Below are 55,193 nucleotides of genomic sequence, written 5' to 3' on the forward strand. Positions count from 1 at the left end.
CCTTGAAAGCCCAAGGAAAGGAGATCACGAAAGAGGAAGAAACCAAGCTATTGGATGAGATCAAGCAACAATACGAAGAGCAAATGTCTCCGTACTATGCCGCTTCCCGCTTATGGGTGGATGGCATTATCGATCCAATGGAAACAAGAAAAGTGATTGCCACCGGAATTGAAACGGCCGATCACGCCCCTATCACCGAGCAGTTTAACGTAGGTGTTATTCAAACCTAATGCATGGCAGAAGAGCAGTTTACCAATAAAGAATTGAAGGCCTTGGTTTCATTGCTTGACGATGAAGACAATGAAGTGGTGCAACACGTTGAAGATCGCATCATGTCGCTTGGTACCTACATTATCCCCTATTTAGAGTTTGAGTGGGAGAATAGTTTCAATCCATTGGTGCAAAAGCGGATAGAAGAATTGGTGCACTCTTTGCAATTCGAGTTGCTCAAGGAAAAACTTTATGCCTGGCACAAGAGTGAAGAGCAAGATCTACTAGAGGGCATGTGGCTCATTAGCACCTATTCATACCCTGATCTTGAGCTAGAGGAATTGAAAAAGAGTTTGGAGCAGATCTATTATGAAACCTGGACGGAGTTCAAAGCGGATATCCACCCGGTTGATCAGATCAAGATCCTTAATTCGGTGCTCTTTAATAAGCTCCACTTTGGCGCCAACACCAAGAATTTTCATTCGCCAGGCAATAGCATGTTGAACGTGGTGCTGCAAACCAAGAAAGGAAATCCCATTTCCCTTTGCGTGATTTACATGCTGGTGGCCAAGAAGTTGAAGCTACCCATCTATGGTGTCAATTTGCCCAATCTGTTTGTGATGGTCTACAAACACGAAGGGGGGCAATTTTACATTAATGCCTTCAACAGGGGCTTGGTGTTCTCTAAGAAAGAAATCGACGATTACCTCACCAACTTGAAATTGCCGCAAGACGAAAAATACTATGAGCCTTGCAGCAATCTTGAGATCATTCAGCGGGTTTTGAGAAATTTATCCAATGCCCATGAAAAACTCGGTCACATGGACAAGGTGGAGGAGATCAAGCAGCTCTCGGCTATTCTTGCTTAGGCTCAGTAGGCCACACTAATGTAAAGTGATTCGTATTTATCAAAGACGAGCGCATGTGTAGATGCCTTGTTTTCCTCAATGATGACGCCAGTTTTTTCCGGAAAGGGCTGAATGAGCAATTGTTCAGCAAAGATCAATTGGGTGCGACCATGTAGTTTGTAAAGCGCTTCTTTTGCTCCCCAAATCTTGGTCAAGGAGGTGATGCTGTGGTCGGCCCATTCTTTTTCTTCCGAGTGAAGGAATCTCTTTGCGATGCGGCTGATCTGAGGCCTTTCCAATTCAATGTCGATCCCTATGGGTCTGCTCTTCTGAATGGCCGCAGCACCAAAGCCCTTGGCATGCGACATGGACACTTGCCAATCGCTAGTGGTCAGGTGAGGTTTGCCGAATTGATCCTTCATCAAATAGAATTGGCCAAAAGGATTCAGCAATTCTTTCAAGGCGTTTCTTGCTGCCAACCATTCCAATCTTTTTTCCGGAACTTTGGCACGGTTGAAATCTGCCAGTTCAATGGCATCCAATTGCAGCAAGGAGAGCAATTGCTCTTCAGATTCGTCAATTTTCCAAATACAGTAAGACAAGTCGGGACTCAAAGAAACTTGATGCGTAATTGGCATGTAAAAATGTGTATTTGGTAATGCTTTGATTAGCTTTGTTCGAGCTCAATTTAGGGTTTTTATTACGATGTCTAAAGTTAAGGTAGAGAAAGTAGCGACTCTTGCAGGTCATCAAGACTGTGTCTACGCCTTATGCCCCTCGCCGGAAAGCAATAAGTTTTTTTCTTCCGGAGGAGACGGGGTTGTGGCGGAATGGAACCTGGATGATCCTGAGAAGGGGAAAATGTTAGCGAAGCTGTCGAATTCAGTCTATGCCTTGCACTATTTTGCCGAGAAGAACTTGCTCATTGTTGGAGAAAATTTCGACGGCATCCACCTCATCGACTTGAAAGAGAAGAAGGAGATCGGATCGAAGAAACTAGGAGCTGCCGCCATCTTTGACATCACTGTTGTTGATGGAAAAATCATTGCTGCTTTAGGGAATGGTGAGGTACATGTTCTTGACCTAAATAGCCTACAAACACTTCGTGTGATCCGGGCGTCGGAAAAGAGCGCGCGAACACTTGCGATCAGCCGTATTCACGGACACATGGCCGTGGGGTTCAGCGACCATCAGATCAGGATTTACAGCCTCAGTGATTTTGGCTTGATTCAGGAGATCCATGCGCATGAAATCTCTGTTTTTACCATACAATATTCTCCAAATGACCGTTACTTGATCAGCGGCAGCCGCGATGCACATCTTAAAATCTGGGATGTGGAGAATGACTACCACTTGCATCAATCGATTGTCGCTCATATGTTTGCAATTAACCATCTGGACTTTAGTGCTGATGGTAAACATTTTGTAACTTGTAGTATGGATAAGTCCATAAAAGTCTGGGATGCAGAGACCTTTCAACTGCTAAAGGTCATTGACAAAGCCAGACACGCTGGCCATGGCACTTCTGTGAACAAGCTGCTTTGGACCAACCACAACAACCTACTTGTTTCGGCCAGTGACGACCGAAGTATTTCCATCTGGGACTTAACTTTTAATCTTGTTTAAGCATGAACATTACGCCATTAGAGATCAGGCAAAAAGAATTTGAAAAAGGATTTAGAGGCTATGACAAAGAAGATGTCAAGGCCTTTATGAATACCCTTTCCATGGAATGGGAACGCCTGAATGAACAGTGTAAGGAATTAAAATACAAACTTGAGTCTTCGGAGAAGGAAGTTCAAAAGTTGAGAGAGGTGGAAAACTCACTCTTCAAAACCCTTAAAACCGCTGAAGATACTGGGGCGAATATGATAGAACAGGCAACCAAAACCGCCGAACTGCATATGCGCGAAACGGAAATGAAGGCAGATGCCTTGATGTCGGAGGCCAAGAATAGAGCCAAGAACATCATTGAAGATGCAGAGTCGAAGGCCCGTCAGATCATTGACGACATGGAAGATGAGATTCGTCAATTGGAACAAGTGTTTAGGTCTTTGGATGCGAACAAAACAGCCTTAATGTCGGATTTGAAAATGCTGGCAGAAGACATCATAACTAAAATTGGACGCCATGAAGAATTTCCGGCAGAGATCAAATCTCATGTGAAGAAGGGTAAGGAATTGAGCCGTTCCTTCAATGACATGTCCGCTGAATCGCTTGACGTGGAGCAGATCATTGCTGAAAATGAGGAAAAGCAGACAGAGGATAGTATTTCAGAAATGGTAGACCAGCAAGAGGGTGCAGAAGAAATGCCTTCATTAGAAGACATGGATGACGAGAAGCCCACCGCAACTGCTGGTGAAGATTCACCAAAGGACAGTACTGAAAAACCAAGTGCAGATGAGGAAGAGGAGAAAGAAAAAGGCTCCTTCTTCGATCAATTCGATTAAACATGAACAAAGACATTGTATCACTTGAAGGCATGGAATTCCATGCCTTTCATGGTTTTTATGATTTCGAACGAGAGGAGGGCAACGATTTTGTTGTCGATGTTCATGTCACTACTGATTTTGACCGCGCGGCCCAATCCGACGATCTGGAGGGAACTGTGAATTATGAAACCATTTATGCCATTGTGAAAGAAGAGATGCAGGAGCCTACCAAATTGCTGGAACGATTGGCGCAACGAATGATCGACCGCATGTTTGCCTCCTTTGCCTTGGCGCGCACCATTGAAATTTCAATTGCCAAGAAAAATCCACCAATTGAAGGCAATATCAAACAATCTCGAATCACCATGGTTCGAAGTGCTGAATGACCCAGGCACAACAAACACTTCAGCACCTCGCCGGCCTTTTACAGATTGAAAAGAAAGAGGATTACGCACAATATGAGCAAAAGATGCTCAACATGGACTTGGATGCTCGACGCAAAAAAGGCGTTACCTGGTATCCTACCGTTCTACAGAACCAATTCATTAGCACCGGAGAACGCTTTACCATAGAACTGGAGCGAACGACTCATCTTGAAGAAAACCACTCCTTTCAGGTCGGGGCAGTAGTCAGTATTTTCCTGGGTGCAGACGACAGTTTAACCACTTCTGGGGTCATTGGTTATTTGCGCAAAAATACGATGCGCATCGTATTGAATTCAGCAGATCTACCCGATTGGATTCGAGATGGAAAGCTAGGCGTCAACCTGCTGTTCGATGAAGGCAGCTATCGCGAAATGAGCAAAGCACTCAAGACTGTGATCACTGCCGAGAAAGGCCGATTGGCTGAATTGAGAGAAAAATTTTATGGAGCGAATGCCCTCAGCTTTAACAATGGACATGAGTACGCATCATTTCACCTAAATACAGTTCAAAATAAAGCCTTGAGCAAGGTTTTCAATGCAAAAGACCTTGCCGTTATCCATGGACCTCCTGGCACCGGAAAGACAACAACCCTGGTGCATGCGATAAAGGAAGTGGTGAAGACGGAGCGTCAGGTGCTGGTTTGTGCCCAAAGTAATGCGGCTGTTGATCTGATCGTAGAAAAACTCGATGCCTTGGGTGTTGAGGTCTTACGAGTGGGCCATCCTGCCCGTTTAACGCCTGAGGTGATCGAGAATAGTTTGGATGTCAAGATTTCGAGGCATGCCTTTTTCAAAGAGCTGAAAGGTATTCGAAAAAAGGAGGAGGAGTACAAACGCATGGCTAGCCAATACAAGAGGAGTTTTGGCAAAGAGGAGCGTTTTCAGCGGGAGTTGCTTCGAAAGGAGGCACGCCTCTACCGAGAAGATGCTCGTCGGATTGAAAAGGAGATCACCGAAGACCTGATGGATAAAGCCCAAGTGATCGCCTGCACTCTGGTGGGTTCGACTCACTCCTTGATCCAAGACCGTTTGTTCAAAACAGTATTCATCGATGAGGCCTCTCAAGCACTCGAGCCTGCTTGCTGGATAGCGATCCAAAAGGCCTATCGCGTAATCATGGCTGGTGATCATCAGCAATTACCTCCAACAGTGAAGTCTATCAAAGCAGGAAAAGAAGGCCTTGAATACACCCTTTTTGAGCGGGCAACAAAGGTGTCAAATGCGTCGGTGATGCTAGAGACGCAATACAGAATGCATCCGGAGATCATGAAATTCTCAAGTGACTATTTCTACGAATCCAAACTCAATACGGCGGAAGAAGTCATTTTGCGTGAGCGCACGGCGGATTGGCCCCATTTTGTCTTCATCGATACGGCAGGATGTGGATTTGAGGAGAAAGTAAAGAAGCAAACCTTAAGCACCTACAACCCCGAGGAAGCCGCGTTGCTTTTAAATTATTTGGGACAAAACCTGTCACTCGATCAAAGCATTGGGATCATCGCTCCTTACAAAGCACAGACCGAGGTGTTGAGAGAATTATTGAAAGAGCATCGGGCCTTTGATCATGTACGCGAACAGGTGGTCATCAATTCTGTCGATGCCTTTCAAGGGCAAGAACGTGACGTCATCTGCATCAGCTTGACACGATCGAATGACAAGGGAGAGATCGGATTTCTAAAAGAATATCGACGGATGAATGTGGCCATGACAAGAGCCAAGACCCGGCTTATCATCGTTGGTGATTCTGCCACCTTGGGAAAAGATCCTTTTTTCAATGCAGTCATCGACCACGTTCAAGAGATCGGAGGCTACAAAAGTGCCTTCGAATTTCTTTAGGCCCTGCTCACAATGGCTTCAGCGAGGAGATCAGCCGCTTCAGGCTTTAACCTAAACCACAATTCAGGTTCTATCATTTCGAGCTCGATCACGGCCAAGTCACCGCTATTGTCTCTGATCACATCGACTCGGGCATAAAAAGGGGAAGGTTCACAGGCGGCAATGGCTTTTTCAGCAAAGGCGATCTCTTCCGGTGTCGGCTGATAATCATGCACTGTCCCGCCAAAGTCATCTTGTACTCTGAAATCACCCGGTTTGGCTTTCTTTAGAACCGCATGAGTGAACTGCCCGCCCATCACCATGTAAGAGACTTCACCTTCGGTGACAACTTGTTCTTGAAAAGGCTGAAGCATGAAGGCTTCATTTGCGATGTGTTTGTTATAGAGTTCTTCGTGCGCATCGATGGTTGATTCATCGATCTTGAAGGTAAGTCTGGCAGCACCCGAGATACAGGGTTTCAGGATGCACTTTTTCCAGCCCTTACTGGCAAAAGCTTCCCGCAACGAGGTAGAAGTTCCTTTTTCAAGATAGAGCGTTTCGGGAATATTGATCCCTCTTGCCTGAAGGTCTCCTAAGTAATGCTTGTCCATGTTCCATTCAATCAACGCAAATGGATTGATCAGTTGGGTTTGCTTATTTAATGCCTCAAGCCATGTTTTCCATTCTTCGTAGCGATCGAAGTAATCCCAGGTCGTTCTAAAGAGCACGGCATGGGTTGTGGACCAATCGAATGTAGGGTCTGACCAGCTTTTTCTGGCAACGCGTAACCCCTGTTTTTCTAACGCCGCTCGAACAAGTCCGTCTTCCGTCAAGATGTTATCAATGTACCAATTGGTTTGTTCTGGGGCGACGTAGCGATCGTCAGTTAAGATGACCACGTCATATGTTACAGTACTCATTCGCTTGTTACGGAATTTGGATTGGTGAAGGTAAAACCGCGTGCATCACTTCCTTCGTAGAAATCAACTTCAAGCCCTACCAAATAGAGAGTTTGTCCTTTTTCAATATGGATATCGACTCCTTTTGATTGGTAGGTGATGTCGCTGTCTTTGGCTTTGTCGAAGCCCAACATGTATCCCATACCCATGCAGCCCTTTCCTCCCTTCACGCCAATGCGTAAACCATATCCTTCAGGGATTCCTTTGGTGTCCATGATCTTTTTGATTTCTTCGACAGCCTTGGCCGTTAATGAAACTGGTTTTAAATCCATTTGCGCTAAATTACCTTTTCCAAAGTAAACTTAATACCTCTGCGATATTCTGACTATTTTCAAGCCAACAAAAGAACACGTATTCGTCGTTAAAGTTCAAATGGATTATTTAGGAGACCTCATCAAAATTGTACTTCCGGCAGCACTCGTTTTGTATGCGATGTACTTAGTGATTCGGAGTTTTTTGCAAAAAGACTTTGATCGTCAACTCATTTCCCTCAAGGCCAAGAATACAGAAACTATTCTACCCTTGCGCTTGCAAGCATATGAGCGAATGGCGCTTTTTTTGGAAAGAATTTCGCCCAATAATATGTTGATCCGCTTAACCGATCCGCAACTTTCAGCGGCAGAGTTTCAACAAATGCTGCTACGTGAGATTCGCGATGAATACCACTATAATCATTCGCAACAGATCTATATGAGCGATGAGGCATGGAAACGTATTCAGCAAGCCATGAATACCTTGATCGGTTTGATTCAGGTGGCTAGCGAAAAAATGGGGGAACAGGACAATGCGGTTGATCTTTCAAGTGCTATATTTAATGAAATGATGCAACAGCAAGAGGATTTCCTTGGAAATACCCTTTCTTTTATCAAAAATGAGATCAGGCAATCATTTTAATTATGGCTAAGACAAAAGGACCTAACGCTAAGGAAAAACGCTATTTCAATCAATTTAAGAATAGAGCGGCGCGGATCGTGCAGGATAGCGATGCCTTAAAGGAGGTACTTGAAAATGCCAGTCAAAAATTGAAGGCGTCAGAAAATGATGAAGGCCTCAGAAAAAAATTAGTCGATTATGTCCGTCTGATCATTCGGATGATCACCAATTCGGTCAATGGCAACTACAAAAGCCTCCCTTGGCAGACCTTGGTGATGTTAGTGGCTGGTCTGATCTATTTTTTAACCCCAATCGATGCCCTGCCTGACTTTATTCCTATTGCCGGGTTTTTAGATGATGCGACCATCCTTCTTTGGTTAGGCAAAAGCTTTCAAGATGACTTAGGCAAGTATAAGTCGTGGGAAGACCTGAACTTTTCTGATTGATGGAGAGTTACTTTCTCTGATTATCGAAAAGAAATGAAGGGAGAGATCACCAACGAATTAATCAAGCAAGCGCTTTCGTACAAGGAATACCAACTGCTGACCAGAACATTACTTGAGCAGGATAAAACCACGGGTCCGAATCAATCGGAAGCCTATATCAATTACACCCGATTGGCTGAAAAGCGCATGGCGAAATGGAACAAGATCGGTAAGCTTTTGCCCGACCTGATCGAAAAGCTCCAGAAGATCGAGGAGCCCATGACTTGGTTGGTTTTGACGGAGGCCTAGTGTGGTGATGCCGGACAAAGTCTTCCTTTCATGCAAAAAATGGTCGAGCACAACGCGAATCTTAAATTGAAGCTGCTCATCCGCGATGAACATCCCGAATTGATGGAGCGCTTTTTAACCAACGGAGCGAAGTCTATTCCCAAACTGATCGCGCTGAATAAAGAGCTACAGGTGCTGGGTACTTGGGGGCCTCGTCCTGAGCCCATTCAACAAGAGTTTTTGGAGAATAAGCAAAGCCAAAAAATGTCAGGGCAAGCCTTTTCGGAGTACATGCACCTGTGGTACGCCAAGGACAAAGGCCTGACCATGCAGTTGGAATTTTTGGCTATTTTAGAGGAATGGACTCAAAAACTGCAGTCATCGCCGGGGCGAGTGGCCTCATCGGTCAATCGTTGATCCAACGACTTTTAGCCAATTCGGACTATGCCACCGTCATCGCTTTGGTCAGAAGGCCTTTAGGCACTCAACATGAAAAACTGACTGAACTTACGGTTTCTTTTGACGCCTTGGCCTCGATGGAGGACTTTCCATCAGCCGATGATATCTTTTGCTGCTTGGGTACGACTCAGAAAAAGACACCCAATCCGGAAGATTATAGCAAAGTGGATTACGACTACTGCATGGAATTGGCCAAGAGGGGATTAAAAGAAGGAGCTGATCGGTTCTTTTTGATCTCAAGCTTAGGGGCTAAAAAGGGCGCTGGAAACTTCTACTTGAACCTTAAAGGAGAACTCGAGCATGAGGTCTCATTTCTCAATTACCGCACCATTTACATTTTCAGGCCTTCCTTGCTGCGAGGTGATCGAAAAGAGAATAGACCAGGAGAAAAATTTGCCCAGTTCATCACCCGATTGATCCCGTTTTTAGGGCCATGGAAGAAATACAAACCGATCCATGCCGATAAGGTAGCAGACGCTATGATGAAAGTAGCACAGCAAGACGACAAGGGTTGTTACTTCTACGAATCAGATATCATGCAGCGCATGTAGGTGCTAATTGCCAAAGGCCGCTTCTAGTGCTGTTTTGCCTCCGACAACAGGTAAGGTGAGTGATGTTTTCGACAAGTCGATAGTCAACTCGGTACCCGGCGCCGGATGCAAGGTGAATGCCTTATCACTCGAAAAGATCATCAGGCCGATTTGTTGTCCGGCCGAGATGATCTGGTCATCGGGCTGTAGATCAAAGGTCATCTCATAGAACTTACCAGGAACCAAGGGTTCGCTTTCGGTTAGGGAGCGATGGTTTTGTGGATCGGCCCAACCGCGAGTAATGATGTTGTCATAGATCTTTGCACCTTCGGCATCATTCCAAGGAAGTGAAACCAGCCAAACCGATAGATTGGCTGCGGGCTTGCTGCTGGCCAAACGAATGGTCAGGCTACTAAGACCGGAAAGGTGCAGGTCTTCCTTCAAAGTAGGGGTTAGGTACAGCAGGCGATGTGGCGAACTGATGGCAGTGGCAAGTGCTTTTCCATCAAAGGAAACGTCATCGATCAAAGTCTCCTCTGCCTTATTTCCTTTTTTCAGTTGTATACTTCCCGCAGTGTTTCCGCCTTCTCCTAAAAAGAGTCTTACGTTTTTGGCGTCAGGGTTAGGGTAATCGGCGTAAGCAGTGGGTTCAGCTTGGGCATCTCCTTCTCTTACGATCCAAGCCTTAGGGTCATTTTCTACTCCGTTATCGACCTCATGCAAGTACTTGGTAAACCATTTGTTCATCATGGCAATGGGTGGAGGTCCACCATGTCCTGCTTGATGGTAGTAAATTTGAACAGGCAGGCCCATTTTTTTCGCTTGCATGGCAATCCGATAACTGTGTTCTGGCATCACGTTCCAATCGTTGAATCCATGCGACATGAGGAGCGCGGCCTTCATCGGTTTCATGTCATTGAGGTAATCTCTACCCGCCCAAAACTCATTGTAATCTCCGGTGATGCGATCCAAATTATTCGCCATTTCGGTATCGCGGACGGTTTTGTTGTTATAAGGCCTGTTCTCTTCCTTTCCACTATGAATGAAGTCATACAGCACATCAATGTCTTCCCCTAAATAGCCTCCCGGACTTCTGACCAATCCATTGGAGCGGTAATAGTGGTAATACGAGGTGTTGGGAGCAACGGGAATGATTGCTTTTAGGGCATCTACGCCGGTGGTCGCGGCAGCCAAAGGAAGTGTTCCGTTGTAAGAAGTGCCTGTCATGCCCACTCTTCCCGTAGACCAATAAGCCTCAACTTTCTCGTTTCCTTCTCTCGTTTTGTATCCGTTGTCTTTTCCGGCCAACCATTCGATCACCGCTTTTGGTGCCAACGATTCATTGTCTCCGCCTACGGTAGGGGCCCCGTCAGAAAGCCCGGTGCCCGGTGAGGAAGAATGCACAACAATGTAGCCACGAGGCACCCAAGTACGGATCTGCGAATTGGATATGATCGGACGTTCTCCTCTTCGGGTAACTTCTACATGAGTCCTAGAGGGAGGGGTTTCACCTAGTTCATGATTGACTTTCCAAAAAAGTCCCTCCGCCATTCCAGCAGTTCCAGCATAATAAGGACTGGTCTCATAGACCACTGGAAGCTTCAAGCCTTCTGTTTCTGTTTGCTGAGGCCGCGTCACGGCCACATGAACACGGTCAAGCCGTCCATCGCCATCGGTATCAAAACTTGTTTCCACCCAAAGGTCTTCACGTATCCATTGCGTAGGATCGTTAAAGTCTTCTACAATTTGTGCCTGTCCGTCTTTAAAGACAGGTGTCGTTTTTTGTGCGACCAAGGAATGTCCGGCGAATAGGCTGATGGCCAGAGCGATGCGTAGAATGGATTGCTTCATATAATTGTGTTGAACGAGTTGAAAATACTAAAGAAAAGACGAAAAGTGGAGTCCACAACCAGAAGTAGTGTACTGGAACCGCCTAGCGCCATACTTTCCTGTTATTTAAGAAGAGGATGGTGAAGGCGGCCAAGGTATAAGCAAGTACGATGCACACGGTTTGTTTGCTCGCAAATTCAGGATACCATTCTTGCCACAATTCCCACTGAAAGGCTGGATCTGGAATGGCCTGATGCAGCATCATAAAGGGGAGAGAGAGCAGAGCAAGCAAAATTAAGTGTTTTAAGTCTGCCCGTTGGGCTTCTACCAATAGCCAAGTCATGACGAATGGGAAACCTAAATAAGCAATGCGCGTCATGTCTCCACCAGCCAATAAGGCATAGGCTAGACTCAGTCCGCTAAAAAGGAACAGCATGTTACGCCTTACGTCCCAACTACGGGTTTTTGCATAGCTTAAGCCTGTTATCCAGAGGAGAGGGCCAAATGCCATGCTCAAGGCAGCTAACCACCTGAGCACTTCAAAGGGCTGGGTGATCAATTGCTTGGCTTGGTAGGCGATCATCAGCAGAGGTCCTCTGCCCGCTTCAGATGGAGGGAATAAGAAACCAAGAGCCACCTTTGTCAGAATAGCGAAGAGTGTAGCGAGTACGATCGGTTTCAAGTCAAAGTAGCCGTCATCCGATTTTTTATTGTGCCACCAGGCATAGCCCAATAACACCACCATATAACCAATGAATGATTCTTTTTGTGCCGTTGCCAGTGGGGCTAGCAGGAGCAGAAGCGTGAACTTTCTGTTAATTAGACACAGCAGAAAAAGTCCTTGAAAGAGATAAAGCGGCAGATCTACCGTGATGGGATCAAAGGCATTAAGCCGGATCATCCCGGTCCAGTGGAAGAGTAGCCATATGAAGCCGAACATGATCCATTTGAATTCAAGTCCGAGTTGACGCCACAACAGAAAGATAACCCAAACGGAAAGGATACTAAAGATGAGATTGACCACTTGAAAGTCGACTAGGATGCCTTGCCCGAACCAGCTGGCCAGTAAGGGGACCAAAATTCTTTGGTGAAAAGGGGGAGGTACCTCATAGGCGGATGCAGTTCCTAAAAAATAGTCATAGGCCAGGCGGTAATCGTTTCCGTCAAAAGCTTCGGCAAACTCATAGGTAAGGGCAGCTTGAAACTCGCGATAGAAAAAGAAGGCACAAACGGTTAATCCGATATAAAAAAATACCCAAGCCCGGCTTATTCGCATGAGGTGAAAATATGCATTTCGCTTGAATCTTAACGGATTAATGAAGTTTTTTGGAGAATGAGGGCAGTGATTCAACGTGTATTGAGTTCTTCTGTGCAGATCGAAGGGCAGACCAAGGCAGCTATTGAACAAGGTATTATGGTACTATTGGGGGTTGAAGAGGCCGATGATCGAAGTGATATTGAATGGTTGGCAAAGAAGATCGTCAACCTCAGAATATTTGAAGACGAGAATGGGGTCATGAACGAAAGCCTACTCGACAAGGGCTTTGAAGTATTATTGGTCAGTCAATTTACCCTACATGCAAGCACAAAGAAAGGGAATCGCCCCTCTTACATCAAAGCGGCCCGACCAGAGGTTGCCATTCCTCTTTATGAAGATTTCAAAAAAGAATTGACAAATCTCTTGGGGAAAACGGTCAAAACTGGTGAATTTGGCGCCGACATGAAGGTAAACCTGATCAATGACGGTCCGGTGACCATCATTATTGATACAAAGCAGCGGGAATAAAGAGATATGAAGGATCAGCAACCATTATCCCTAATTCAGGAAGAAGTAGATCAATGGATCCAAACGATTGGCGTGAGGTATTTTAACGAACTCACCAATATGGCTCAGCTAACCGAAGAGGTTGGTGAAGTGGCCAGGATCATGGCTAGGCGCTATGGTGAGCAATCCGAAAAGGCATCGGACAAAGAAAAGGACCTAGGAGAGGAGCTGGCCGATGTGCTGTTTGTTCTGGTCTGTCTGGCGAATCAAACAGGCGTGGATCTGCAAGAGGCATGGACCAATCGGATGGATAAAAAAACCAAAAGAGATAAGACAAGACATCAAACAAACGACAAACTAAAACCCTAATGAAAAAAATCACACTAAGTGTTGTGGTGATGCTCTTTAGCATTGCTTCAATAAATGCACAGATCAAATCCTACGACTTAAAAAAAGGAGAGGTCTATGAGGTCAAAACTGTGATAGACCTCAACATCGAACAAGAAGCCATGGGCCAAAAAATGGAAGTAGGCCAAGGCATTTCAATCGTTGAGACATTGGAAGTCCTTGGTGTCAGCGATGGCATGTATTCTATGAAGGCCACTACTAAACAGGTCAAAATAGATATTTCTGCCCCGATGCAGCCGGCACAGACCATGGATTCTGAAGGAACGGGTCAAATGAATGATGTCGCTAAGGCATTTGTTAATAAAGAGTACCGTTTTCAAATGGATAAATTTGGTCAAGTGCAGGGTTTTGAGGGCTTGGATGAAATGTCAAAAGCCATTATTGCTGACTTAGACAAAACGCTTATCGGACAGGCAGGTCAATCACAAACCATGGCCCAATTGTTAAGCGTAGACATGGTGAAATCTAACCTAACAAATTTATTCACCATCTACCCAACAGATGGTAGCAAAGAGTGGGAGTATAGCAATGAGGTGGTGTTTAATGCCCTTCCTGCGAGCCTAAAAGCAAAAAGGTACTATGACGGCAATGCCACCATCATGTCAGCCGGGGAACTAACTGTAAAAGGTTCGCAACAACAAATGGGCATGAGCATTGAATCTGAAATGGCGGGTACGGTCAATACCATCTATGACCTTTCGGAGAATGGAATGCCATCCAAAGTACAAGTGCAACAAGACGCAACAGGGACAGCGAAAGCGCAAGGAATGGAAATTCCAATGGATCTGAAAATGAGCACAACGATCACCATTACCAAGAAGTGATCAGTTTGTTGTTTTAACGGTATTAATTTGAATTTAATCCATCGCATGTTTGCGATGGATTTTTTTGTTCTGCATTTTTGACCCAACAATGAACTAAAAGCAGGTCAAAACTTTTTTCACTTTATGCTAGCACTAGAAATTATTGGTTGGGTCATTGGAGGGTTTCTCCTTTTTAATGTTATTCTCTACTTCGTCGAACCAAGCCTTATTGCCATTACATTTTCGCTGATCTTGAGGGCTGTTTTCAAAAACCCGCCAATGGTTTCCTTGGAAAAGTATTTTCCGGAGCATAAGCTTTTAAAGGACAACTGGAAAGTCATTCAAGAAGAGCTGATTGAGGTGCTAAAGGATGAGCAGAATATTCCAAAGTTCCATGAGGTCGACAAGATCCAACGCTTTATCTCAGATCAGGATAAGGCGGCATGGCGTGTTTTTATGTTCAAAGCCTACGACAATTGGCAAGAGACCAATTGCAACAAGGCACCGAAAACAACCGAATTGCTGAAGCAGATTCCGGGGATCACCACGGCCATGTTCTCTATTTTGGGTCCACAAAAGCACATCCCTCCACATAACGGCTTTTATAAGGGTGTTTATCGTTATCACCTGGGCCTTGTCATTCCGAAGGAGGGCGAATGCTACATCGTGAATGGAGGTGAACGGTATGATTGGATTGAAGGTGAGGATGTGCTGTTTGATGACACCTACCGCCATGCCGTTTGGAATAGGACGGAAGAAACGCGTGTCGTGCTTTTCTGCGATGTGTTTAGAAATGACCTTCCGGGGATCTTCCAGCCTTTGAATAAGTGGGTCTACGGGCTGAGAGAAAAGTCAAAGAGGCTTCAGAACGTATTGAAAAATGCAGAGGTGCAAGTTGATTTGAGAGAAGAGTCCGCTCAGGGCAGCACACAGGCCTCTGCCTAAAGCTGAAGTTCTCCTTCTGCATTCAAATACGGAACGCCGGTAAATTCATCTACTCGGGCGCAGTATTCAATGTCTTTCATAATGCCAAAAGAAGAGAGTCTGGCGGCATGATTGCTCCTGTTGATGTAGTAATGTAAGTCGTGAGCCATGCTTTTGTACAGGTACAGGGCTGAAACTGAGGCGTCATCGGAAAATGTTGCCTGCTTGATCAAACCATCGCATACCGCTCCGGCAAATAAGGTGTCTTCAAGATTGTATTTCCCTTTCCAACCCGCACAAAAGAGTACAAGATCCTGGTCGCGTTGAGCCAAGGTTTTCACGACTGCTCCGAGGTTAAGAAAGGCGCCAATGAATACCTGATCAGCTCCAGTCGACAGTGAAATGGCCCGGGTTCCGTTCGTAGTGGTAGCCGCTACTTTTTTTCCTTTAAGCGCTGGCTCCATATATTCGAATGGGGAATTCCCTAATTGAAAGTCAGCCACTTTTTGACCACCTCGTTCACCAGCCATCACATAGCCCTCCCTTCCTAAGGCCAAGCATTCTTCAACAGTAGCGATGGGTTTGATGCGCGAGAGTCCGCTATTCAAACCAGCGACCATACAAGAGGTAGCCCGCAGCACGTCAATCACTACGACCACTTTTCCTTCGAGCTCAAATTGATGAATGAGGTCGGGTGTATAACAGACTTCTATGTTCATTTACTATTGTTTGACGTTATTCCTTAATAAATCAAAACGTCATGCTGAACTCGTTTCAACATCTAATTTAATGAGACCCTGAATCATCCCGATAACTATCGGGACAGGATGACGTGGCTATGTTGATTCGGGATTGACTGCAGTGTATCTACTTTCCTAAAATAGGCAGTTTAACAACTTCAGCTTTTAGCCTTCTGTTTCTAACGGCGATGTAGATCTCGGTACCCGGTGCGGTGAATGGTTTATTCACATACCCAAGACCTATTCCGCATTGCATCGAAGGCGATTGACTACCAGAAGTTACTTCTCCGATCACTTGCTCCTCGGCATCCATGATCTCATAGTGGCTTCTTGGAATCCCCCTGTCGATCATTTTAAAGCCGACAAGTCGTTTACTAACGCCTTCTTCTTTCTGTTTTTGAATGGCTGCTGAATTGGTGAACTCTTTGGTGAATTTGGTTACCCAGCCCAGTCCAGCTTCGATCGGAGAGGTTTCATCCGTAATGTCATTGCCATACAGGCAATAGCCCATCTCCAGTCGAAGAGTATCCCTCGCGCCTAAGCCGATAGGTTTAATATCAAAGGCGGCACCTGCCTCAAAAATTTTATTCCAAAGCATTTCCGCGTGGTCATTGTGCACATAGAGCTCAAAACCTCCGGCACCCGTATAGCCCGTGGCAGAAATGATCAGGTGTTCCACACCAGCCATAGGGCCAACCACAAAATGGTAAAATGGAATGTCCGCTAGGTTGACGGAAGTCAATGTTTGTAATGCCTCTGTGGCTTTAGGACCTTGTACAGCAAAAAGGGAGTAGTTATCCGAAACGTTCTTCATCTGTACCTGCTCCGTATTATAAGCAGAGATCCAATCCCAATCTTTCGCAATGTTGGAAGCATTCACCACCAACATCCACTTTTCTTGATTGAAGCGATAGATCAGCAAGTCATCCACAATTCCACCCTCTTCGTTCGGTAAATAAGCATATTGTGCTTGTCCATCGACCAATTTGCTCACGTCATTACTGACCACACGCTGAATCAGATCCATTGCCTTAGGACCTTCGAGTACGAACTCACCCATATGCGATACATCAAAGACACCAACGGCATTTCTCACTGCCAAGTGTTCCTCAATATCGGATGAATAGCGCACGGGCATGTTGTAGCCTGCAAAAGGAACCATTTTTGCTCCTAATTTTTCGTGCAGGTCGTTCAAGGCAACTTTCTTCAATTCCATAACATCACTTATTTGCTGCAAATGTAAGCAACAGCCCTTGAAATCATTCTTTCTCTTCTAAAATCTTTACCTTGCAATACCCATGAATCGCACAATCGCCAGAGTGGATGCAACCTTTTCTTCAACTTTTTCATCTGTAAGGAAAGAAACTCAAATCAAACTGGTCGACCATGTTTAAGAATTTTTTAAAGGTTACCCTGCGTAGCCTCATGAAGAGCAAAGTCTTTGTGATCATCAACATCATCGGATTAGGCCTGGCCTTAGCCTGCTGCATCGTGGCATTCCTCAATTATGAATTTGCCATGGGTTTTGACAAACAGCATGAGCATTACGAAGAGCTCTATCAAGTATCCAGTTATCGCGATCAAAACGGGGCAAATGTTCCCTTTGGTTTTGCTCCGATGGTGCTGGGAGATGTGATTCAAGAAGAGATCCCGACCATTGAAAAGGTCAGTAAGTTCGAGCGGTCAGGCGTCACCATCAAAAGGGAAAACAATGTCTTTAATCGAACTATGGCTTTTGTGGACAAGGATTTCATGGACATGTTCACCTTTACCATGTTGCATGGCAATGCGGGAAGTTACGAGGAGTTGTCGACCGTACTGATCTCAGACAGAGTGGCGATTGCACTTTTTGGTCGAGTGAATGCAGTAGGAGAAACGATTGAATTGGTCAGGAATTCGGAGGCTAATGTGCTCATGACAGTAGGTGGGATATTTGAACAGCCGGGTCTGCAAAGCTCAATGCAGTTCCAATTGCTGAGTAACTTCGAGAATTTCTATCGCCTGTATGACGTGGATAAAACAGACTGGGGTCGCTTTATCGATGGCTTGTTCATACAAAGTGCTGACCCTGACATCCAGCAGAAAGTGCCTCAAGCACTCGCAAAATATGCAGCCATCCAGTCGGAAACACGGGAAGATTTTCAGGTGAATGCCTTCTGGCTACAGACAATGGCAGAAGTTCCATTCAATTCTAGAGACATCAACGGATCAAATTTGGGTAACGAGACTTTACACCCTCAGCACATTACGGTGCCGAACATCATGGCCTTGCTGATTTTACTCTTGGCTTGCTTCAATTTCACCAATACGGCGATCGCCATGTCCAACAAGCGGTTAAAGGAAATCGGGATTCGAAAGACTGTAGGAGGTTCAAGACAGCAATTGGTGATTCAGTTTTTAGGGGAAAATCTATTTTTATGCTTTCTGGCCTTGATCTTGGGCTTACTCTTCTCCATCTGGCTGGTGCCAAAATACAATAGCATGTGGCCCAACGTGGATGTGGTGGTCACCTTGTTGGATAACCCGAAGTTGGTCCTCTTCCTCTTGTCCATTTTGATCGGCACAGGATTGCTAGCAGGGGGGTATCCTGCATTTTTTGTCAGTCGCTACAAACCGGTAGAGATTTTAAGAGGGAGTTTGAAAGTGGGTTCATCTTCCATGTTGTCTAGGGTGTTGCTGGGGCTACAAATGTTCATTTCTGTATTGGCTTTGGTCTTCGGTTTCACCTTTTATCAAAATTCGATCTACCAGGAAGAACTCGATCTGGGCTATGAGCGGGATGGGGTGTTGATGGTGCCTTTGAATGATTCGAATGAAGCGCAACGATTTAAAGCAGCCGTAGAATCCAATCCTGAGGTAGAATATACTGCCTTGACCAACAATCATGTGGGCTGGGGTTCCTATGGTCGCGCTGTTCGAAGTGGCGAGTTGACTTATGAGGTCTCTGTTTTTGATGTGGGGATCAATTACGTGGAGGCACTCGGATTTCGCGTCAGGCAAGGAAGGTCATTTGATGAGGCTAACCGACAAAATGATAAGGTCAATGGAATTTTGATCAATGAACGCTTTGCTTCTCAATTTGGCTGGACCGACCCGATCGGTGAGCGGGTGACCATTCAGGACACCTTGAACCTAACGGTTGTGGGCTTATTGGACGATTTTTACACCTGGGGATTTTGGGGTTCCATTGACCCTGTCATGTTTCGATTGAAAGACGACCAGGACCTATCGATGCTGATCGTAAAGGTCCCAAAAGAGGCATTAGGCGGTACCATAGACTACCTGGAACAAACCTGGACAGAATTGATCAAGAACAGGCCTTCCAATGTGTTGACTCACGAAACGGAAGTGCTGGGAGAGGCTAAGGATGTCAATGTGAATATTTTGCAAATGTTTTTATTCCTTGCCGTGATCGCCGTTGTTCTTTCTGCCATAGGCTTGTTCACCTTGGTCTCTATCAATATCCAAAGTCGGATCAAAGAAATCGGTATTCGTAAAGTGTTGGGCGCATCGATATTGCGCATTGCCACCTTGATCAATCGGCCTTTTTTGATCATCGTAGGCCTTGCCTCTGTGGTGGGGGCTGGTTTAGGTACCTACTTGGTCTCTGGACTGATGGGTACCATATTTACCTATCATGTTACGCCCAATGTCATTAGCGGGTTGATTCCGGTGTTTCTGATCTTGTTGGTGGCACTGCTCTCAATCTCTGGAAAAGTCGTAAAAGCAGCCAAGCGCAACCCTGTTGATTCCTTGCGCTACGAATAGGTTAGCTTGATTGCTGAGGTCATGGCGTTAATGACCTATGCGTGAGTGGTCAATCGAACAATTCCATTTGATCGGGTAAGAGCCGGAATGAGCGCCTGTGGAGAGGCGTAATGCCAAGTTTTTGGATGGCTTCTTTATGCTGTTTTGTAGGGTAACCGACATTTGTTTCCCAGCCATAACCAGGGTATTCCAATGCTGCCTTGCGCATGATGCGATCTCGATGCGTTTTAGCTAGAATGGAGGCGGCCGCAATGCTCATGTACTTGCCATCTCCTTTGATGATGCAGTGGTGCTCGAGGTTTTTGTAGGATGGGAAGCGATTGCCGTCAATGAGTAACACTTCCGGTTGGATGCGAAGTCCATCAATTGCCCGGTGCATGGCCAAAAATGAGGCATTCAAGATATTGACCTCGTCGATCTCCTCCGGGCCTACTTCAATGACCTGGTAAGCAACTGCCTTATCTTTGATTTCCAACTCCAGCAGGTCGAGTTTTTGTTGATTCAGTTTTTTAGAGTCATTCAGCAAAGGGTGTTCATAGCCTTTGGGAAGAATTACAGCCGCAGCCACCACGGGCCCGGCGAGTGGACCTCTGCCCGCCTCGTCGCAACCCGCCTCTCGTTTACCGGATCCAAAATCTCTTTCTAGCATTTGATAAACATAAGCAGAGATATGTGTTCTATAAAAGCTTTGGCTAATTTTGACCATGGACGAAAAGAAAAATCCTTGGACTAGGCTAACCGAACGGAAGATCTATGAAAATCCATGGATTCGTTTAGATGAACACGAGGTGATCAATCCATCAGGAGGAAATGGCATCTATGGTAAGGTTTCCTTTAAGAACAAGGCCATCGGCATTTTACCAATTGACCAAGAAGGAAACACCTGGTTGGTGGGACAGTATCGATACACACTTGATCTGTACAGCTGGGAAATTCCAATGGGTGGAGTGCCCTTGAACGAGCCAACAGAAGAGGGTGCCTTGCGCGAGTTGAAAGAAGAAACCGGATTAGTCGCTAAGCACTTGGAGCATCTTTGCACCATCCATACCTCGAATTCAGTGACAGACGAGGTTGGAGATGTATTTGTTGCCTCAAACCTGGAAGAAGGAAATCCTGAGTTCGATGAAACAGAGGACATCAAGATCAAAAAGCTCCCCTTTGCCGAGGCACTGAATTGGGTCATGGAGGGAAAGATCACGGATAGCCTAAGTGTTGCGGCAATACTGAAATATGCCCGAATAATTGAGCAAAATGGCTGAGGCCTTAAGTTATCGATATCATTTTAAAAAAACGGTCAATTTGGCCTATCCTGTGATGTTGAGTCAGATGGGCCATATCCTTGTCGGTATTGTCGATAGCATCATGGTGGGTCAATTGGGCTCTTCGCCCTTGGCGGCTTCGGCGTTTGCCAACAATGCCGTAAGTCTTTTTTTAATGTTTGGCATCGGCCTTTCTTATGGAATCACACCACTCGTTGCACAGGCTGACGGAAAGCAAGACGATCCCATGATCGTGCGGGTGCTCCGACATGGGATCTTACTCTGTGTAATTGGAGGAGTTTTGCTCTTTTTATTGCTTCTGGTCGTGGGGGTTCTGATGCCCTACATGGGGCAACCCGCTGAGGTGGTGAGTTTGGGAAAGCCTTATTTTCTCATCATCGCTGGTTCGTTGATCCCGCTGATGGTCTTTCAGGGCTTTCGCCAGTTCGCAGAAGGAAAGTCGATTACTAAACCGACCATGTACGTCACCATTGCCGCGAACGTTATCAATGTGGTTCTTAATTATGTGCTGATCTATGGAAAGCTGGGCTTACCGGCCATGGGTTTAATTGGAGCAGGCTGGGCAACCTTTATCTCTAGGATAATCATGGCGGCCGGCTTGGGATGGTTTGTCTGGAACTATGGTAAATTCAAAAAGTACAGAGCGGGTTTTCAATTGCTAAAAGCCAAAGCCGATCTGTTCAAGCCCATGCTCAAATTAGGCATACCAAGTGGAGTGCAATTTGTCTTTGAAGTTGGAGCCTTTGCCATGGCAGCCATTATGATGGGCTGGTTAGGGACAGTGCCATTGGCCGCACATCAGATCGCCATCAGTTTGGTGTCACTGAGCTATGTCATGGCTTCCGGCATATCTGCTGCATCCACGGTGCGCGTTGCCAATCAAATAGGTAGGCGGGATGGTGTCAACTTAAAAAGGGTTGGGAATACCAGTTTTTACATCAGCCTGATCTTTATGGCTTGCTGTGCCTTGTTCTATGTTGCATTCAGTGGGTATTTACCCACCTTGTATGTCAAGGAGGAGGAGGTCGTTTCGATCGCCTCAGGCTTGATCATCATCGCTGCTTGTTTTCAGCTGTCGGATGGTGTCCAAGTAGTAGGATTGGGCTCACTTCGAGGCATGTCCGATGTCAAAGTGCCTACCTATATCACGCTGGCGGCTTATTGGGGATTGGCCATTCCTTCAAGCTATGTTTTGGGCTTTGTTTTTAATTTCGGTTCAGCCGGTATTTGGTATGGGTTGCTCATTGGGCTGACAGCAGCAGCTATTGCCTTATACTTAAGGTTCCAACGCCTCTGCCGAGTCCAAGTTATGGCCTTTCGGTGATGCAACCTTTTGGGAAATGAATTGTCTATAAAGTGAAAAAGAGAAGAAGATGAGAAGAACGTATATACTATTGGCCCTATTTCTGGTAAGTCTTTCGGCAATTGCTCAGAAAAGGCAAATGGTGGATGTGGGTGATTTCGACGAGATCGCGATGCGTGTAGCCGGAACGGTGTACGTAACGCAGGGAAACAAAAACGAAGTGATCGTTGAGGGGTATGACGAAGACTTGGAAGAAGTGAAGATCGATGTAAGAGGAGGAGTGCTCAATATTGAAAGTAATCGTCGGTCGAGCTGGCGTTTTTGGGATTCCAATAATGTCCGTGTCGAGGTCTATGTGACGGTAAAAGAATTGCGGGGAGTTAGCGTCAGCGGTTCCGGGGACATTGTTGGTCAGAACACGATCGAGACAGGAAACTTTCGAGCCAAGGTTTCGGGGTCAGGAGATATTGAAATGGAACTGGATGCGCGCAATGTAGACGCCAGTATTTCGGGTTCCGGTAATATTGAGCTGAGTGGCTCTTCCAACTCGGGTAGCTTGTCCATCAGCGGATCGGGCAAACTCCTGGCTGAGAACATGAAAGTCGAGGATTTTGAAGTCAGAATTTCAGGATCGGGAAGAGGCTCCATTACGGTTTTCGGCGAATTGGATGTACGCATTTCTGGCAGTGGAAGCGTCTATTATGGAGGAGAACCTACCGGGGTGAATTCCAGCATTTCCGGTAGCGGAAAGGTCCGCAGGATCAATTGATCGAGTCCTTGGTTGAGAATGCTAACTTTTCTTTAACTCGTCTATGAATCCCATATAGCCTCTGACCAAGAGGTATTGGGCCGTTAAATAGGTACTCATGACCATGGGGCCAGCCCACTGCAAAGTGGAGACAAATTTGTTGTATGCGATGATGGAATCGCTGAGAATAAACAGTACAGCTCCAACAATCACCAAGCGCACCGCGTGCTTTTCTGCACGGCCTATTCGGCCTACGGCGGTTACACCCATCAGCGTGATGATGGCACAATAAACCGCCACTGGTAAGGTCAATAAACCCAGCGAGTCAATGATCAGGCTGAAAAATGCAGCTCCATACAAAATGAAGAAAGCGGCCGGCCATTTGAATACGAGTCGGCTTTGCCCCTCGTTCACAAAATTGATGTTGATGACGATGTAAATGAGCTGAGCGATCAAAAAAGCACCGAGTCCCAGCATAAAATACATGGCGTCCCACGGGACAAAAATCAGAAAGGAATCACCCAGCCAGCTGAACAATAAGGCAGCATATACGAACTTATTCAGTGGTGTTTGTATGGTCTCCTTCCAAAAGAAATAAGCCAAGGCAGGGATCAACAGAGGCTTGGTTACTTGATGGATGGTGGGTTCAGCCAATAACTGTCCCGTTAAATGCACAAGAGAGATCGCCAAAAAGGCAAAAAGTGATCGTTGAATTTTCATTAACCGTATTTCTCTACCAATTTCTTACTCCAATCTAAGCCAAAAAACAAAAAGAACAAGGCCACTGAAGCAAGTACGGCAGAGGTGATGAAGACGTAAGGCAAATTAACGATCTCGTTCGAATAGATCAGGCCAGCCAAGAAGGCACCCGTTCCAATGCCGATCTCCAATGCAATGTACATCGTAGCGATTCCCTTGCCTCTCGCTCTGTCTAAGCTCAGGTCAATGGTCCAGGCATAAATGGTGGGGCTGTTCATGCCAATGGCACAACCAAAAATAGCCGCACTGATGATCAGCATGGTTTGCGAGTCGGTCAGGGCCATGGAAATATTTGCTGCAATGATGAAAATGATCGCCCATTTGAGTACGATCACGCGACCATAGCGATCTGAGATCTTACCAGCTACTACACGGATGACCAACGAACAGATCACGAAGACCGTAAAAAAGATCCCTTTTTGTCCTTGAGGAAATCCTAAATGAGTGGCTAGATCCGGCATAAGGGTCAGAGCAGCACCGAAGGAAAAAGAGGTGAGGAGTAAGGTGACCGAAGGATTGAACACCCGCGGTTCTAAGATCTCGTCTCTTTTTATCTTGAGCAAAGCAGGGGTAAAGGGCTGTTTGTCCGCTAGGGTTTCTTTCATGCCAATGATCACCAGAATCGAAAGCAAGGCCATCACAGAAGAGCTGTAGAACATCCACTGCAAACCGAACCACTGCGTTAAATAAGGGCCAATACTCGGACCCAATGCCATACCGATGCTGCCAAATAAACCGAAGTAGCCCATGGCTTCACCGCGCCGATGTGCAGGCACTGTATCAGCGATGTAGGCAGAAGTGGCCGTAGGTTTAAAACCAGTAGAAAAACCATGAAAAAACCGCAGGAGGAGGAGAGCCCAAACGGTGCCGACCAGCGGATAAAGAATGCCCATGACCACACAGACCGCAACACCAAAGATCATCACAGGCAAACGGCCGATGGTATCGGTGAGTTTACCACTGAAGGGACGTGAAATGCCCGCTGTTACTGTGAACAAGGCAATGATCAACCCTTTTAATTCTCCGCCACCCATGGAATCGATGTAATCGTACATGTCGGGTACGATCATATTGAAACTGGTAAAAAAGAGAAGTGAACTCAGGCACAGTAGCGTGAACTGCAGATCAAATAGGCTTTCCTTCTTAGGCATGGGTTGAGCCCTCAAAATTAACGTCATTCCCGCGCATGCGGGAATCTCGATCAAAGGAGCAGAAGACTGCTTCGTTCCTCGCAGTAACGTCCTTAATTAGCATTAGTTCTGCATCAAATAAGCCTTGATATAATCATCCAAATCCCCATCCAGCACATTCTGTACATCAGTTCGCTCGACACCCGTTCTGGCATCTTTGATGAGCTTGTAAGGATGCAATACATAATTCCTGATCTGAGAACCAAAGTCAACGCGCATTTTTTCGCCTTCGACCTTATCGCGTTCGGCATGCCGTTTTTCAAGCTCACGTTGGTAGAGCTGTGACTTCAGCATGGCCATGGCCTTTTCTTTGTTTCCCAGCTGAGAACGTGTTTCCGTATTCTCAATCACAATGCCTGATGGAGCGTGCTTCAGTCGAACCCCGGTTTCCACCTTGTTCACATTTTGCCCTCCTGCACCGCCTGAACGGAACGTGTCCCAACTGATGTCAGAAGGATTGATCTCGATCTCGATCGTATCGTCTACCACCGGGTAAGCAAAGACGGAAGCGAAAGAAGTATGTCGACGTCCGCCCGAATCAAAAGGAGAGATGCGCACCAAGCGGTGTACGCCTGACTCTGATTTGAGCTGCCCGTAGGCAAATTCGCCCTCGAACTCCAGGGTACAGGATTTCAGGCCGGCCACATCACCGGGTTGATAATTGACCTGCTTGACCTTCATGCCTTTTTTCTCGCCCCACATGATGTACATGCGCATGAGAATTTCCGCCCAGTCGTTCGATTCAGTACCGCCCGCTCCCGGGTTGATCTCGATCATGGCATTGAGCTGATCTTCTTCGCCCGAAAGCATTTTCTTGAACTCCAGCTCATCAAGAAGCTTGAGGGCTTTTTGATAGGCTTCTTCTACTTCCTCATCGGAGGCCTCTTCTAATTGATTAAATTCTTCAAGGGTCTCGACGTCTTCTGTCGCAGTTTGCAAGTTGGTAAAGGCGTCGGTCCATACCTTTTTCGCACGGATGCCTTTGAGTACTTTTTCAGCCTCTTTCGAGTCGTTCCAGAAATCGGGTTGTGTTGTGATCGATTCTTCTTCTTCTACTTCACGGAGTTTGACATCGTAGTCAAAGATACCTCCTCAAGGCGTCAACACGTGCCTTTAAATCTTTCAGTTGGTCTGAAGTCATAGTTGTGAATTTTTGAAGATGCAAAGGTGCTCATTACTGATTAGAATAGCGAACGAGATGTCAATTATAAATGGGGGCATGATGCGTATTGCGTATTGCGTACTGCGTACTACGTATTGCGTTGAGCGACGTAATTACTGAAATCCTACTCAGCACGTCTTTGCGAGGGAGGCACGACCGTGGCAATCTATAACTTAGCCGTGAGTCGTGAGTATTGTGTCTTGAGAAGGGCGTGGACCGTATAGCGTACAGCGAGATGTGTATTGCGTACAGTATAAGGCGTCAGGAGAATTGAGAACTTCCTTAGTACGTCATTGCGAGGGAGGCACGACCGCGGCAATCTACTTCTTCTTATGCCCTTGCTTAACTCTCCTTTCTGTGCTCCAATAGATCCCCAGGCTGACAATCCAAGGCCTCACAAATGGCTTCGAGTGTACTGAACCTGATCGCTTTCGCCTTACCCGTTTTGAGGATAGACAGATTGGCCTCTGTGATGCCCAATATTTCCGCGAGGGCCTTTGAACGGATCTTCCGTTTGGCCATCATGACATCTAAGTTGACTATGATCGCCATGATTACATCGTTAGTTCGTTTTCCTCCATCAATCGGTTACCCTCTTTGAAGATCTCTGCAAGGATAAAGCAGCCGATCACGGCGAATAAGTAATTCAATGGCAAGCTAAAAGTAAAGGCCAATCCATCGCCGCTTTGTTTTAGGTAGAACATGTGCAGGAAAAAAAGCAGCAAAAAGACATTGGCCATTCTTCGAAATGCAGCGATGTTCTTTTTCTTAAAGGTGGCTAAACTCCTGATCGAGCGAATGACCTTTAAACCCTCGTTGAGGATCAGAATGCTACAGAGGATGGAAAAGGCGAGCTTCGCGAAGGAGAACGCCATGAACCAACCTTCCGGTCTGACGTTGCCCCCTCCATTTTGCCCTTCACTGGTGGAGAAGCTAAAGGAGCCGTCTTGGTAATGGAGAAAAGGCAGGGCTTCCGAATTTGCGATCAGGATGATGCCCATGCCCATCACTACGACAAGGATAAAGATCAAGAAAGAGCGCATCACCTGACTGATCGCAAGCGCTAAGTTCAATAGTTTGTTATTCATATTTAACTGAATTTTCCCCAAACCTAAAAAAATATTGTAAAACAATAATAAATAATTCTTTTAAGATGTGAATTGTCTGTCAAATTGTGTTTTCGACTCACACCTTTTCCCTATCTTCCCTTATGAACCGAAGAAACTTTTTAGGCAAGAGTTTGACCGCTTCTCTGTTGAGCATCCTTCCTTTTTCAGGTCATTCCCTTTTCAATACCAAATCTGATCCCTTTAAGCTTAACTATGCTCCCCATTTCGGGATGTTTAGCGCATCTGCCCCGGGAGGTGTTTTGAATGAGCTGGATTTTATGGCAGAGCAAGGCTTTCTGGCTTTGGAAGACAATGGCATGAAGGGTCGATCGGTGGAGATGCAGCAACAGATCGCCAAGCGTATGGAGAAGCACGGCATGACAATGGGTGTCTTTGTGGCACACACTATTTACTGGAATGAGCCGAACCTGGCCAGTGGCAATGCTGATAAGCGGGCCGAGTTTCTTCAGGAGATCAAAGAATCAGTCGAAGTGGCCAAAAGAGTCAATGCTCAATGGATGACCGTTGTGCCCGGCCATATGGACCTACGCCTAGATATGGGCTACCAAACGGCCTATGTGGTCGAAACCTTAAAACAAGCTGCTGCGATTTTGGAGCCACATGGGCTCACCATGGTCTTGGAGCCACTGAACAAAAGAGATCATCCCGGTTTGTTCTTGACCGAGACAGCACAGGCTTATGCCATTTGCAAGGCGGTGGATAGCCCCAGCTGTAAAATCTTGTATGATGTCTACCACCAGCAGATCACAGAAGGCAACCTGATCCCGAATATTGATGCGGCTTGGGAGGAGATCGCTTATTTCCAGGTTGGTGATAACCCCGGTCGTAATGAGCCGACAACAGGGGAGATCAATTATTTAAATGTGTTTAGGCATATCCATTCCAAAGGGTTTGAAGGTGTAGTAGGAATGGAGCATGGTAATTCGGTAGCCGGAATTGAAGGAGAGATGGCAGTGATTAGTGCTTACCGAATCGTTGATCGTTTTTGAGTCCCAATAGAACGTCATTCTGAGCGCAGCGAAGAATCTCAATATCTATTATCTGTATGAGATTATTCAGTCTCGATAGCTATAGAGACCCTTTGAATGACAAAATAATCAAAGAACGTCACTGCGAGGATCCCGATTATCATCGGTATCGCAATGACGATTTTAAAAAGCACGTGGTGCTGAACCTCGATAACGGTGGATAATCTCGTTGAAGGAAATCCTGAAACATCCCGATAGCTATCGGGACAGGCTGACGATATATGATGGGCGGTGCGCAATACGCACTTCACACTTCGCACCACACATTTCTCAATATGTCGGAATAAGAGAGATTCTTCGGTCGTCCTGCGTCCTTCCTCTGAATGATGAGTTGAGTAAGTTAGCGGTGCGCATTACGTAGTAGGCACTACTCATGACTGAATAAGGAGATTGCCGCGGTCGTGCCTCCCTCGCAATGACGTGCAGATAGAATCACGGTTGGACGTTTGGATTCGTCTCCCGATAGCTATTGGGACGTCCTACGGCCTCTTTCTGAATGACAGGTTGAGTAATTTTTGAGGTACGCACTACGTAGTACGCATTACTCAATACGCACGATTAAAGCCCAATAATATACGCTTCAAATTTGGGATTGGTGAGCTTGATCCTTTTCCTTCTGGCGGCTTTTAAGCCCAGGCCAGTCACAACCATGGCAGCACTGACGGTGGTTACACCCTGATCCAACGAAAAGTCGTTACCATCAACAACGGTATGATTGATCAGATCGATCGCCATGAGGCCAACACCCATCCACGGAAGATAGGCTTCACCGATCATGAGGATCTCTTTTCTATTCGAATAGGCATTCTGAATGTCCACCACTTCGATCTGATCTAAGGTAATCAAATTATTTTCCATGATGATGGTGCTGTCGGCAAAGTCGGTGATACGGTCGGTGAAGAACATGTCAAAGCCCTTTTGTTTGTAGACGAGTTTCGTACCGATTGTGTATTCGTACTTACGTTTGGAACCTTTCTTACGCAAGACGAGGTATTGTGCTTGCGCCGTTTGCACAACAAAGAAAAGCCCAAGCAAAAGTGTAAAGTGTCTAAACTTCATGCTTAAGCTAATAACGTAAAAAATCTGTAAAGGGCTGTTAAATTTTGTAGGTCCAGCCGTAAGTATCTTCTTTTTTACCGGTTCGGATGGCATTCAATTCATCCAGAAGACGTTTTGAGATGGTCCATTCGGCTGGATTGGGTAGCTCAAACCGATCACCTTCGAAACCGATCTGTGCGATCGGAGCGATGGTGGCTGCTGTGCCCACGCCGAAGGCTTCTTGTAACCTGCCTTCTTTGGCGGCATTGACCACAGTGGAGACCTTGAGGGGTTCTTCCACCACGTCCATTCCCCACTCGCGGGCTAAGGTCAGCACGGAGTCGCGGGTGATGCCTTTCAGAATGGTGCCCGATGTTGGCGCTGTATAGATCGCATTGTCGATCACAAACATCACATTCATGGTACCGGATTCTTCAATGTATTCGTGTGTTTTGCCATCGGTCCAGATCAACTGATGGTATCCTTGTTCTTGTGCCAGTTTAGCAGGATATAAGCTTGCGGCGTAGTTTCCACCTGCTTTTGCAAAACCAGTACCTCCTTCAAATGCACGGCTATACTCGGTCTCGATCTTCACATTCACCGGTTGGGTGTAGTAGGCACCTACAGGACTAGTGATGATCATGAAGCGGAAGGTTTCAGAAGGCTTGATGCCTATGTAATCGTCCGTACCGAACAAGAACGGTCGGATGTAGAGGGAAGTATTTGGTGCAGAAGGTACCCAACTGCTATCCAATTTGATCAATTCGGTTAGCCCTTCCATGAACAGTTCTTCCGGTACATCCGGCATGCACATTCTTCTAGCCGAAACATTCAATCGTGCCGCATTAGCTTGTGGCCTGAAGATGACGATCTCACCTGTCGGATTGCGATAAGCTTTTAAACCTTCGAAAATGGTAATGGCATAATGGAGGGTATTATTCGCCGGACTGATGGAGAGGTTCTGGTAAGGAACGATCTTCGCATTAGACCAGGCACCATTGGCATAATCCACCATGAACATGTGGTCAGAATAGAGTTTCCCGAATGGGATGTTGGTTTCATCTAACTCGCTGATCCTTGTTTGGGCGATTCTCTCGATCTGAATACTGCTCGTGTCAATCATGGTTTTTGCTGTTGGAGTTGCAAAGGTACAAAAAAAGGAACAATTCCTCCTCTATCAAATATGATGCAAAATACTAGTAATCAGTAGGTTATGAATTCAATCGACCAAATTTTATTCTAAATAAACCCCTGATTATCAAACGATAATTCTATGTTTCTTAGTGAAAGCCTTACAATCGTTTGCATTATTTTTACTTGGCGCGGGGTTCCCACTTAACCTCTTCTGCATCAAGTTCTTGCGCCATTTTTCTCCCTAGAACAAAAAGAAAATCTGACAATCGGTTGAGGTATTTCAACACGATGGGTGCTACGGACTCTACTTCATTCAAGGCAACGGCAATGCGTTCCGCTCTTCGGCAGACACAGCGCGCTAGGTGGGCAAAAGACACCGCTTGGTGTCCTCCCGGTAGAATGAAACTTGTCAAAGCAGGTAAGCTTTCTTCCATCTGGTCCATTTCCCCTTCGAGCAGTGCAATGTCCGCATCCACGAGATCAGGTTTAACTACTTTGTCTTTTCCCGGAGCTGTCGCGAGGTCGGCACCGATGGTGAACAAGCGATCTTGAATGGTTTTGAGTAGATCTTTGCGATGCGCATTAACCGCTTGATCTCTCAGAAGCCCAATGTAGCTATTGAGCTCATCGACGGTACCATAGGCTTCGATCCTTAGGTTGGATTTTGGTACACGTGTGCCACCGAGTAAACCCGTTGTGCCTTCGTCACCCGTTTTGGTGTAGATCTTCAATTTAGGCTTCTTCTTTCTGCAACTTCAATGGATTGATACGGGTTGGATTTTCGTTGATGACATCCGTCTCGATCAAACCATCTCGTAAGCGTACGATTCTATGCGAATATTGGGCAATATCATCTTCGTGTGTTACCATGATGATGGTGTTCCCTTTGTCGTGCAGCTTTGCGAACAGGTCCATGATGTCGTAAGAGGTCTTACTATCTAGGTTACCTGTTGGTTCATCCGCCAAGATGATGGAAGGGTCGTTCACCAATGCGCGGGCAATGGCAACACGTTGACGCTGACCACCAGAAAGCTCATTGGGTTTGTGATGCGCCCGATTATCAAGTCCTACACCGGCCAAAGCGGCCAAAGCTTTTTCTTCTCTTTCTGCTTTGCTAAATCCAGCATAGATCAATGGAAGTGCAACGTTTTCCAATGACGAAGCCCGAGGCAACAAGTTAAAGGTCTGGAATACGAAGCCAATTTCTTTATTTCTTACTTCCGCCAATTCATTCTCCGTCATGTCACTCACGTCTTGGCCATTCAAGATGTACTGACCACCAGAAGGAGTATCTAAACAACCGATCATGTTCATCAGGGTAGATTTACCCGAACCTGAAGGACCCATGAACGAAACATATTCGCCTTGGTTTACTTCAATACTGACAGATTTGAGGGCTCTAATGGTCTCAGACCCCATTCTATAGGTTTTCGAGATGTCTGAGGTTTTGATTATCGGGTTATTCATATTCGTATGACGTCCAGATGATAGAAAAAGTTTAACCTTCAACCCTAAAATTACACCAGCGGTTGAAGAGCCACAAAGGAATAAAAACTATTTCAGTTGTCGACAAGCCTTTCCGTGAACGGAATGTTCAATGGATTATAGGTTGAACCATTCTTTGGTCGATGGCCTCATGAGCTTACTTTGTCCTTAGCTCATTGAGCTGTTTTGCTAGGCTAAAGTAGTCTTCGTAGGGAACTAGCCCGCTGTACCGTTCTAAGGCACTATCGGCAAAGCCGGAGAGGTTCATCTGCTCACACTGCAGAATGTAGGCCTTCAACAGCGCAGGATTTTCATCATTCACCTTAGTGGCTTGTAGCAGCAGGTCATAGACCATCTTCGCTGGGGAATTGAGTGCCTTGACCTCTTCAATGGCAGCTAGCGTCGAATTGACATCGAAGGCATTTTTTGAGGCTACCTTCACCAAGGCCTTTAGTCGTTCTTCTTGCTCAGTTATGCTCATCGCCTGAGTCAGGTCTTCCTTAATGTCTGCTTTTTCTTCGTAAGACCGTATCGTTCTGACTTGATCGACAAAGAGCTTCAACTGGTCTTCTTGATAACCCCGTTGGCGGGCAAGATTGATGTAGTCGACTGCCTTGTCGGCGAGGCCCTGGTCGAAGCACCAGATCGCCTTGAGGTAGGTTTCAAAGCCTGAGGTGTTCGGGTTTCTATTGATGGTATTGTCTATTGTGCTGAATGCCGCATTGACTTCACCAGCATGATAGTGGGCGAAGGCTTTTGCCGTGATCAGGAAGTTGTTGTAAAGGTCGTTCTTTGGATCGTTCAGGTAGTAGTCAATGGCTTCAATGATCGGTGCATAATCTTCTTGCGTTCTCGACACTGAAGCATTATAGAGGTAGTAGAGGTCGTTTTTAGTAATGAGCGTGTCTTCTTTGGCCTCATACATAAAAGCCAGCTGGACATTCTGCTGATTAGACACTGCTTGCTGGTTGAGTCGTTCGGTGAGTTGCTTTGCCGGGGGCTCTTCTGTAATTGCCAGTCGGTTTTTAAGCAAGAAAGAAGCGGCCCGTCGGTTCACGTCCGATGCTTTTTGAGCGCTTTGGTTGAAGTACAAAAGGGCAGAATCGTAATTGGCGTAGTAGAAGTGTGCCAAGCCGAGATTGTTTACTAACTGATCATGGCTGCGTGATTCCGTGGCTTCGTTCAGTACATTCAAAGACAGATAAAGCCTGTTCTCATTGGCATAACTGTTCGCCAATTGGATACGTGCCAGGGCATCATCACGGCGTTTGATGAGGTTGGCCACCCGGTTTCGGGCTTCTGCCTTGTCAAAATCCTTTTCTGCCTGCTCCAGCAAGGTATAATTCGATTTGAACGAGTAGTAATCATTAAAAATGGCTTGCTCGTAATAGCTTTTCGAGATGTCTTTCCCCCCAATTTCCTTGGCTAGGTCAGCCAACATGTTGTATTGGGCGGCTTGGGCGCTGTAATAAGGCCTGCTTTCAAGGTATAAAAAAGCACCGATGCACAGGATGAAGCCAAATAGCCTCAAGGTGAGTATGGCCGTTCGCTGTCCGGAATAAAAGACTTTCCACATGGGGAGCCCTTGTATCAGCTCTGGGGAGAAATTGATCAAAGCGTAAGCAAAATAACTGACGCCCATGCACAAGTGGGTGATGATGATCATCCAATCGAGGGCATTTTGCAGTGAATCGTTCAATGAGTTGGTCGCTAGCGTGTAGGTCAATAGCAGGGTAATGGTAGCGGCAGGAAAAAGCACATGTTTAAAGAGCTTAATGCTTGCCGAGTTATAGCCCTGATGCCGTTGATCAAAACTCAGGAACGAGGAGAAAGCAGAGAGTAAAACAAGCACTCTTGGATCTAAATACGCCAGACCTGAGATGATGGCATTTTCTTTCTGGTAGAAAAGGTAGAAACAAATCCCCAGATAGATGACCCCAATGACACTGAAGTGCACTAGTCCTTTTTTACCGGGCTGTGCCGTAGTGGCAACTTTGAAAATGGTGAAGATATTCTCACCGGCCATGAAGAGCAAAAGCAGCGTGCTGATCATCAAAGGACCTAAAATGCCATAACTGAGAGAGACCACTTCGGTATTCACGATCGGGCTCATTCTGTATACGGCAAGTACGAGCAACGCATAGCAGCCAAAACTCACGGCTAATCTCAAGCCAATCGAGCTGTCTGGTTTGAAGGCCTGAAAATAATAACTTGGAATCAAGAAAAGGGCTACTACCGCATAGGTCAGGTATGCTGGAAAAACTGCCAATTCTTCTAATTGCAATTGGGTGAGCATAAGACAGATAGCTCCTGCTGCGAGTAAGTAACTTGATCGATCTAGAAATGAGATGAATGCTGTGACCAAGACCATGACGACTAGAAAAGCGGTGAGCACGAGTTGATGATCGAGTCTGCTGAACAGTATTTCCTCGGTATAAAAACGTTGGAGGGCCAGAACTTGATCGACAAAGACCCCACTTGCCCTTCCGTCGATGTTGAAGTAATTCAGCAAAAGGGGTTGCGTTTGATAGGTAGTCTCCACTTGCCAAGGTAAACCCACTGTCGTTCCCAAGATCCACCCTCTCAAAAAATAGATCAAGGCGGCCAGGAGTCCGAGGTAAAGGATAAGGATTAACGCGTTGAGTATCTTTTTTTCCAAAAACTTCCTCGATTTAATGATCTACCATTAGGCCTTTATTGTTCATTGCTTAAGCACCTTGGGTACTTGAAAAAGATCTCCATCAGTTTGAGGAGCATTTTTAAGGGCCTCTTCTTTTGTTATCTGCTGCTCGATTTCATCCTTTCTTAGAACATTGGTTTCTGCAGTCATATGAATCAGTGGTTCTACTCCATGGGTGTCTACCTCTTTGAGTTGATCGACCCAATCCAAAATCTCGCCCATGTCTTGCAGGAGTTTGGCTTCCTCTTCAGGAGCAATGTGCAAACGGGCGAGGTGGGCAACTTTATGTAAGGTCATTTTATCGATCATGTGTTTGACTCAATTCGTTGGCTATGGTATCCCGAACGGCTGTTTTAAGTGTTTTGATGGCTGCTTCGTCATCGCCTGCCGGCATGATCGGTTCGTGAACTTTCACAAGGACCTTGCCCGGATGCATGATCAACAGCTTTTCGTCAGGTAAAAGTATGTGATTGTAGGGAATAGTGACAGGCACGATCGGGATTTGTTCGTTTACGGCTATCCGAAATGCACCGTCTTTAAAGGCTACCATTTGTGGCGGCTGTTGGGTAAGGATTCCTCCTTCAGGAAAAAAAACAATGCTAAAGCCCCGACGAATGGCGGCTTGTACCTGCAGCCATGAATTATGCCTACTTTTTAAGCTCTTCCGATCAACGAGGATGTGGAGTTTACTATACATATAGCCCCAGAGCGGAACTTTCTTTAAACTCATTTTCCCGATGAACTTAAAGTTGTGTGGGATCAATCCCATGGTGGGAATGTCCAAAAAGGAGAAATGGTTAGCGCAGAAAACATAACGCTGTTGCTTATTGAGTGGTGTTTCATAAACCACCTCTGTTCTGTTGAGGAAAAGGAAAAAGAAAAAAACGCGAGCCCACACATGATTCAACCAAGCCGCCATATGCTCCAGACCGGGGATGAAAATGGCGAGCAAGAATAACGGAAGCAGCAACAGAAATACCGATGCGAAAATGATCAAGCCATAAGCTGAATAGAGGATCAAGAATAGCTTTTTCATGCAATCGCGAAGATAGAAAATTCTTGTTGCTATCTGCCGAAAGCTTAGTGATTGATCATGTGAAGTGCTGCTTTGTAGACATAATTCCAAAAGGCATCTTTCTCCTCTTCAGGAAAATCGGCTTTTTCCAATGCATGGTGCATGTGCTTCAGCCAATGGGTGGCTTCTTCTTCGCCAATTTTCCACTGAAAATGCCTTCGACGTAGCATGGGATGCCCTCTTTGCTCAGAATAAGTGGTTCTGCCACCCAAGGCCTGGATCAAAAAAAGGCGTAATCGTTCCTTTGCCGGTGCCAGATCTTTGGGATATAACTTTCGAATCAACGCATCTTCGGCAATACCCGCATAAAAATCATCGACGAGTTTGGTGATGTTCTCTTCTCCAATCCGGGTAAATAAATTGTCCATTAAACCTTCTCCAAGGCTTGTTTGAGATCTTTGATCAAGTCCGCTGCATTTTCTATTCCAACCGATAATCGGATCAGAGCAGGGGTAATGCCATTTTTGAGGCGATCCGCCTCGTCCATATTGGAAGAACTCATGGTGAATGGGTGAGAGGCGAGGGTTTCGTTACTGCCCAAAGAAATGGCCAAATGCACCAAACGCAGCGCATCTAAAAAGCGGAATGCCTCTTCTTCACCTCCAATCAATTCGAAAGCCATCATTGCTCCTGCACTCGTGCATTGCTTGTGATGGATATCATGCAACGGATCAGTGGGCTCCAGGAGCCCTAAGAAGTGCATTTTCTTGATTTTCGGATGGTCTTTTAATGCATCGGCTATTTTGACCGCATTGGCTGCTTGTTTCTCCATGCGCAAGGTTATGGTTTCCATGCTTCGCGACAGGAGCCAGGAGGTAAAGGCCGATGCTGTGTTTCCCAAGATGGCTCGTTTCTTTTTAACCGCTTTCATGAGCTTCTCGCTACCTGATGCTGCACCTGCAATGATGTCGCTATGCCCACCGATGTACTTGGTTGCCGAGTACACATTGATGTCGACGCCAAAAGCCAGCGGTTTCTGAAAAACGGGTCCCATGTAGGTGTTGTCCGCAATGATCACGGCATTGGGCGCATGTTCCTCCCGCAGCTTAGTGATCAGCTCAAAATCTGTGAGGCTTAGCGTTGGGTTGGCCGGGGTTTCCAGGTAGATGCAAGCCAATCGCTTTGCTCTTGGGTGATTGCTCAGCAGTTCTTCTAATTTATCGGCAGGAGTGCCAGGTGCAAATTCGAGGTATTGCACATCCCAATCGACCAAATGCTTCTTGATAAACGTGTCTGTGCCTCCGTAGAGAGGAGAAGACATTAACACAAGGTCACCCGCTTTGCAAAAGGTAAGCAGTGCGGTGGATATTGCCGCCATGCCACTTTCGAAAAAGGCCGCATCTTCGGCACCATCCAACTGGGCAAGTTTAAATTCAGCTGTGACGACGTTCGGATGATTGAGCCTGGAGTAGATCAGACTGGCATTTCGTTCTTCTAGGGGTGCATCACCTTTGGCATTTTCAAAAAAGGCCTTTCCTTCTGCCGCTGTATTGAATTTGAAACTCGAGGTTTGATAAATTGGTGGCTTGATCGCATTTTGAGAAGTAGCAGGGTCATAGCCCCCTGAGATGGCTAAACTTTCCGAACTGAATTCTTCTGTATTGTTCATGGCTTGAGAGATCTAACTTTTAATGAGGTGCCCTCTTGGCTGACCACGACTATCCGTTCACCAGCTTCTATGTATTCTCCTCGGGTATAGGCATCGTAGATTTCATCTGCTATTTCCACTCTACCGCTTGGACGAAGGATGGTGACGGACTTGCCTTCTTTACCAACAAGGTCTTCCCTGTAATAGGTCGCAATATAGCCGTCTGATTTCTTTTGTGATGTAACCAAGGCTACACGCTCAAACATTTTGGATTCTGTGATGCGATAGCCCAGCACAACGAGTAGCAAAATGGAGGAGAACATGGCCAATAAAACCACCATGGCTGCTTGTCTGATCTCATCAGAAGGGACAAAATCAAAATTGAAATTGTCGTTTCCCAGCATCACAAAGATGAGAGCGCCAACGACACAAACGATCCCGGCGATTCCTGCGATGCCGAAGCCTGGAATTACAAAGACCTCCAAGGCAATGAGGGCAATGCCCAGAAAAAGTACAGCGATCTCCCAATTGGCAGCCAGTCCGTTGAGGTAATAGGGCACTAGGTACAAGACCAACGCGATGCCGGCTGCCGCGAGTGGAAAGCCAACGCCAGGGGTTTGGAGTTCAAAGAAAATACCACCGGTGATCACAAGGATAAGTAAGCCACTGACGACGGGATTCAAGAAGAAGGCGATGACTTGCTCAAGTTGACTCAATTCATAGGTGATCAATTCATAATCATAAATGCCGTTTTTCTCAAGGATATCCTGCAGGCTGGCCACTTCAGCTTCGCAATAGCCATTTTTGATGGCTTCGGAAGTAGTGAAAGTGATCACTTTTCCCTCTTCAGTCACACCTTCAATAGCGACCCGGTCATCTACCATGCCCTCTGCGATCAAGGGATCTCGTCCATTTTCTTCGGCCGTCGAGCGCATGATGGAGCGCATATAAGATTGGTATTTATCCGGCGCCTGGCTTCCATCAGCACCATTGACCACGGTGGCAGCACCGATATTTGCTCCAGGGCGCATGTAAATGCTGTCGCAGGCAATTGAGATCAATGCTCCGGCAGAAGCTGCATCGTTATTGATGTAAACCCAGACTGGCTTCTCGTACTCCAGTATGCGGGTTCGAATGTCGTTGGCATCATTCACCGCACCACCATAGGTATCCATTTCAATGATGACTATATCTGCATTGACCTCGGTGGCTTGATCCAAGGCGAGTTCCACGTAACGATTCATACGAGGGTCGATGTCGTTACGGATCTCCATGACGAAGATGCGTTTTTCCTTACCCTGCCTTTGACGCGAAAATGCTGCAAATACTAAAACAAGCAGCGAAAGTAAAATTATGGCTCTGTTCAGTATTTTAATTCCTTTGATACCCACTGTATTCAACTAATTTTGTTCAAAATACGAAGAAAGACCTTGTCCGTTCCATTTGCTTCTGAATTTTCGTTCAACTTTGATGCCGCCATCTGGGAGATCAATGCCTGGGAGCACCTGCTATTGATCACTACGAAAGATCAAAGCAGTTTACAAACCAGATTTAGCCTACTAGACCTTCAAACGAATCAAATGATTTTTGAAGGGATTGGTTTTGAAGAGGAGTGGTGGTTGTCTGTTTTTCTTTTCAACGGAAAGCAAATCGTCTTTCAAGTGTATAACGATACCCAGGACATTGAAGACCGTTCAGTCTTTTGTTTCGACATCCAAGGGGAGGAGGTCCTCTGGTCGATCGATGGGGTGAAGCTTCAGCAGGTCAATCCGACGACCATTCGCTGTACAGGGGTTCATGGCGAGGAGCAAGAGCCTTTTTTGATAGACGTCGCAACGGGGAATACTTTGGATGAACTTACGGAAGATGGCTTAGCTCCTTCTTCTCCGCTTTTCCCCTTGATGTATGATACCGATAACTCATATCATACAATGCTTGTTGAATTTCTTGGTCAGCGTGGAGTTTCGGGTGTAGTTGGTGGAATAGAATACCTGGAGTACAATGATCTCGTCATTTTTGGAATAAATGTTGAAGAGGAGAATACCTATTCCCTAAAGTTGTTCGTATATGATGCAGCGGGCACTTTGCTGTTGGACTTGGATTTAGAAAAGGGCTTAAGTGGTCGGGCGTCCGGCGCATTTTTTATCCTTGATCAAGCCCTTATATTTGTTATGGAGAAGCGTCGGCTCAAAATTTGTAGTATTGCGTAATATGAGAAAGTATTTGTTTGCATTGGTTTTAGTGGCTGTAATTGGTAGTCTTTTAAAAGGGCAAACCGATTCCTTGCGTTTGGAAATGGAAGGGGAAAAGGCCTTTGTGATCCATAAGGTTTTGGCGAAGCAGACGCTTTTTGCTTTGGCTCAACGCTACGAAACAACCGTGGAAGCGATCAGGAAAGAAAATCCGACGGTTGCAAGCGGACTGCAAATCGGTCAGACCTTGAAGATCCCGTTCGGGGGTAAGTTGCCTGAAAGTGAAACGGCTGAAGAAGTTCCTGTCGAATATCAAATGCACAAGGTCCAAGAAGGTGAGACCTTATTCTCAATAGCAAAAAACTATGGAGTGAGCGTTGCTACCCTCAAGGCTTGGAATGGTTTGGAAACGAATGCCATCTCATTGAATCAAGAATTGAAAGTCCAAGTAGTCAAAGAGGCCGGTGCTACCCAAGTATCTGTGGAAGAAGTACAAGAAGCTGAAGAGGGAACTGTCGATGAGGCACAACCGCAAGAGACAAGAGACACGATCGCCTATCAGGGGACGCCATTTCAGCAAGTAGTGATCGAGGGAATAGCCGAAGTCATTACGGAAGAAGAACCTTCCAGTATGTTCTTTGCGCTCCATAGAACGGCAAAAAAAGGAACCGTGATCAAGGTGAGAAATTTGATGAATGACCTGACCGTTTATGTGCGCGTTATCGGTACCATTCCGGAAACGTCCAATAATGAGGACGTCATGATCAAGTTGAACCAGCGCGCTTACGAGAACCTAAAAGCAATTGATAAGCGCTTTAGAGTGGAATTGAGTTTCTTCCAATAATGTCAGCTTATCGGCAAGAGGAGCTGAAAAATTTCCTTGAATCCAAGGTTTCCCAATACAATCAACCGGAGTTTATCGCGCATGACCCCATAGTTGTTCCGCATGCGTATACCAAAAAAGAGGATATCGAGATCACAGGTTTTTGGGCCTCTATGCTTGCCTGGGGGCAACGAAAGACCATCATTAACAAGTGTCATCAGTTATTTGAGATGATGGACAATGCGCCTCATCAGTTCATTACACAGCACAAGGACTCAGACCTGAAGCCCTTCCTTAAGTTCAAACACCGCACTTTTAATGATATCGATACCTTGTATTTCATTGATGCGCTGAAACGCATTTACCTTGAGTTAGGCTCGATGGAAAAGGCTTTCGTTCTTGGGTTTAACGAAGGTGACGAACATATCGAACAGGCACTGATCGCTTTTCATGGCTATTTTTTCAATTCGGAAGATGCACCACAACGCACGCGGAAGCACATTGCAACCCCTGCGAGAAAGTCGGCATGTAAGCGATTGAATATGTTTTTACGATGGATGGTAAGGAAGGATGACCAAGGGGTTGACTTTGGTATCTGGGATGAGATCAGCATGTCTCAATTGATCTGTCCTTGCGATCTTCATGTTGACCGCGTCGCTCGTAACCTCGGCTTGGTTAGTCGCAAACAAACGGATTGGCAAATGGCCTTAGAGTTGACGCAGTCCTTGAAACGGCTAGACCCAAACGATCCCGTCAAGTATGATTTTGCCTTGTTTGGTTTGGGAATAGAGGAGCGCTATTAAACGTTAGGCGCTTGTCCACGTAGCGTACTGCAGGTTTCTTAGCAGGTCAATGTTGTTTCCAGGTCGAGGGACTTTTTCTCCATTCTTGCAGGGTCTCAACATCTGCTTCAGTGATGTATCCAGAGCGTACCGCTTCTTCTAACATGATCGAGTAATTGCTTAGCGTATGAAGCACAATGCCTGCTTCCTTAAAGTTTTCATCCGCAATAGGAAATCCGTAGGTGAAAATGGCCAACATTCCCAGCACCTCTATACCGGCAGCTTGCAGGTCTTTGGCTGCTTTTATCGAGCTACCTCCTGTTGAGACCAAGTCTTCAATCACCACTACCTTTTGACCGACCACGGCCTTTCCTTCGATCAAATTGGTCATGCCATGTCCTTTCGGTTTTGAACGGACGTACAAAAAAGGCAGGCCTAAGGCTTCTGCAAGCAGCGCACCTTGTGGTATGCCCGCTGTAGCCACACCCGCAATGGCTTCTGCATCAGCGAACTTCTCTTTGACCGATTGGGCCAGCGATTCTTTGATATAGGTTCTGATTTCTGGAAATGATAACGAAAGTCTATTGTCGCAATAAATGGGCGATTTCCAGCCAGATGCCCACGAGAAGGGTTGTTCAACATTGAGTTGGATTGCCTCTATTTTTAGAAGAGAAGAGGCGATTTTTAAGGCTGATTCTTTTTGTTTTACGCTCATTTCCATGCTGCGAAGTTAAGATATTTTTTTTCTGAAATAGTCTTCGAAACTGTTCAGTTTCTTACAGAAATTTTGTCATATTGTTCGACAAAATTATTCTCCGTGAGGATATATATTAAAGACACTCCGTTACGAATTAAGCACTTGAAAGAGGAGGGCGACCGTAGCCAGTATGATGTGATTGTCGAGGCTGACGATTTTTTAATAAATGAACGGTTGATCAAGGGCAACATGTTGATCCTAAATGCGAATCGGGGATTGATCAAGTCCATTCTCTTCATTTTGCATAATAAAAAGCTGAAGGCCCTTAACTCGGTGACCATTACCACCGACATGTATGAAGAATCTGTGGCGTACATCAAGAGCAAGTTCAAGATCATTAAGGCAGCCGGAGGCTTGGTTTACAAGGAGGGAAAGGTCCTCATGATCCATCGCTTAGGGAAATGGGATCTGCCGAAAGGGAAGATCGAAAAGAAGGAATCATTGAGTCAAGGCGCACTGCGCGAAGTGGAAGAGGAGTGTAACATCAAGGCAGAACTGCGAGAAAAGATCTGTACCACTTGGCATACCTACACCAAGGGAGAACAAAGCATTTTGAAAAAGACGGTATGGTATCACATGTCTTGTGTCGACGATTCGAAAATGCGGCCGCAGCTTGACGAAGGCATTGATGAGGTCAAGTGGATGAGCAAAAAGGAATTAGACGTCGCTTTTTACAATGCCTTCCAGTCCATCAGGCATGTCTACAAGAAATTCAAAAAGAGTATTGCGGTCTAAGCCACTTGCCTAGAGATGGTAAGGTAAGTATTTAGATACATCGCCTTTGTACTTGTGAACCTCTCTGATGATCGAAGAATTGACCGCAGCCCATTCGGGTGAGGTGATCAAAAAAACCGTTTCTAGGTGGTCATTGAGATCTCGGTTGACCTGCGAAATGCTGTTCTCATATTCGAAGTCTGTTGTGTTGCGCAAGCCTCTTAGGATGAACTGAGCATCGTATTTTGATGCCAGTTGCGCGGTCAACTCACTGTATACGACGACGGATACCTCCGGTCGGGTCACGAAGGTTTCGTTGATCTTCTTCTCCATGAACTCAATGTCAAAATAACGGTTCTGTTTTTGGCTATTGTAGCCAATGGCAATGACGATCTCATCGAATAAGGTCAAGCCTCTTAGAACGATATCTTCATGTCCCTTTGTAAAAGGATCAAAGGAGCCGGGGAAAAGAGCAATACGCTTCATGATCACAAATTAGCGAGAATTTCGGTGTATTCGAAGGGCTCCAATTCATTAAAGACAGGATGTACTTTTAGATCAATAGGTCGTTTTCCCATTTCAATGGTATTGAAATACTTCTTAAGTACCGGCACAAAGGCATCTATGGTTGCTCGTTCACCGGTTAAGATCAATGGGGTTTTTACTCGATCCGTTGAAAACTGTTGGCAAGAAAGTGCGGCGATCTTTGCCAAGTGATCGGCATTTTTAAAGACAAATTGATTGTAGATGGCCAGCTTTTCAAAATTTAAACCAGCGATTAGCGCATGTTGTCCTCTGAGGTCTAAATGAACAGAGGCCGGGGCATTTGGTTTTTGTTGCTCCTTGAGCTGATGAAGAAAGGCCACCCCTTGATGGGAGAAGCGCAAGTTGACTTTCGGATACTTTTGCTTGAACCAGCCTTTGATCTTTTCCTGATAAGCGAAAGCAAAACTCAAACCGAAGGCATCAAGTTGTTTGAAGTGATAATTATCCTCTTCTGGACTGGTCAGGTCATTCAACCTTACGTATTCAAATAGTTTCGTCTTGTCAAAAAGAGGGCCTGGAATCAGGGCGAATTTATTGTTTCTGAAGAAGACCTGTATTTCATGCCAAAACCCTGCAGCGATCAAGATATGTTCTTTGTGGAGATGGTCTAGACTGGATAAGATATCTTCTGAAGAAGACTGGTCTTGCTTTTCAAAAAGCAATAGACGGTTGGTTTGAATGTCTTTAACGCCGACTTCAATGGAGTCATTTCCAATAAAAAACGAAAGGCGATAATGATCGATGTGATCAATATTCAGCCTTTCGTCTTTTATGGATACGCTTTGTTTATAGATGGCTTTTGCCACGTTTATTGCCAGTTACCGGCAGTCGTAATGTCAGTTCTTGAACCAAATCGCAAAGGTCGTCTACTTTCGATCTCCGAGTCATCGGTTCTTGTTCTATCGTAAGGATAGGTGTCAACAACTTCAATGTAATCTACCGCTACACCATTTCTAACAGAATCTTTGGCATAGAGTGAGAAGTACTTGCCAGGTGCATGAGGAAGCTCAGGTAGCTTTGACACATTGTATCCAGGTGCCAACAAAGAGTCTCTTACTGATACCACACCAATGGTATCATAAAAGAATTCTGATTTTTCAGCACCATAATCGAGCATGGTGATTTTTTCAGTACGTTGGATGATGTAAATGTTCCCTGAGTCAGCATAAGAAATCAACTTTTCCCATGTTTCTGCATAATTGCCATAAGTTGACTGATATGCCTCTTGCACTGATCTGATCAATTCCAGCTTGGATTTAACTGAATTTTCAATGCGTTCGATGGTCTTTGCTTCTTCTATTGTCGCGTTGATGCTATCGAATAGCACATAACCCACAGCGATAGCTGCCAGAAAAAGTACGACCGTAAGTATTTTAGTTAAGTTCATTTTAGAAGGTTGACATTTACAATATTAACTAATCGTTTAGGTAATCCCTATCTTTTGAACCGCTAGTTTATGTATTATTAATGAAATTTGAAATAACCTTTTTGATTAATCAACGTTTCCAGGTCCTTAGAATTTTGTAAAACGTAATGCAGGCTGTCATAATCAGTGTTTTTGAGTACCTGCAAATCTTTGAAATTTGCTTCAGTTAATATTTGGTCGGTAACTGACATTTCAGGATCATGGCCTAAACCCAATTCTCCATCGACTATTTTGACTCGAAAGAATAGTTCAATCCCATGCAAGGGTGGATCGAGGTATTCATGCACGAATAGAAATTCGACTACTTCGATGTCCAAATGGGTTTCTTCTCGGAACTCTCGTTTAAGGGCTTCTTCTGCCGATTCTCCGTACTCCATGCCACCACCGGGCGGAGCCCACAAGGAGCCTGTTTTTCCCAAGTTCTTGTGTTTCATCAAAAGGAGCTTGTTCTCTTGAATGCAGATCCCACAAACTCGAATTCTCAAGCGGTTGCCATAAGCTTCATTGATAACTACCGTCGCATCATCCATAGCTAAATATGAGGTGGATTAATATCTTTGCCAAAAATAGAACGAGTGGTGAAGGTATTTAATGAGAATTTTAAGGGCAGAGTGGAGAAGTTTTTGGAACGTCAGCATTTCATGAAACTTGTTGGCTTCGACCTGAATGTGATCGAGGCAGGCAGAACGGAAGGATGGCTTACCCTTTCCTTGGTTCATCAGCAACAGACCGGCTTGGTTCATGGTGGGGTCACTGCGACATTAGCCGATATCGTTGCCGGATTTGCTGCATATACCCTTGTGCCTGAAGACCAGCATGTGGTAACGGGAGAGCTGAAGATCTCTTACTTTGCACCAGGCAAAGGTGATAAATTGCAGGCCATAGGCTATGTGGTGAAACAGGGTAGGAAAGTAAATTTTTGTGAAGCAGAAGTATGGTGCCACAATGGAAATGAAAAGACCTTAATTGCCAAGGCAACCACCACGATGGTGACCATACCCCCTAAAGCATAAGCTTGGCAAAACCGTCAGAGATATTAAAGACCAATTTTCCTTTTACCCCAACAGCGGGTCAACAGCAGCTATTTGAGCTGTTTGATCCTTTTCTGCTGGATAAGGACCAGGAGAAACCCACCTTGATCTTGAGGGGTTATGCCGGAACTGGAAAGACCACCATTGTCAGTGCCATTGTCAAGACCTTGCCTTTCTTCAACATGCGGTATGTGTTGATGGCCCCTACAGGCCGTGCAGCGAAGGTGATGTCTTCCTATGCCAAACGAACCGCTTTTACCATTCACAAAAAGGTGTTTCAGCAAACAGCAGCACCGGGAGGAGGGCTGACGTTTAAACGGCAAAGGAACTACCATAAGCAAACACTTTTTATTGTTGATGAAGCCTCTATGATCTCTGATCATCAGGAATATGGAAAGAAGGGACTCCTTGCTGACCTGATCGACTATGTGTTCTCGCAGGAAGGAAATAAGTTGTTGCTTATTGGCGATGTGGCACAGCTACCTCCAGTTGGGCTCACGGAAAGCCCCGCGCTTGAAAAAGCTTACCTAAGTGCTCAGTTCAAAACCGATGTAGAGAGTTTGGAAATGACTGAAGTCATGAGGCAAGATGAGGCCTCAGGGATCTTATTCAATGCCACGAATTTACGAATGGAATTGGCCAAAAAGGAATTTGCTATCCGGTTCGCCACTAAAGGTTTTAAGGATACCTTTAAAATGACCGGTGAACGATTGGAGGATGGCTTGCGCTATGCCTATGACAAATACGGTACAGAGGAAACGGCCATCATCTGCAGGAGCAACAAGAATGCAGTGCAATACAATCAATACATCCGCCGGACCATTCAATACAGGGAAGATGAGTTGGATGCAGGAGACCTGCTCATGGTCGTTCGCAACAATTACACTTTCCTGCCGGAGGAAAACGTTGCCGGCTTCATCGCCAATGGAGACTTTGTGGAAGTGTTGAAGATCATGCGCTTTGAAGAGTATTATGGCTTACGGTTCGCTGATTTGCGGCTTCGTCTGTTGGACTACCCCGATATGGAGCCTTTCGAAGCCAAAGTCATTCTTGATACACTCCATGGTCATGATGCCTCATTGAATGATCAGGCTTACAAAAGGCTATATGAGGAAGTATCGGCAGATTATGCGGACATCGCCTCGAAAACGGAGCGGATGAAAGCCATTAAAAAAGATCCCTTTTTGAATGCGCTACAAGTGAAGTTTGCTTATGCCTTAACCTGTCACAAGTCGCAAGGCGGTCAATGGTCAGCAGTTTTTGTAGACCAAGGCTACTTGACGGACGAAATGGTCGATCGAGAATATGTAAGATGGCTTTATACGGCCGTTACTCGTGCAAAAGAAGAGCTCTTCTTGGTGAATTTTAATAATAGCTTTTTCTAGCTCAAGGTTTGGTATTCCATACCCCCAGGCCGATAAAGACCCAACCGAGAATGAAGCCAACTCCTCCAATAGGGGTAATGGCACCGAGCCACGTCACATTGGTAAGCGAAAGGGTGTACAAGGATCCGCTGAAAATGAAAATACCCCCTAAGAAGCAATAAACGGCCCATTGGAAATAATGATGTTCCATGTTCAGCATCAATATTCCCAAAAGCAGCAGGGCCAGGGTGTGGTAAAACTGATACTTGACGGCCGTTTCAAAGGTTTCTAAGCGACCATTTGACTGTAAAGTGGTTTCTAGTCCGTGGGCACCAAATGCACCAATGGCGACGGATAATGCACCTAAAATACTTCCGATCAGAACAACGGTTTTTGCACTCATTTTAGTGGTAGTTTCTCTCTCCAAATATAGCGGATCCAATGCGGACCATGGTACTGCCTTCTTCGCAGGCTACCTGAAAGTCATTTGTCATACCCATGGACAACTCTTGCATGTCAATTGTTGAGGAAGACATGGATTTCAATTCCTCAAAGAGGGACTTCAGGTGACGAAACTCAAGGCGAACCTTTTCCATGTCATCGGTATTGGTGGCCATGCCCATCAGCCCTACGATCTTGATATTCGACAATGCCTTGAAGTCCTCAGAATTGAGCATCTCTAGGAGTTCTTCCCTCGAAAAACCAAACTTTGTTTCTTCATCTGCAATGTGCATTTGCAAGAGACAACGGATGGTTCGATCATTTTTGACTGCCTGTTTATCGATCTCTTTCAGCAATCTCAGTGAATCTACCCCGTGGATCAAATGGACAAAAGGAGCGATGTATTTGACCTTATTTCGCTGTAAGTGGCCAATCATGTGCCATTCGATGTCTTTTGGAAGCTCCTCTGCTTTTTGTGTAAGCTCTTGCACTTTGTTTTCGCCAAAGGCTCTTTGACCCACAGCGTAGGCTTCCATCAGGTCGCTATTGGGTTTGGTTTTACTCACGGCGATCAAACGGGCTGAGCTGCCTTTTAATAGATCATTGAAATGCGTGATGTTATCGGCGATAGACATAAATATGGGGTTGTGAGTTGAGATTTCTATTATCTTTGGTAACTCAACTAGAGGAGCAAAGTTAGGGTAAATTCGAATTTGTTTCCCTTATTGTCGATTAATCTAAGTGATTACATGCCGATAATTGGATCTATTTTAAAGAAGGGAATTAAGCTCAGGGAAACACTTGAACAAGACTATACATCCCCTTATGACCTACAGAAGAAGGAATTATCAAAATTATTGATCAGCGCAAGAAGCACGCAGTTTGGCCGAAGTCATGATTTTCATCAAGTCCTGGAATCCTTCAGGAGTTTTGGTCCTCATGACTTTTTTGAAACCTTCAAAGCCAACGTGCCAGTGGCCGATTACGAGGCCATTAATGAGCGGTGGTGGAAGAAAACGCGAGACGGTGAAGCAGATGTTTGCTGGCCAGGCAAAACAAAGTTCTTTGCCTTGAGCTCAGGTACTTCAGGAGCCGCCTCTAAATATATTCCCGTCACCAAGGACATGTTGCGGCAGATCAGGAAAACAGGGACTCGTCATGTCTATACCCTGTCAAAATACAACCTGTCTGACCGGTTCTTTCAATCCGGCATGTTAATGCTTGGTGGAAGCACAAGCCTGAACTTTTCTGGAAATTATTATTACGGCGATCTTTCAGGAATCACTACAGGTCAACTCCCGGTTTGGGTCCAAGGGTTCTCTCGCCCAACGCCGAGGATCAAAAAGGAGAAGGATTGGGGCGTTAAGCTAGAAGACATAGTCGAAAATGCACCAAAATGGAATATAGGAATGATCGCGGGTGTACCGGCATGGATGACCATCTTGTTAGAGCGGATTATTGACCGTTATGGCGTTAAGCACATCCATGAAATATGGCCTAATCTTTCGGCTTATGTGCATGGCGGAGTTTCTTTTGAGCCCTATCGAAAGGGTTTTGATCGGTTATTGGGCCAGCCGATCTATTATATTGATACCTACTTGGCCTCCGAAGGGTTCATTGCATTCCAAGATGAGCCCAATAAAAGAAGCATGCGCATGGTACTTAATGGTGGAATTTTCCACGAATTCGTGCCCTTTACAGAGGAGAACTTCGATGATGACGGGCAACTCAGGCAAAACCCAAATACCTTGATGATCGATCAAGTGGAGGAGGGGAAGGACTACGCCTTGTTGATCTCGACCTGTTCGGGAGCCTGGCGTTATTTGATCGGTGACACCGTGCGTTTTGTAGACAAATACAATTCCCAGATCATCATAACAGGCCGTACGAAGCATTTCTTGAGTTTGTGTGGAGAACATCTCTCAGTCGATAACATGAACAGAGCCGTCGAAATGGCTTGTGAGGAGTTCAATATAGCCATCAAGGAGTTTACCGTTACCGGCGTTCCTGAAGGCTCCTTATTTGGTCATCGTTGGTACATTGGCACCGATGATGAGGTAGACAAGGAGGCACTCAAAGTTTTCATTGACGAAAATTTGAAAAAGCTTAATGATGATTATGCCGTCGAGCGTGAGCATGCGCTAAAGAGTTTTTATTTGGATGTACTACCGACCGAAACGTTTTATGCCTGGATGAGGGCACAAGGCAAGGAAGGGGGCCAGACCAAATTCCCAAGAGTATTGAAAAAGGAAAAGCTCGAAAGCTGGCACGCATTTCTTAACTCCACACATTAGCAAAGATCAATGGAGATCATCTTAAATGGGCTGCTTTACGGGCTTTTGCTCTGTGTTCTGATAGGGCCGGTTTTTTTTGCACTCATACAAAATGCCATTGAAAAGGGTTTTTACAGTGGGCTTTTCATGGCAATTGGCATTGCGCTGTCCGATGCCTTATACATCGCCATTGCCTACCTCGGCATCTCGCAATTGACTTCCAATGAGGCCTTTAATCAGTGGTTAGGAGGTATCGGCGGATTGATTTTGGTTGGATTTGGTGTTTTTTACTTGTTCAAGCCCGTTCCAAAAAAGGGGCTGAAGCAGTTGCATAAAGAATCAACCAAGTGGTTCCAGCAGATCTTGAAAGGTTTTTTACTCAATGGAGTAAACCCCTTTGTGCTCTTCTTTTGGATCGGTATTGTGAGCAACGTATCGCTCGATTACAGCACGAATGAGGCTATTACTTTTTTTGTGGTCCTGGTTTCTACGGTGTTTATCGTGGATGTCATCAAATCCTATTTCGCCGTGAAATTGGCACAGATCGTGACCCCACGTTTTATGCGCATCATGAACAGGGTGGTCGGCATTGCCTTGATCCTATTTAGTCTGCGCCTGTTCAACTTTGTCTTCCAGGCCGTATAACAATTGTTCCCATGAGCTGTTTGCCTAGTATGATGAAGCGCTACCTGCCTCTGCTTTTATTTTTCATGCTGTGTTCGTTCGACGTTTATGCCCAAGACCTTGGTCTGGTCAATTTCAATGAAGAACGCCTGCATATCCAACGAGTGGGCATGTTGACCCTTGGGGGTTGGGCACTTGGCAATATGGCAGTGAATGGGGCTTTATTGGCGAACCCGTCGAGTAATGAGCAAGGGCACTTCTACCGAATGAATATCTTTTGGAATGTCGTCAATTTGGGCTTGGCCGTACCGGGATATCTTGGGGTTATGGGCACTGATCCAGCATCCTTGAGCCTTGTGGAGTCAGCCCAAGAGTTCCATCGCATCAACAAGATCCTGTTGGTCAATGTCGGCTTGGATGTGGCCTACATTACAGGCGGCTTTTTACTTAAGGAGATGGCGAAGACCAGACCGAATAAGGAAGACATGTTCAGAGGATATGGCCGTTCTTTGCTGCTCCAAGGGGGATTCTTATTGGCCTTTGATATTGCTTTAGTTGCCCTGTTAGAAACAAAGAGCCCACAATTGAATCAATTGCTGGAGGTAGTGTCTTTTGGTGGAACGAGCGTTGCGCTGACCTTTCGGTTTTAATCTTCCAGAATATTGCCCATGAACGTGCTCTTGCTAAACAAGAACAGGATCAAAAAGCTGAGGCCCCATTTGGCATAAATGGGGTAAAAATCCGTGGTGTTTTTGTAGCGCGTTTCCTTGATTTCTGCTTTTTCGTATTCATCGATCAGCTCAAATACGTTAACCAGGGCCTCATTGTCTGATACGCGATAGAATTGACCGCTTCCGATCTTGGCGATCTCACGCAGGGTGGTTTCATCAAGGGTATTTTCTACATAGTTAGGTCGACCAAAAAAGTCTTTTCCGAAAGGCACTTTGCCTTCTTTGCCTATTCCAATAGAGTAGATTTTGATATCATAGGCTGCGGCCAATTCGGCTGCCGTGATGGGATCGATATTTCCTGCTGTATTATCTCCATCGGAAAGTAAGATCATCACTTTAGAGACCGCCTCCGATTCGCGCATGCGGTTGGTGCCTACAGCAATGGCCGATCCAATGGCAGTTCCTCTATTTTCTATTTTATTGAAATCAATCTCTTCATCGATGAATTTGAATAACAATTCATAATCGGTGGTTAATGGCGACAAACTGAAGGCATCGCCACTAAAGATCACCAAACCGATGCGGTCTTGCTGGCGCCCGGCGATGAAGTCTCTAGCCGTCTGTTTCGCCGCTTCAAGTCGATTAGGTTTAAAATCTTCGATGCGCATCGATTCCGAGATATCGATCACTACGACAATATCGATTCCTTCTGACCACTGTTCAACCTGTTCATTCGTACGCTGTGGTCTCGCTACGGCCAAGAGTAGGTTCATGAGGGTGAGGATCATGAGTATGCTGGGGACAAAACGTAAGTAGCTACTCCAATGCTTTTCAATTTCTTTTTTCGGAAGAGCAACTGCTAGTTTTTGTCCAATGCGATTGCCCAAAAGAAGCTTGAGTAGGTAAAGGAAGAACACCAATGGAATCAAATAAAGCACAAAGCCATTTGCCCAATCAAATGAGTTGAAGGCAGTTGGGGTAAACCATTCTGGCGAATACCATTTGTATATTGATTCGTCAAGCATTTTTTATCTCCTCAATTACGTGTTGATATCGATCTGTTGAATAGTCGCGTAAGAAATCAAAGTCATTCTGCAGGTCATTGACCTGAATGCGGCTATAGATGTTCTTGTCAATGGACTTCAATGTTTCTTCAAGCGATTGATTCCCTTGAACACTAACGAGTTCTTTGGTAGTGAGTTTGGTGTAAGGGACTTTTTCGAGGTCTTCCATGTATTGCTTCCAATACTTGAGCACCTGCTCAATGTCTTGCTTGGTACTGTGTTGATTGATCTTCGCTAATTCTTCATCAAATCGCACATAGAACTTTTGAATGGCTTTTTTGAGTCGGTAAAGTTTGATCTGTTTGTAGATCGCTTTACCCCAGATCAACATAACGATTAGCGCAAGGACACCTAATACGATCAACCCAATGATCCAATAAGGGTAATTGAACTGCGTGGCAACGGGTTGGAAGGTGGACGTCTCCTCAAGTGCAACTGAGTCGGGCATTTGGGTGACCACTTGATCTAAAATGATCGAATCAAAATCCGCCAATACCTGAATGCTATCTGCTCCGGTATAAATGAAAACGGGTAATACCAAGCGTTGTACCGTGTCGATTTCAAAAGTCGCGAGGTAATAGACCGCACTGTCTATGCTGTTGATGGTGTCAGAAGAGGTATCGAAATAAGCCTTATCGAAGAGCTCAAATGGTGAATAGTTAAAGGTGGAGTCAGGAAAAATGACCTTTCGGTTCCTTTTGTCTTTGTAGCTGAGCGAATAGGGTACCAATTCGCCGATCTTTACGCTATCTTTTAAAAAATAGCCTAAGGGCTTAGCATCCTGACCATTCAAGTGAACACCGATCAACCAAAACAAAACAAAGAGTACCAGTGGCTTTCTAGTCACGTTTATAGCTTTTATTTCTGATCTTGAATAGCTTGATCAATTGTGGAACATAGTTGTCTTTGGTGTTGATCTCGAGATAGTTGATCTGGTTTTTGCGACAGAATCGTTCGAGCTCGTCTTTGTTACCGGAATAAGTCTTTTCCAGTTTTTTTCTAAAGCCTGCAGAGGAAGTGTTCACCCAAACCGTTTTTCGACTTTCTTTATCGAATACAGGAACGATCCCCAAATTAGGCAGCTGCGTTTCACGATCGTCTTTTAAATGAATAACAACAAGGTCATGTTTTTTGGCCAGCAAGCGCAAACTGGGTTCATACCCTTCGTCAATGAAATCAGATATCAGGATCATGACTGATTTTTTACGAATGATCTCGAGCGCTTTTTTGATGCCGATGTCAATGTTCGTTCTGGTCGATTCGGGCTTGTGTTTATACAATTCGGTAATGATGGCATAGCCATGTTTTACCCCTTTGCCCGACTTTACATATTTTTCCTTTTGATCGGAGAAGGTCATGAGGCCAACTCGATTCTGCTCTTTGATCGCTGAAAGTGTCAAAACGCCGGCGATCTCCTTGCCAATGTCAACTTTTTGAGCACCCGGAGAACCAATTTCTTGTGAGGCACTCACATCTAACAAGAAAAATACGGTTTGTTCTTTCTCTTCTTTGAAGGTCTTCACGAAGGTGCCGTGACCTTTTGCGGAAACGTTCCAATCGATGGTTCGGGTATCGTCGCCATAAGAGTACTCTCGTACGCCATCAAATTCTAAACCTGAACCTTTAAAAATGGAATGAAAGTCGCCTTGCATCCTAGAGTTTATCGCCTTCCGGATCTGGATCTCGTATTTTCTAAGCTTAGAAATGATGTGCTCCATAATAAGGGGCTAAAATTAGGATTTATTTAAAATTTGTAAGGTTTTGAGCTTCTTAATTTTGGTTAACGCTTGCCATCGCTTCAAGAATAACCTGTACTTTCGCAAACCGAAGCCAATTAATAATTGTTGAAGTTAAAATTGACAGTAAGTGCTTAAAAAGGTTTTTCTATTGACGGTAATTGCTTGCCTGTTCTCTTGTAAAAGTGAACAAACTATTCCAGACAATATCATCAGCGAGGAAGAGATGATCAGTATGCTGATCGACATTCGTACGGCAGAAGGAAAGGTAAATGCCTTGAACCTTCCTACCGATTCAGCAAAAAACCTATTCAAATACGTTGAGCGCAGGCTTTTTGAAGAACATGCGATCGATTCGGCTGACTATATGGAAAGCTACGAGTACTATATGCTCAATTCTGAAAAGTTTCTAAAAATCACAGATACGGTGATCGATAGCCTAAAAGTAAGGCTACAGAAGGTCACAACAAATAATTGATAGTTACATGCTATATCCTTCAAATCTTGAAGAAAAACTTGGCTTTGACAGACTCAGAGTATTGCTGGAAGAAAAGTGTGAGTCCTCACTTGGGCAGCAGTTCGTAAAAAAGATCAAATTTTCCACGCACAAGGAGCACATCGAACAGTGGCTTGATCAAACCGCAGAGTTTGTTCAGATAATCAATAGTGGTGCCCTTTTCCCTAATGCCAACTACATCGATATCTCCAAGTATTTTCCCAAGATCAGAGTGGCCAACTCTTTTTTAGCGGAAGAAGAGTTCTTCGACTTGATCTTGTCCTTAAAGACTTTAGACAAGTGCTTGGATTTTTTCCAAGTTCATCACGGAGAATACCCAAGGCTTGCAGAGCTAACACATCCTGTAATTTTCAACGATGACCTGCTGTGGTCGCTTGACAGAATATTTGATGAAAGGGGAAAGCTGAAAGACAATGCTTCGGATCGCTTGCTTGAGATTCGAAAAGGGATTCAGCAAGAACGACAGCGCTTGAGAAAGGTGCTGGACAGGATACTCAACAAGGCCAAAAAGGAGGCCTTCACCAATGATGATGTTGGTATTACGATCAGAGATGGTCGTATGGTGATCCCAATTTTGGCGGAGCACAAACGCAGGATCAAGGGCTTTATTCACGGTGAATCAGGAACAGGCCAAACGGTGTACCTGGAACCAACTGAAGTGTTAGAGATCAACAACGAGGTGAAGGAGTTGGAGTACTCCGAAAAACGCGAAATGATCCGAATCCTGACCGAGCAAACGGATTATGTTCGATTCGAATTGGAAAACCTCAGCGGCGCGATGCAGTATTTGGGCTTAGTTGACTTTATCCGGGCAAAAGCGAGATTGGCCATCACCTTAGAAGCAACCAAGCCGATCTGGTCAGAATCAAAGGCCTTCAAATGGCATAAGGCGAAGCATCCGAACTTATACCTTACCTTAAAGGAGCAAGGAAAAGAAACCGTGCCTTTGTCGCTCAGCCTGACACAAAAAGAGCGCATTCTTTTGATATCCGGGCCAAATGCCGGGGGCAAGTCAGTGTGTTTGAAAACGGTAGGACTGATCCAATACATGTTTCAATGTGGCTTGCTTGTACCGGTAGATGAATCCTCTGAGTTTATTTTGTTCAAGGATCTCTTCATAGACATTGGGGA

63 protein-coding genes and 1 pseudogene (2 of these 64 only partly in view) are annotated in these 55,193 nt (G+C 45.4%); 31 read left to right on the forward strand and 33 right to left on the reverse strand.

Annotation, left to right across the window (positions count from 1 at the left end; all coding sequences use genetic code 11):
• Together AC2D6U_RS00880 and AC2D6U_RS00885 are read left to right on the forward strand one after the other, a co-directional pair.
• A protein-coding gene (locus tag AC2D6U_RS00880; RefSeq protein ID WP_484719044.1) for an acyl-CoA carboxylase subunit beta crosses the window boundary here: on the forward strand, positions 1-230 show its 3' portion. Its footprint begins 1,399 nt before the window's first position; the window shows 230 of its 1,629 coding nt (coding positions 1,400-1,629); its start codon lies beyond the left edge, outside the window; the stop codon is at positions 228-230.
• Between the two features lie 3 nt (positions 231-233).
• On the forward strand, positions 234-1,079 hold the full coding sequence (locus AC2D6U_RS00885; protein WP_484719045.1) for a transglutaminase-like domain-containing protein: 846 nt from the start codon (positions 234-236) through the stop codon (positions 1,077-1,079).
• Positions 1,080-1,081: 2 nt separating this feature from the next.
• Here the strand turns inward: AC2D6U_RS00885 and AC2D6U_RS00890 are convergent, their stop codons facing one another.
• Positions 1,082-1,696 (reverse strand): 4'-phosphopantetheinyl transferase family protein, encoded by a 615-nt coding sequence (locus AC2D6U_RS00890; protein ID WP_484719046.1) that lies wholly within the window; start codon positions 1,694-1,696, stop codon positions 1,082-1,084.
• A 67-nt stretch (positions 1,697-1,763) separates the two neighbouring features.
• On the opposite strand from AC2D6U_RS00890, the gene AC2D6U_RS00895 reads away from it, so the two are divergent.
• Genes AC2D6U_RS00895 through AC2D6U_RS00910 form a run of 4 tightly spaced genes read left to right on the forward strand, consistent with a single transcriptional unit; the run spans position 1,764 to position 5,750 of the window.
• Positions 1,764-2,684 carry a WD40 repeat domain-containing protein gene (locus AC2D6U_RS00895; protein WP_484719047.1) on the forward strand — a complete coding sequence of 307 codons (921 nt, stop codon included), beginning with the start codon at positions 1,764-1,766 and terminating at the stop codon, positions 2,682-2,684.
• Positions 2,685-2,686: 2 nt separating this feature from the next.
• Positions 2,687-3,508, forward strand: a complete 822-nt coding sequence (locus AC2D6U_RS00900) for a DivIVA domain-containing protein (RefSeq protein WP_484719048.1) — start codon at positions 2,687-2,689, stop codon at positions 3,506-3,508.
• Positions 3,509-3,510: 2 nt separating this feature from the next.
• The gene (folB, locus tag AC2D6U_RS00905) at positions 3,511-3,876 is read left to right on the forward strand and encodes a dihydroneopterin aldolase (protein ID WP_484719049.1); all 366 of its coding nucleotides are present in this window, start codon (positions 3,511-3,513) and stop codon (positions 3,874-3,876) included.
• On the forward strand, positions 3,873-5,750 hold the full coding sequence (locus tag AC2D6U_RS00910; RefSeq protein WP_484719050.1) for an AAA domain-containing protein: 1,878 nt from the start codon (positions 3,873-3,875) through the stop codon (positions 5,748-5,750). Before folB ends, AC2D6U_RS00910 begins: the two co-directional genes overlap by 4 nt.
• On the opposite strand, the gene AC2D6U_RS00915 is transcribed toward AC2D6U_RS00910, so the two are convergent.
• Complete coding sequence (locus AC2D6U_RS00915) at positions 5,747-6,649, reverse strand: ATP-grasp domain-containing protein (RefSeq protein ID WP_484719051.1); 903 nt, start codon at positions 6,647-6,649, stop codon at positions 5,747-5,749. The two genes, AC2D6U_RS00910 and AC2D6U_RS00915, sit on opposite strands and share 4 nt — an antisense overlap.
• The gene (locus tag AC2D6U_RS00920; protein WP_484719052.1) at positions 6,646-6,960 is read right to left on the reverse strand and encodes a HesB/IscA family protein; all 315 of its coding nucleotides are present in this window, start codon (positions 6,958-6,960) and stop codon (positions 6,646-6,648) included. Before AC2D6U_RS00920 ends, AC2D6U_RS00915 begins: the two co-directional genes overlap by 4 nt.
• A 100-nt stretch (positions 6,961-7,060) precedes the next feature.
• On the opposite strand from AC2D6U_RS00920, the gene AC2D6U_RS00925 reads away from it, so the two are divergent.
• The 4 genes and pseudogenes from AC2D6U_RS00925 to AC2D6U_RS00940 all read left to right on the forward strand — a co-directional run bounded on the left by AC2D6U_RS00925 (position 7,061) and on the right by AC2D6U_RS00940 (position 9,284).
• Positions 7,061-7,582 carry a DUF7935 family protein gene (locus AC2D6U_RS00925; protein ID WP_484719053.1) on the forward strand — a complete coding sequence of 174 codons (522 nt, stop codon included), beginning with the start codon at positions 7,061-7,063 and terminating at the stop codon, positions 7,580-7,582.
• Between the two features lie 2 nt (positions 7,583-7,584).
• Entirely contained in the window at positions 7,585-8,007 is a 423-nt protein-coding gene (locus AC2D6U_RS00930) for a YkvA family protein (protein ID WP_484719054.1), read from the forward strand.
• 33 nt (positions 8,008-8,040) lie between these two features.
• Positions 8,041-8,691 (forward strand): annotated as a pseudogene (locus AC2D6U_RS00935) (thioredoxin family protein).
• Positions 8,634-9,284 carry an NAD(P)H-binding protein gene (locus AC2D6U_RS00940; RefSeq protein ID WP_484719055.1) on the forward strand — a complete coding sequence of 217 codons (651 nt, stop codon included), beginning with the start codon at positions 8,634-8,636 and terminating at the stop codon, positions 9,282-9,284. The pseudogene AC2D6U_RS00935 and the gene AC2D6U_RS00940 overlap by 58 nt, the downstream one beginning before the upstream one ends.
• 3 nt (positions 9,285-9,287) lie before the next feature.
• Here AC2D6U_RS00940 and AC2D6U_RS00945 read toward each other — a convergent pair whose 3' ends face one another.
• Together AC2D6U_RS00945 and AC2D6U_RS00950 are read right to left on the reverse strand one after the other, a co-directional pair.
• Positions 9,288-11,114: a Xaa-Pro dipeptidyl-peptidase gene (locus AC2D6U_RS00945; protein ID WP_484719056.1), complete on the reverse strand. Its 1,827-nt coding sequence runs from the start codon at positions 11,112-11,114 to the stop codon at positions 9,288-9,290.
• A gap of 82 nt (positions 11,115-11,196) precedes the next feature.
• A complete protein-coding gene (locus AC2D6U_RS00950; protein WP_484719057.1) occupies positions 11,197-12,369 on the reverse strand; it encodes a hypothetical protein in 1,173 nt (390 codons plus the stop codon).
• 57 nt (positions 12,370-12,426) lie between these two features.
• On the opposite strand from AC2D6U_RS00950, the gene dtd reads away from it, so the two are divergent.
• From dtd to AC2D6U_RS00970, 4 genes are all read left to right on the forward strand, one after another.
• Positions 12,427-12,879 (forward strand): D-aminoacyl-tRNA deacylase, encoded by a 453-nt coding sequence (dtd, locus tag AC2D6U_RS00955; RefSeq protein WP_484719058.1) that lies wholly within the window; start codon positions 12,427-12,429, stop codon positions 12,877-12,879.
• Between the two features lie 6 nt (positions 12,880-12,885).
• On the forward strand, positions 12,886-13,227 hold the full coding sequence (locus AC2D6U_RS00960; RefSeq protein ID WP_484719059.1) for a nucleotide pyrophosphohydrolase: 342 nt from the start codon (positions 12,886-12,888) through the stop codon (positions 13,225-13,227).
• A complete protein-coding gene (locus AC2D6U_RS00965) occupies positions 13,227-14,090 on the forward strand; it encodes a DUF6263 family protein (RefSeq protein ID WP_484719060.1) in 864 nt (287 codons plus the stop codon). The genes AC2D6U_RS00960 and AC2D6U_RS00965 overlap by 1 nt, the downstream gene beginning before the upstream one ends.
• Before the next feature lie 123 nt (positions 14,091-14,213).
• A complete protein-coding gene (locus AC2D6U_RS00970; protein WP_484719061.1) occupies positions 14,214-15,014 on the forward strand; it encodes an aspartyl/asparaginyl beta-hydroxylase domain-containing protein in 801 nt (266 codons plus the stop codon).
• Here the strand turns inward: AC2D6U_RS00970 and AC2D6U_RS00975 are convergent.
• The gene (locus tag AC2D6U_RS00975; protein ID WP_484719062.1) at positions 15,011-15,712 is read right to left on the reverse strand and encodes a 2-phosphosulfolactate phosphatase; all 702 of its coding nucleotides are present in this window, start codon (positions 15,710-15,712) and stop codon (positions 15,011-15,013) included. The two genes, AC2D6U_RS00970 and AC2D6U_RS00975, sit on opposite strands and share 4 nt — an antisense overlap.
• Positions 15,713-15,860: 148 nt before the next feature.
• Positions 15,861-16,949, reverse strand: a complete 1,089-nt coding sequence (gcvT, locus tag AC2D6U_RS00980) for a glycine cleavage system aminomethyltransferase GcvT (RefSeq protein WP_484719063.1) — start codon at positions 16,947-16,949, stop codon at positions 15,861-15,863.
• Between the two features lie 209 nt (positions 16,950-17,158).
• On the opposite strand from gcvT, the gene AC2D6U_RS00985 reads away from it, so the two are divergent.
• Positions 17,159-19,501, forward strand: coding sequence for an ABC transporter permease (locus AC2D6U_RS00985; protein ID WP_484719064.1), 2,343 nt, complete (start codon positions 17,159-17,161; stop codon positions 19,499-19,501).
• 49 nt (positions 19,502-19,550) lie between these two features.
• Here AC2D6U_RS00985 and AC2D6U_RS00990 read toward each other — a convergent pair whose 3' ends face one another.
• Positions 19,551-20,150 (reverse strand): ribonuclease HII, encoded by a 600-nt coding sequence (locus AC2D6U_RS00990; protein ID WP_484719065.1) that lies wholly within the window; start codon positions 20,148-20,150, stop codon positions 19,551-19,553.
• Between the two features lie 55 nt (positions 20,151-20,205).
• Between AC2D6U_RS00990 and AC2D6U_RS00995 the strand changes: the two genes are divergently transcribed.
• Genes AC2D6U_RS00995 through AC2D6U_RS01005 form a run of 3 tightly spaced genes read left to right on the forward strand, consistent with a single transcriptional unit; the run spans position 20,206 to position 22,853 of the window.
• Positions 20,206-20,760: an NUDIX domain-containing protein gene (locus AC2D6U_RS00995; protein WP_484719066.1), complete on the forward strand. Its 555-nt coding sequence runs from the start codon at positions 20,206-20,208 to the stop codon at positions 20,758-20,760.
• Positions 20,753-22,105 (forward strand): MATE family efflux transporter, encoded by a 1,353-nt coding sequence (locus AC2D6U_RS01000; protein WP_484719067.1) that lies wholly within the window; start codon positions 20,753-20,755, stop codon positions 22,103-22,105. Before AC2D6U_RS00995 ends, AC2D6U_RS01000 begins: the two co-directional genes overlap by 8 nt.
• Positions 22,106-22,154: 49 nt before the next feature.
• Positions 22,155-22,853, forward strand: coding sequence for a head GIN domain-containing protein (locus AC2D6U_RS01005; RefSeq protein WP_484719068.1), 699 nt, complete (start codon positions 22,155-22,157; stop codon positions 22,851-22,853).
• A 21-nt stretch (positions 22,854-22,874) separates the two neighbouring features.
• On the opposite strand, the gene AC2D6U_RS01010 is transcribed toward AC2D6U_RS01005, so the two are convergent.
• The 5 genes from AC2D6U_RS01010 to AC2D6U_RS01030 form a co-directional block, all read right to left on the reverse strand.
• Positions 22,875-23,552, reverse strand: a complete 678-nt coding sequence (locus AC2D6U_RS01010) for a lysoplasmalogenase (RefSeq protein ID WP_484719069.1) — start codon at positions 23,550-23,552, stop codon at positions 22,875-22,877.
• Positions 23,552-24,742 (reverse strand): MFS transporter, encoded by a 1,191-nt coding sequence (locus AC2D6U_RS01015; RefSeq protein WP_484719070.1) that lies wholly within the window; start codon positions 24,740-24,742, stop codon positions 23,552-23,554. Before AC2D6U_RS01015 ends, AC2D6U_RS01010 begins: the two co-directional genes overlap by 1 nt.
• Positions 24,743-24,844: 102 nt before the next feature.
• Positions 24,845-25,922, reverse strand: a protein-coding gene (gene prfB / locus AC2D6U_RS01020; RefSeq protein WP_484719071.1) for a peptide chain release factor 2 whose coding sequence is annotated in 2 segments (ribosomal slippage) — positions 24,845-25,861 and positions 25,863-25,922 — 1,077 coding nt in all. Because the reading frame shifts where the segments join, the coding sequence is not laid out codon by codon here.
• Positions 25,923-26,285: 363 nt separating this feature from the next.
• Positions 26,286-26,495 (reverse strand): helix-turn-helix domain-containing protein, encoded by a 210-nt coding sequence (locus AC2D6U_RS01025; RefSeq protein WP_484719072.1) that lies wholly within the window; start codon positions 26,493-26,495, stop codon positions 26,286-26,288.
• 2 nt (positions 26,496-26,497) lie between these two features.
• Entirely contained in the window at positions 26,498-27,031 is a 534-nt protein-coding gene (locus AC2D6U_RS01030) for a DUF2975 domain-containing protein (RefSeq protein ID WP_484719073.1), read from the reverse strand.
• A 122-nt stretch (positions 27,032-27,153) separates the two neighbouring features.
• Here AC2D6U_RS01030 and AC2D6U_RS01035 point away from each other — a divergent pair, with 122 nt between their 5' ends.
• Positions 27,154-28,062: a hydroxypyruvate isomerase family protein gene (locus AC2D6U_RS01035; RefSeq protein WP_484719074.1), complete on the forward strand. Its 909-nt coding sequence runs from the start codon at positions 27,154-27,156 to the stop codon at positions 28,060-28,062.
• Positions 28,063-28,118: 56 nt separating this feature from the next.
• On the forward strand, positions 28,119-28,265 hold the full coding sequence (locus AC2D6U_RS01040) for a hypothetical protein (RefSeq protein WP_484719075.1): 147 nt from the start codon (positions 28,119-28,121) through the stop codon (positions 28,263-28,265).
• Between the two features lie 394 nt (positions 28,266-28,659).
• Here the strand turns inward: AC2D6U_RS01040 and AC2D6U_RS01045 are convergent, their stop codons facing one another.
• The 10 genes from AC2D6U_RS01045 to AC2D6U_RS01090 form a co-directional block, all read right to left on the reverse strand.
• Positions 28,660-29,160 carry a hypothetical protein gene (locus AC2D6U_RS01045; protein ID WP_484719076.1) on the reverse strand — a complete coding sequence of 167 codons (501 nt, stop codon included), beginning with the start codon at positions 29,158-29,160 and terminating at the stop codon, positions 28,660-28,662.
• A gap of 37 nt (positions 29,161-29,197) precedes the next feature.
• Positions 29,198-30,262, reverse strand: coding sequence for a branched-chain amino acid aminotransferase (locus tag AC2D6U_RS01050; protein ID WP_484719077.1), 1,065 nt, complete (start codon positions 30,260-30,262; stop codon positions 29,198-29,200).
• Positions 30,263-30,452: 190 nt separating this feature from the next.
• Positions 30,453-31,004, reverse strand: a complete 552-nt coding sequence (locus tag AC2D6U_RS01055) for a cob(I)yrinic acid a,c-diamide adenosyltransferase (RefSeq protein ID WP_484719078.1) — start codon at positions 31,002-31,004, stop codon at positions 30,453-30,455.
• 1 nt (position 31,005) lies between these two features.
• Positions 31,006-31,740 (reverse strand): ABC transporter ATP-binding protein, encoded by a 735-nt coding sequence (locus AC2D6U_RS01060; protein ID WP_484719079.1) that lies wholly within the window; start codon positions 31,738-31,740, stop codon positions 31,006-31,008.
• Between the two features lie 175 nt (positions 31,741-31,915).
• Entirely contained in the window at positions 31,916-34,417 is a 2,502-nt protein-coding gene (locus AC2D6U_RS01065; protein WP_484719080.1) for a hypothetical protein, read from the reverse strand.
• Between the two features lie 42 nt (positions 34,418-34,459).
• Complete coding sequence (gene gatC, locus AC2D6U_RS01070) at positions 34,460-34,747, reverse strand: Asp-tRNA(Asn)/Glu-tRNA(Gln) amidotransferase subunit GatC (RefSeq protein WP_484719081.1); 288 nt, start codon at positions 34,745-34,747, stop codon at positions 34,460-34,462.
• A complete protein-coding gene (locus tag AC2D6U_RS01075) occupies positions 34,737-35,474 on the reverse strand; it encodes a lysophospholipid acyltransferase family protein (RefSeq protein ID WP_484719082.1) in 738 nt (245 codons plus the stop codon). Before AC2D6U_RS01075 ends, gatC begins: the two co-directional genes overlap by 11 nt.
• A 44-nt stretch (positions 35,475-35,518) precedes the next feature.
• Positions 35,519-35,881 (reverse strand): globin domain-containing protein, encoded by a 363-nt coding sequence (locus AC2D6U_RS01080; RefSeq protein WP_484719083.1) that lies wholly within the window; start codon positions 35,879-35,881, stop codon positions 35,519-35,521.
• Positions 35,881-37,122 (reverse strand): aminotransferase class I/II-fold pyridoxal phosphate-dependent enzyme, encoded by a 1,242-nt coding sequence (locus AC2D6U_RS01085; protein WP_484719084.1) that lies wholly within the window; start codon positions 37,120-37,122, stop codon positions 35,881-35,883. The genes AC2D6U_RS01080 and AC2D6U_RS01085 overlap by 1 nt, the downstream gene beginning before the upstream one ends.
• A complete protein-coding gene (locus AC2D6U_RS01090; RefSeq protein WP_484719085.1) occupies positions 37,119-38,375 on the reverse strand; it encodes an NfeD family protein in 1,257 nt (418 codons plus the stop codon). Before AC2D6U_RS01090 ends, AC2D6U_RS01085 begins: the two co-directional genes overlap by 4 nt.
• Positions 38,376-38,531: 156 nt before the next feature.
• On the opposite strand from AC2D6U_RS01090, the gene AC2D6U_RS01095 reads away from it, so the two are divergent.
• From AC2D6U_RS01095 to AC2D6U_RS01105, 3 genes are read left to right on the forward strand one after another with little or no spacing between them, the layout of a single operon-like run.
• Positions 38,532-39,311 carry a DUF4905 domain-containing protein gene (locus AC2D6U_RS01095; RefSeq protein WP_484719086.1) on the forward strand — a complete coding sequence of 260 codons (780 nt, stop codon included), beginning with the start codon at positions 38,532-38,534 and terminating at the stop codon, positions 39,309-39,311.
• 1 nt (position 39,312) lies between these two features.
• The gene (locus AC2D6U_RS01100; RefSeq protein WP_484719087.1) at positions 39,313-40,137 is read left to right on the forward strand and encodes a LysM peptidoglycan-binding domain-containing protein; all 825 of its coding nucleotides are present in this window, start codon (positions 39,313-39,315) and stop codon (positions 40,135-40,137) included.
• On the forward strand, positions 40,137-40,919 hold the full coding sequence (locus AC2D6U_RS01105; RefSeq protein WP_484719088.1) for a TIGR02757 family protein: 783 nt from the start codon (positions 40,137-40,139) through the stop codon (positions 40,917-40,919). The genes AC2D6U_RS01100 and AC2D6U_RS01105 overlap by 1 nt, the downstream gene beginning before the upstream one ends.
• A gap of 46 nt (positions 40,920-40,965) precedes the next feature.
• On the opposite strand, the gene pyrE is transcribed toward AC2D6U_RS01105, so the two are convergent.
• A complete protein-coding gene (gene pyrE, locus AC2D6U_RS01110) occupies positions 40,966-41,613 on the reverse strand; it encodes an orotate phosphoribosyltransferase (RefSeq protein ID WP_484719089.1) in 648 nt (215 codons plus the stop codon).
• Between the two features lie 144 nt (positions 41,614-41,757).
• Here pyrE and AC2D6U_RS01115 point away from each other — a divergent pair, with 144 nt between their 5' ends.
• Positions 41,758-42,390, forward strand: coding sequence for an NUDIX hydrolase (locus AC2D6U_RS01115; protein WP_484719090.1), 633 nt, complete (start codon positions 41,758-41,760; stop codon positions 42,388-42,390).
• Between the two features lie 9 nt (positions 42,391-42,399).
• On the opposite strand, the gene coaD is transcribed toward AC2D6U_RS01115, so the two are convergent.
• From coaD to AC2D6U_RS01135, 4 genes are all read right to left on the reverse strand, one after another.
• The gene (gene coaD / locus AC2D6U_RS01120; RefSeq protein WP_484719091.1) at positions 42,400-42,855 is read right to left on the reverse strand and encodes a pantetheine-phosphate adenylyltransferase; all 456 of its coding nucleotides are present in this window, start codon (positions 42,853-42,855) and stop codon (positions 42,400-42,402) included.
• A 2-nt stretch (positions 42,856-42,857) separates the two neighbouring features.
• Entirely contained in the window at positions 42,858-43,721 is an 864-nt protein-coding gene (locus tag AC2D6U_RS01125; protein WP_484719092.1) for a DUF3822 family protein, read from the reverse strand.
• 2 nt (positions 43,722-43,723) lie between these two features.
• Positions 43,724-44,302: a hypothetical protein gene (locus tag AC2D6U_RS01130; protein ID WP_484719093.1), complete on the reverse strand. Its 579-nt coding sequence runs from the start codon at positions 44,300-44,302 to the stop codon at positions 43,724-43,726.
• Positions 44,303-44,379: 77 nt separating this feature from the next.
• Positions 44,380-44,871 carry an NUDIX domain-containing protein gene (locus AC2D6U_RS01135; RefSeq protein WP_484719094.1) on the reverse strand — a complete coding sequence of 164 codons (492 nt, stop codon included), beginning with the start codon at positions 44,869-44,871 and terminating at the stop codon, positions 44,380-44,382.
• A 45-nt stretch (positions 44,872-44,916) separates the two neighbouring features.
• Here AC2D6U_RS01135 and AC2D6U_RS01140 point away from each other — a divergent pair, with 45 nt between their 5' ends.
• Together AC2D6U_RS01140 and AC2D6U_RS01145 are read left to right on the forward strand one after the other, a co-directional pair.
• Positions 44,917-45,354: a PaaI family thioesterase gene (locus AC2D6U_RS01140; RefSeq protein WP_484719095.1), complete on the forward strand. Its 438-nt coding sequence runs from the start codon at positions 44,917-44,919 to the stop codon at positions 45,352-45,354.
• A 2-nt stretch (positions 45,355-45,356) separates the two neighbouring features.
• Positions 45,357-46,757, forward strand: coding sequence for an ATP-dependent DNA helicase (locus tag AC2D6U_RS01145; RefSeq protein WP_484719096.1), 1,401 nt, complete (start codon positions 45,357-45,359; stop codon positions 46,755-46,757).
• A gap of 1 nt (position 46,758) precedes the next feature.
• On the opposite strand, the gene AC2D6U_RS01150 is transcribed toward AC2D6U_RS01145, so the two are convergent.
• Together AC2D6U_RS01150 and AC2D6U_RS01155 are read right to left on the reverse strand one after the other, a co-directional pair.
• Positions 46,759-47,139: a DUF423 domain-containing protein gene (locus tag AC2D6U_RS01150; RefSeq protein WP_484719097.1), complete on the reverse strand. Its 381-nt coding sequence runs from the start codon at positions 47,137-47,139 to the stop codon at positions 46,759-46,761.
• 1 nt (position 47,140) lies between these two features.
• Positions 47,141-47,812 (reverse strand): YggS family pyridoxal phosphate-dependent enzyme, encoded by a 672-nt coding sequence (locus tag AC2D6U_RS01155; RefSeq protein ID WP_484719098.1) that lies wholly within the window; start codon positions 47,810-47,812, stop codon positions 47,141-47,143.
• A gap of 114 nt (positions 47,813-47,926) precedes the next feature.
• Here AC2D6U_RS01155 and AC2D6U_RS01160 point away from each other — a divergent pair, with 114 nt between their 5' ends.
• Genes AC2D6U_RS01160 through AC2D6U_RS01170 form a run of 3 tightly spaced genes read left to right on the forward strand, consistent with a single transcriptional unit; the run spans position 47,927 to position 50,724 of the window.
• Complete coding sequence (locus AC2D6U_RS01160) at positions 47,927-49,471, forward strand: GH3 family acyl-acid amido synthetase (RefSeq protein WP_484719099.1); 1,545 nt, start codon at positions 47,927-47,929, stop codon at positions 49,469-49,471.
• A gap of 9 nt (positions 49,472-49,480) precedes the next feature.
• On the forward strand, positions 49,481-50,095 hold the full coding sequence (locus tag AC2D6U_RS01165; protein ID WP_484719100.1) for a LysE family translocator: 615 nt from the start codon (positions 49,481-49,483) through the stop codon (positions 50,093-50,095).
• A gap of 11 nt (positions 50,096-50,106) precedes the next feature.
• On the forward strand, positions 50,107-50,724 hold the full coding sequence (locus AC2D6U_RS01170; RefSeq protein ID WP_484719101.1) for a DUF6992 family protein: 618 nt from the start codon (positions 50,107-50,109) through the stop codon (positions 50,722-50,724).
• On the opposite strand, the gene AC2D6U_RS01175 is transcribed toward AC2D6U_RS01170, so the two are convergent.
• Genes AC2D6U_RS01175 through AC2D6U_RS01185 form a run of 3 tightly spaced genes read right to left on the reverse strand, consistent with a single transcriptional unit; the run spans position 50,721 to position 53,527 of the window.
• On the reverse strand, positions 50,721-51,770 hold the full coding sequence (locus tag AC2D6U_RS01175) for a vWA domain-containing protein (protein WP_484719102.1): 1,050 nt from the start codon (positions 51,768-51,770) through the stop codon (positions 50,721-50,723). The genes AC2D6U_RS01170 and AC2D6U_RS01175 overlap by 4 nt on opposite strands.
• Positions 51,763-52,656: a hypothetical protein gene (locus tag AC2D6U_RS01180; protein ID WP_484719103.1), complete on the reverse strand. Its 894-nt coding sequence runs from the start codon at positions 52,654-52,656 to the stop codon at positions 51,763-51,765. The genes AC2D6U_RS01175 and AC2D6U_RS01180 overlap by 8 nt, the downstream gene beginning before the upstream one ends.
• A complete protein-coding gene (locus tag AC2D6U_RS01185; protein ID WP_484719104.1) occupies positions 52,649-53,527 on the reverse strand; it encodes a DUF58 domain-containing protein in 879 nt (292 codons plus the stop codon). Before AC2D6U_RS01185 ends, AC2D6U_RS01180 begins: the two co-directional genes overlap by 8 nt.
• A gap of 148 nt (positions 53,528-53,675) precedes the next feature.
• Here AC2D6U_RS01185 and AC2D6U_RS01190 point away from each other — a divergent pair, with 148 nt between their 5' ends.
• Together AC2D6U_RS01190 and AC2D6U_RS01195 are read left to right on the forward strand one after the other, a co-directional pair.
• Positions 53,676-54,023 carry a DUF4296 domain-containing protein gene (locus tag AC2D6U_RS01190; RefSeq protein ID WP_484719105.1) on the forward strand — a complete coding sequence of 116 codons (348 nt, stop codon included), beginning with the start codon at positions 53,676-53,678 and terminating at the stop codon, positions 54,021-54,023.
• Positions 54,024-54,030: 7 nt separating this feature from the next.
• A protein-coding gene (locus AC2D6U_RS01195) for an endonuclease MutS2 (protein ID WP_484719106.1) crosses the window boundary here: on the forward strand, positions 54,031-55,193 show its start. It continues 1,207 nt past the right edge of the window; only the first 1,163 of its 2,370 coding nucleotides appear in the window; it begins with the start codon at positions 54,031-54,033; its stop codon lies off the right edge, out of view.

Source organism: Roseivirga sp. YIW32, from assembly GCF_057219245.1.

Coding starts and splice junctions, on each gene's coding strand:
- AC2D6U_RS01105 (WP_484719088.1), top strand. CDS start 40,137: ATGTCAGCTTATCGGCAAGAGGAGCTGAAAAATTTCCTTGAATCCAAG.
- AC2D6U_RS01060 (WP_484719079.1), bottom strand. CDS start 31,740: ATGAATAACCCGATAATCAAAACCTCAGACATCTCGAAAACCTATAGA.
- coaD (WP_484719091.1), bottom strand. CDS start 42,855: ATGAAGCGTATTGCTCTTTTCCCCGGCTCCTTTGATCCTTTTACAAAG.
- AC2D6U_RS00930 (WP_484719054.1), top strand. CDS start 7,585: ATGGCTAAGACAAAAGGACCTAACGCTAAGGAAAAACGCTATTTCAAT.
- AC2D6U_RS01015 (WP_484719070.1), bottom strand. CDS start 24,742: ATGCCTAAGAAGGAAAGCCTATTTGATCTGCAGTTCACGCTACTGTGC.
- AC2D6U_RS00970 (WP_484719061.1), top strand. CDS start 14,214: ATGCTAGCACTAGAAATTATTGGTTGGGTCATTGGAGGGTTTCTCCTT.
- AC2D6U_RS01090 (WP_484719085.1), bottom strand. CDS start 38,375: ATGGAGATCCGTAACGACATCGACCCTCGTATGAATCGTTACGTGGAA.
- AC2D6U_RS00920 (WP_484719052.1), bottom strand. CDS start 6,960: ATGGATTTAAAACCAGTTTCATTAACGGCCAAGGCTGTCGAAGAAATC.
- AC2D6U_RS00990 (WP_484719065.1), bottom strand. CDS start 20,150: ATGCTAGAAAGAGATTTTGGATCCGGTAAACGAGAGGCGGGTTGCGAC.
- AC2D6U_RS00895 (WP_484719047.1), top strand. CDS start 1,764: ATGTCTAAAGTTAAGGTAGAGAAAGTAGCGACTCTTGCAGGTCATCAA.
- AC2D6U_RS01030 (WP_484719073.1), bottom strand. CDS start 27,031: ATGAATAACAAACTATTGAACTTAGCGCTTGCGATCAGTCAGGTGATG.
- AC2D6U_RS01185 (WP_484719104.1), bottom strand. CDS start 53,527: ATGGAGCACATCATTTCTAAGCTTAGAAAATACGAGATCCAGATCCGG.
- AC2D6U_RS00975 (WP_484719062.1), bottom strand. CDS start 15,712: ATGAACATAGAAGTCTGTTATACACCCGACCTCATTCATCAATTTGAG.
- AC2D6U_RS01085 (WP_484719084.1), bottom strand. CDS start 37,122: ATGAACAATACAGAAGAATTCAGTTCGGAAAGTTTAGCCATCTCAGGG.
- AC2D6U_RS00900 (WP_484719048.1), top strand. CDS start 2,687: ATGAACATTACGCCATTAGAGATCAGGCAAAAAGAATTTGAAAAAGGA.
- AC2D6U_RS01040 (WP_484719075.1), top strand. CDS start 28,119: ATGAGATTATTCAGTCTCGATAGCTATAGAGACCCTTTGAATGACAAA.
- AC2D6U_RS01000 (WP_484719067.1), top strand. CDS start 20,753: ATGGCTGAGGCCTTAAGTTATCGATATCATTTTAAAAAAACGGTCAAT.
- AC2D6U_RS00940 (WP_484719055.1), top strand. CDS start 8,634: ATGGACTCAAAAACTGCAGTCATCGCCGGGGCGAGTGGCCTCATCGGT.
- AC2D6U_RS01130 (WP_484719093.1), bottom strand. CDS start 44,302: ATGAACTTAACTAAAATACTTACGGTCGTACTTTTTCTGGCAGCTATC.
- AC2D6U_RS00925 (WP_484719053.1), top strand. CDS start 7,061: ATGGATTATTTAGGAGACCTCATCAAAATTGTACTTCCGGCAGCACTC.
- AC2D6U_RS01010 (WP_484719069.1), bottom strand. CDS start 23,552: ATGAAAATTCAACGATCACTTTTTGCCTTTTTGGCGATCTCTCTTGTG.
- AC2D6U_RS00985 (WP_484719064.1), top strand. CDS start 17,159: ATGAAGAGCAAAGTCTTTGTGATCATCAACATCATCGGATTAGGCCTG.
- gcvT (WP_484719063.1), bottom strand. CDS start 16,949: ATGGAATTGAAGAAAGTTGCCTTGAACGACCTGCACGAAAAATTAGGA.
- AC2D6U_RS00995 (WP_484719066.1), top strand. CDS start 20,206: ATGGACGAAAAGAAAAATCCTTGGACTAGGCTAACCGAACGGAAGATC.
- AC2D6U_RS00890 (WP_484719046.1), bottom strand. CDS start 1,696: ATGCCAATTACGCATCAAGTTTCTTTGAGTCCCGACTTGTCTTACTGT.
- AC2D6U_RS01175 (WP_484719102.1), bottom strand. CDS start 51,770: ATGCTTGACGAATCAATATACAAATGGTATTCGCCAGAATGGTTTACC.
- AC2D6U_RS01035 (WP_484719074.1), top strand. CDS start 27,154: ATGAACCGAAGAAACTTTTTAGGCAAGAGTTTGACCGCTTCTCTGTTG.
- AC2D6U_RS00960 (WP_484719059.1), top strand. CDS start 12,886: ATGAAGGATCAGCAACCATTATCCCTAATTCAGGAAGAAGTAGATCAA.
- AC2D6U_RS01050 (WP_484719077.1), bottom strand. CDS start 30,262: ATGATTGACACGAGCAGTATTCAGATCGAGAGAATCGCCCAAACAAGG.
- pyrE (WP_484719089.1), bottom strand. CDS start 41,613: ATGAGCGTAAAACAAAAAGAATCAGCCTTAAAAATCGCCTCTTCTCTT.
- AC2D6U_RS01080 (WP_484719083.1), bottom strand. CDS start 35,881: ATGGACAATTTATTTACCCGGATTGGAGAAGAGAACATCACCAAACTC.
- AC2D6U_RS00885 (WP_484719045.1), top strand. CDS start 234: ATGGCAGAAGAGCAGTTTACCAATAAAGAATTGAAGGCCTTGGTTTCA.
- dtd (WP_484719058.1), top strand. CDS start 12,427: ATGAGGGCAGTGATTCAACGTGTATTGAGTTCTTCTGTGCAGATCGAA.
- gatC (WP_484719081.1), bottom strand. CDS start 34,747: ATGATCGATAAAATGACCTTACATAAAGTTGCCCACCTCGCCCGTTTG.
- AC2D6U_RS01160 (WP_484719099.1), top strand. CDS start 47,927: ATGCCGATAATTGGATCTATTTTAAAGAAGGGAATTAAGCTCAGGGAA.
- AC2D6U_RS00950 (WP_484719057.1), bottom strand. CDS start 12,369: ATGCGAATAAGCCGGGCTTGGGTATTTTTTTATATCGGATTAACCGTT.
- AC2D6U_RS01150 (WP_484719097.1), bottom strand. CDS start 47,139: ATGAGTGCAAAAACCGTTGTTCTGATCGGAAGTATTTTAGGTGCATTA.
- AC2D6U_RS00965 (WP_484719060.1), top strand. CDS start 13,227: ATGAAAAAAATCACACTAAGTGTTGTGGTGATGCTCTTTAGCATTGCT.
- AC2D6U_RS01165 (WP_484719100.1), top strand. CDS start 49,481: ATGGAGATCATCTTAAATGGGCTGCTTTACGGGCTTTTGCTCTGTGTT.
- AC2D6U_RS00910 (WP_484719050.1), top strand. CDS start 3,873: ATGACCCAGGCACAACAAACACTTCAGCACCTCGCCGGCCTTTTACAG.
- folB (WP_484719049.1), top strand. CDS start 3,511: ATGAACAAAGACATTGTATCACTTGAAGGCATGGAATTCCATGCCTTT.
- AC2D6U_RS01155 (WP_484719098.1), bottom strand. CDS start 47,812: ATGTCTATCGCCGATAACATCACGCATTTCAATGATCTATTAAAAGGC.
- AC2D6U_RS01025 (WP_484719072.1), bottom strand. CDS start 26,495: ATGGCGATCATAGTCAACTTAGATGTCATGATGGCCAAACGGAAGATC.
- AC2D6U_RS01170 (WP_484719101.1), top strand. CDS start 50,107: ATGAGCTGTTTGCCTAGTATGATGAAGCGCTACCTGCCTCTGCTTTTA.
- AC2D6U_RS01075 (WP_484719082.1), bottom strand. CDS start 35,474: ATGAAAAAGCTATTCTTGATCCTCTATTCAGCTTATGGCTTGATCATT.
- AC2D6U_RS01135 (WP_484719094.1), bottom strand. CDS start 44,871: ATGGATGATGCGACGGTAGTTATCAATGAAGCTTATGGCAACCGCTTG.
- AC2D6U_RS00915 (WP_484719051.1), bottom strand. CDS start 6,649: ATGAGTACTGTAACATATGACGTGGTCATCTTAACTGACGATCGCTAC.
- AC2D6U_RS01045 (WP_484719076.1), bottom strand. CDS start 29,160: ATGAAGTTTAGACACTTTACACTTTTGCTTGGGCTTTTCTTTGTTGTG.
- AC2D6U_RS01100 (WP_484719087.1), top strand. CDS start 39,313: ATGAGAAAGTATTTGTTTGCATTGGTTTTAGTGGCTGTAATTGGTAGT.
- AC2D6U_RS00945 (WP_484719056.1), bottom strand. CDS start 11,114: ATGAAGCAATCCATTCTACGCATCGCTCTGGCCATCAGCCTATTCGCC.
- AC2D6U_RS01005 (WP_484719068.1), top strand. CDS start 22,155: ATGAGAAGAACGTATATACTATTGGCCCTATTTCTGGTAAGTCTTTCG.